This window comes from Shewanella salipaludis (assembly GCF_012911865.1).
Taxonomy (GTDB): Bacteria; Pseudomonadota; Gammaproteobacteria; order Enterobacterales; family Shewanellaceae; genus Shewanella; species Shewanella salipaludis.
Genome location: NZ_JAAXYH010000001.1, coordinates 576715 through 634385, shown reverse-complemented (window position 1 = coordinate 634385; position 57671 = coordinate 576715). Strand labels below are relative to the sequence as shown.

General features: G+C 55.9%; 41 protein-coding genes and 1 tRNA gene (2 of these 42 only partly in view). 28 read left to right on the top strand and 14 right to left on the bottom strand.

All coding sequences use genetic code 11. The features are described from left to right. The 8 genes from tssH to HC757_RS02685 form a co-directional block, all read left to right on the top strand. Positions 1 to 2498, top strand: partial view of a type VI secretion system ATPase TssH gene (gene tssH, locus HC757_RS02725; RefSeq protein WP_169562753.1) — the 3' portion only. 112 nt of this gene lie to the left of the window's left edge; 2498 of the gene's 2610 nt are visible here — the last part of the coding sequence; its start codon lies beyond the left edge, outside the window; it ends in the stop codon at positions 2496 to 2498. A 332-nt stretch (positions 2499 to 2830) separates the two neighbouring features. Next, entirely contained in the window at positions 2831 to 3310 is a 480-nt protein-coding gene (locus HC757_RS02720; protein ID WP_169562752.1) for an Hcp family type VI secretion system effector, read from the top strand. Positions 3311 to 3385: 75 nt separating this feature from the next. Next, complete coding sequence (gene tssI, locus HC757_RS02715; RefSeq protein WP_169562751.1) at positions 3386 to 5200, top strand: type VI secretion system tip protein TssI/VgrG; 1815 nt, start codon at positions 3386 to 3388, stop codon at positions 5198 to 5200. A gap of 40 nt (positions 5201 to 5240) precedes the next feature. Then, entirely contained in the window at positions 5241 to 5531 is a 291-nt protein-coding gene (locus HC757_RS02710) for a PAAR domain-containing protein (RefSeq protein WP_169562750.1), read from the top strand. A 2-nt stretch (positions 5532 to 5533) separates the two neighbouring features. Further along, positions 5534 to 6664, top strand: a complete 1131-nt coding sequence (locus HC757_RS02705) for a hypothetical protein (RefSeq protein ID WP_169562749.1) — start codon at positions 5534 to 5536, stop codon at positions 6662 to 6664. Beyond that, on the top strand, positions 6649 to 7665 hold the full coding sequence (locus tag HC757_RS02700) for a hypothetical protein (RefSeq protein ID WP_169562748.1): 1017 nt from the start codon (positions 6649 to 6651) through the stop codon (positions 7663 to 7665). Before HC757_RS02705 ends, HC757_RS02700 begins: the two co-directional genes overlap by 16 nt. Positions 7666 to 7671: 6 nt before the next feature. Continuing rightward, positions 7672 to 12003, top strand: a complete 4332-nt coding sequence (locus HC757_RS02695) for a polymorphic toxin type 15 domain-containing protein (protein WP_244623006.1) — start codon at positions 7672 to 7674, stop codon at positions 12001 to 12003. A gap of 1 nt (position 12004) precedes the next feature. Further along, complete coding sequence (locus HC757_RS02685) at positions 12005 to 12676, top strand: GAD-like domain-containing protein (protein ID WP_169562747.1); 672 nt, start codon at positions 12005 to 12007, stop codon at positions 12674 to 12676. Between the two features lie 380 nt (positions 12677 to 13056). Here the strand turns inward: HC757_RS02685 and HC757_RS02680 are convergent, their stop codons facing one another. Next, positions 13057 to 13587, bottom strand: coding sequence for a hypothetical protein (locus HC757_RS02680; protein ID WP_169562746.1), 531 nt, complete (start codon positions 13585 to 13587; stop codon positions 13057 to 13059). Positions 13588 to 14215: 628 nt separating this feature from the next. On the opposite strand from HC757_RS02680, the gene HC757_RS02675 reads away from it, so the two are divergent. Together HC757_RS02675 and HC757_RS02670 are read left to right on the top strand one after the other, a co-directional pair. Continuing rightward, the gene (locus HC757_RS02675; protein ID WP_342343029.1) at positions 14216 to 14632 is read left to right on the top strand and encodes a GFA family protein; all 417 of its coding nucleotides are present in this window, start codon (positions 14216 to 14218) and stop codon (positions 14630 to 14632) included. Between the two features lie 249 nt (positions 14633 to 14881). Further along, entirely contained in the window at positions 14882 to 15889 is a 1008-nt protein-coding gene (locus tag HC757_RS02670; RefSeq protein ID WP_169562744.1) for a class I SAM-dependent rRNA methyltransferase, read from the top strand. Between the two features lie 168 nt (positions 15890 to 16057). Here HC757_RS02670 and HC757_RS02665 read toward each other — a convergent pair whose 3' ends face one another. The 4 genes from HC757_RS02665 to HC757_RS02650 all read right to left on the bottom strand — a co-directional run bounded on the left by HC757_RS02665 (position 16058) and on the right by HC757_RS02650 (position 25155). Beyond that, positions 16058 to 17821: a sulfatase family protein gene (locus HC757_RS02665; protein ID WP_244623005.1), complete on the bottom strand. Its 1764-nt coding sequence runs from the start codon at positions 17819 to 17821 to the stop codon at positions 16058 to 16060. 591 nt (positions 17822 to 18412) lie between these two features. Further along, entirely contained in the window at positions 18413 to 20257 is a 1845-nt protein-coding gene (locus HC757_RS02660) for a glycoside hydrolase family 13 protein (RefSeq protein ID WP_244623004.1), read from the bottom strand. A gap of 147 nt (positions 20258 to 20404) precedes the next feature. Further along, entirely contained in the window at positions 20405 to 22660 is a 2256-nt protein-coding gene (locus HC757_RS02655) for an alpha-amylase family glycosyl hydrolase (protein WP_244623003.1), read from the bottom strand. A gap of 404 nt (positions 22661 to 23064) precedes the next feature. Then, positions 23065 to 25155, bottom strand: a complete 2091-nt coding sequence (locus tag HC757_RS02650; RefSeq protein ID WP_169562741.1) for a glycoside hydrolase family 97 protein — start codon at positions 25153 to 25155, stop codon at positions 23065 to 23067. A gap of 488 nt (positions 25156 to 25643) precedes the next feature. Between HC757_RS02650 and HC757_RS02645 the strand changes: the two genes are divergently transcribed. After that, complete coding sequence (locus tag HC757_RS02645) at positions 25644 to 26486, top strand: tRNA (adenine(22)-N(1))-methyltransferase (protein ID WP_169562740.1); 843 nt, start codon at positions 25644 to 25646, stop codon at positions 26484 to 26486. A gap of 47 nt (positions 26487 to 26533) precedes the next feature. Beyond that, positions 26534 to 27181 carry an NUDIX domain-containing protein gene (locus HC757_RS02640; protein WP_169562739.1) on the top strand — a complete coding sequence of 216 codons (648 nt, stop codon included), beginning with the start codon at positions 26534 to 26536 and terminating at the stop codon, positions 27179 to 27181. Here HC757_RS02640 and gloA2 read toward each other — a convergent pair. The 5 genes from gloA2 to HC757_RS02615 all read right to left on the bottom strand — a co-directional run bounded on the left by gloA2 (position 27172) and on the right by HC757_RS02615 (position 35999). Next, positions 27172 to 27555, bottom strand: coding sequence for an SMU1112c/YaeR family gloxylase I-like metalloprotein (gene gloA2, locus HC757_RS02635; protein ID WP_169562738.1), 384 nt, complete (start codon positions 27553 to 27555; stop codon positions 27172 to 27174). The two genes, HC757_RS02640 and gloA2, sit on opposite strands and share 10 nt — an antisense overlap. A 98-nt stretch (positions 27556 to 27653) precedes the next feature. Beyond that, complete coding sequence (locus HC757_RS02630) at positions 27654 to 29696, bottom strand: alpha-amylase family protein (protein WP_169562737.1); 2043 nt, start codon at positions 29694 to 29696, stop codon at positions 27654 to 27656. A gap of 13 nt (positions 29697 to 29709) precedes the next feature. Further along, positions 29710 to 31596, bottom strand: a complete 1887-nt coding sequence (locus HC757_RS02625) for a glycoside hydrolase family 13 protein (protein WP_169562736.1) — start codon at positions 31594 to 31596, stop codon at positions 29710 to 29712. A 96-nt stretch (positions 31597 to 31692) separates the two neighbouring features. Further along, on the bottom strand, positions 31693 to 33195 hold the full coding sequence (locus HC757_RS02620; protein WP_169562735.1) for a tryptophan halogenase family protein: 1503 nt from the start codon (positions 33193 to 33195) through the stop codon (positions 31693 to 31695). Between the two features lie 68 nt (positions 33196 to 33263). Further along, complete coding sequence (locus tag HC757_RS02615) at positions 33264 to 35999, bottom strand: TonB-dependent receptor (protein WP_169562734.1); 2736 nt, start codon at positions 35997 to 35999, stop codon at positions 33264 to 33266. 478 nt (positions 36000 to 36477) lie between these two features. Between HC757_RS02615 and HC757_RS02610 the strand changes: the two genes are divergently transcribed. From HC757_RS02610 to HC757_RS02595, 4 genes are all read left to right on the top strand, one after another. Next, the gene (locus HC757_RS02610; protein WP_169562733.1) at positions 36478 to 38115 is read left to right on the top strand and encodes an alpha-glucosidase; all 1638 of its coding nucleotides are present in this window, start codon (positions 36478 to 36480) and stop codon (positions 38113 to 38115) included. A gap of 152 nt (positions 38116 to 38267) precedes the next feature. Next, positions 38268 to 39530: a sugar MFS transporter gene (locus tag HC757_RS02605; protein WP_169562732.1), complete on the top strand. Its 1263-nt coding sequence runs from the start codon at positions 38268 to 38270 to the stop codon at positions 39528 to 39530. Between the two features lie 197 nt (positions 39531 to 39727). Further along, entirely contained in the window at positions 39728 to 40942 is a 1215-nt protein-coding gene (locus HC757_RS02600) for an RsmB/NOP family class I SAM-dependent RNA methyltransferase (RefSeq protein ID WP_169562731.1), read from the top strand. 122 nt (positions 40943 to 41064) lie between these two features. Further along, positions 41065 to 41343 (top strand): peptidylprolyl isomerase, encoded by a 279-nt coding sequence (locus tag HC757_RS02595; RefSeq protein WP_169562730.1) that lies wholly within the window; start codon positions 41065 to 41067, stop codon positions 41341 to 41343. A 50-nt stretch (positions 41344 to 41393) separates the two neighbouring features. On the opposite strand, the gene HC757_RS02590 is transcribed toward HC757_RS02595, so the two are convergent. Both HC757_RS02590 and HC757_RS02585 read right to left on the bottom strand, forming a co-directional pair. Then, positions 41394 to 41861: an OsmC family protein gene (locus HC757_RS02590; protein ID WP_169562729.1), complete on the bottom strand. Its 468-nt coding sequence runs from the start codon at positions 41859 to 41861 to the stop codon at positions 41394 to 41396. A 50-nt stretch (positions 41862 to 41911) separates the two neighbouring features. Beyond that, a complete protein-coding gene (locus tag HC757_RS02585; protein ID WP_169562728.1) occupies positions 41912 to 42292 on the bottom strand; it encodes a GNAT family protein in 381 nt (126 codons plus the stop codon). 205 nt (positions 42293 to 42497) lie between these two features. Here HC757_RS02585 and HC757_RS02580 point away from each other — a divergent pair, with 205 nt between their 5' ends. The 8 genes from HC757_RS02580 to HC757_RS02545 all read left to right on the top strand — a co-directional run bounded on the left by HC757_RS02580 (position 42498) and on the right by HC757_RS02545 (position 48603). After that, entirely contained in the window at positions 42498 to 42839 is a 342-nt protein-coding gene (locus HC757_RS02580; RefSeq protein WP_169562727.1) for an FKBP-type peptidyl-prolyl cis-trans isomerase, read from the top strand. A gap of 175 nt (positions 42840 to 43014) precedes the next feature. Next, positions 43015 to 43482, top strand: a complete 468-nt coding sequence (locus HC757_RS02575) for a TlpA disulfide reductase family protein (RefSeq protein WP_169562726.1) — start codon at positions 43015 to 43017, stop codon at positions 43480 to 43482. 2 nt (positions 43483 to 43484) lie between these two features. After that, positions 43485 to 43736: a DUF4266 domain-containing protein gene (locus tag HC757_RS02570; protein ID WP_169562725.1), complete on the top strand. Its 252-nt coding sequence runs from the start codon at positions 43485 to 43487 to the stop codon at positions 43734 to 43736. Continuing rightward, positions 43727 to 45094 (top strand): DUF3570 domain-containing protein, encoded by a 1368-nt coding sequence (locus HC757_RS02565; RefSeq protein WP_169562724.1) that lies wholly within the window; start codon positions 43727 to 43729, stop codon positions 45092 to 45094. The genes HC757_RS02570 and HC757_RS02565 overlap by 10 nt, the downstream gene beginning before the upstream one ends. A gap of 104 nt (positions 45095 to 45198) precedes the next feature. Next, complete coding sequence (locus tag HC757_RS02560) at positions 45199 to 45858, top strand: response regulator transcription factor (protein WP_169562723.1); 660 nt, start codon at positions 45199 to 45201, stop codon at positions 45856 to 45858. Positions 45859 to 45958: 100 nt separating this feature from the next. Continuing rightward, entirely contained in the window at positions 45959 to 47359 is a 1401-nt protein-coding gene (locus HC757_RS02555; RefSeq protein WP_169562722.1) for an ATP-binding protein, read from the top strand. 293 nt (positions 47360 to 47652) lie between these two features. Further along, on the top strand, positions 47653 to 48285 hold the full coding sequence (locus tag HC757_RS02550) for a YchE family NAAT transporter (RefSeq protein WP_169562721.1): 633 nt from the start codon (positions 47653 to 47655) through the stop codon (positions 48283 to 48285). 230 nt (positions 48286 to 48515) lie between these two features. Further along, a tRNA-Ser gene (locus HC757_RS02545) sits at positions 48516 to 48603 on the top strand. Between the two features lie 230 nt (positions 48604 to 48833). On the opposite strand, the gene HC757_RS02540 is transcribed toward HC757_RS02545, so the two are convergent. Both HC757_RS02540 and cls read right to left on the bottom strand, forming a co-directional pair. Further along, positions 48834 to 50723, bottom strand: coding sequence for a flavin monoamine oxidase family protein (locus tag HC757_RS02540; RefSeq protein ID WP_169562720.1), 1890 nt, complete (start codon positions 50721 to 50723; stop codon positions 48834 to 48836). Positions 50724 to 50899: 176 nt separating this feature from the next. Next, positions 50900 to 52357, bottom strand: coding sequence for a cardiolipin synthase (cls, locus tag HC757_RS02535; RefSeq protein ID WP_169562719.1), 1458 nt, complete (start codon positions 52355 to 52357; stop codon positions 50900 to 50902). A 314-nt stretch (positions 52358 to 52671) separates the two neighbouring features. On the opposite strand from cls, the gene HC757_RS02530 reads away from it, so the two are divergent. The 4 genes from HC757_RS02530 to HC757_RS02515 form a co-directional block, all read left to right on the top strand. Next, entirely contained in the window at positions 52672 to 53604 is a 933-nt protein-coding gene (locus HC757_RS02530) for an endonuclease/exonuclease/phosphatase family protein (protein WP_169562718.1), read from the top strand. A 117-nt stretch (positions 53605 to 53721) separates the two neighbouring features. Continuing rightward, a complete protein-coding gene (locus HC757_RS02525) occupies positions 53722 to 55491 on the top strand; it encodes a DUF885 domain-containing protein (RefSeq protein WP_169562717.1) in 1770 nt (589 codons plus the stop codon). Between the two features lie 175 nt (positions 55492 to 55666). Further along, positions 55667 to 56404 carry a response regulator transcription factor gene (locus HC757_RS02520; RefSeq protein WP_169562716.1) on the top strand — a complete coding sequence of 246 codons (738 nt, stop codon included), beginning with the start codon at positions 55667 to 55669 and terminating at the stop codon, positions 56402 to 56404. Positions 56405 to 56573: 169 nt separating this feature from the next. Further along, a protein-coding gene (locus tag HC757_RS02515) for a M14 family metallopeptidase (protein WP_169562715.1) crosses the window boundary here: on the top strand, positions 56574 to 57671 show its 5' portion. 30 nt of this gene lie beyond the right edge of the window; the window shows 1098 of its 1128 coding nt (coding positions 1-1098); it begins with the start codon at positions 56574 to 56576; the stop codon falls past the right edge of the window.

The window sequence follows — 57671 nt, the reverse complement described above, 5'->3', positions numbered from 1 at the left end:
TCGAGCATTGGCTCGACGCCCTGTTGGAGCAGCAAGATTCGGATCTCAGGTTGTTGCTCAGCAGCTTCGCCGTGGATGCGGACAAGTTGCACTATCAATTGCAGCAAGCGCTCGAAGGCTTGAAGACGGGCAATAATTCGCTGCCTGCCATTTCGGTTCAGCTGGTCAACCTGCTGCGGGCGACTTGGCTGAATACCACGATAGACTTCGGCGATGCGCAGATACGCTCGGCCTATCTGTTGTACTCCCTGCTCAAGGATGACACCCTGGCGGCGCCGGTGAGCCGGCGCGTCAGCGAGTTGGATAAGCTGGATGCCGCCGAGATACTCAAGGCCTGGCCCAGCCTGGAAGCCCATTCCCGGGAACAGCAAACCCCCGGGACGGCAGCCAAGGCCGAACAGCAGGCCGTGGGCCAGGGCAAGACCCAGGCGTTGGATCAATTCACCCAAGATCTGACGGCACAGGCGCTGGCAGGCAAGATAGATCCCATCATAGGCCGGGACTTCGAGATCCGTCAGATGATAGACATATTGTCACGCCGGCGGCAGAACAACCCGATACTGACGGGGGAAGCCGGTGTCGGCAAGACGGCCGTGGTGGAAGGCCTGGCGCTCAAGATAGCGGCCGGCGACGTGCCCGACAGACTGAAAAACGTCTCCCTCAGGGTACTGGATTTGGCCTTGCTGCAGGCGGGTGCCGGAATGAAGGGCGAATTCGAAAACCGCCTGAAGAACGTCATCAAGGAAGTCCGCAACAGTGCCCGGCCCATCATACTCTTCATAGATGAAGCCCATACCATGATAGGCAGTGGTGGCCAGGCGGGGCAGAACGACGCCGCCAACCTGCTCAAGCCGGCGTTGGCCAGGGGCGAGCTCAGGACCATAGCGGCGACGACCTGGGCCGAGTACAAGAAGTATTTCGAGAAAGATGCCGCCCTGACCAGGCGTTTCCAGGTGGTCAAAGTCGAAGAGCCGAGGCCCGAGCTGGCGGTCGTCATGTTGCGTGGCATACTGCCGGTGATGGAGTCGCATCACAAGGTCAACATCGCCGACAAGGCGCTGCAGGCGGCGGTCCACCTGTCGGATCGCTATATCAATGGCCGTCAACTGCCGGATAAGGCGGTGGGCCTCTTGGATACCGCCTGCTCCCGGGTGGCCATGAGTCAGGATGCGGTTCCGGGTCAGGTGGAAGATCAACAGCGCAGGGTGCAGCAGCTCCAGGCCGAAATGGCCGTGTTACGCCGCGAGCAGACCTTAGGCACGGATCATCTGGCGACCCTGGAACAATTGGAGACGGACCTGAGCCAGGCCCAGGACAAGCTGGTGCAGCTGGAGAGGCAATGGCACCATGAGAAGGAGTTGGTGTTGGCCGCCCGGGATCTGGCCGAGAAATTGAGTGATGACAACCTGGAAGACAAGTCGGGATTGCTGGACAGGTTAAATGAAATCAAAGCCTCTCTGGCAGAGATCCCTTGTCCCATGGTGCACTGGCTGGTGAGCGAGGCCCTGATTGCCGAGGTGGTCTCGGATTGGACGGGTATTCCCCTTGGCAAGATGCAGGCGGATGAGATCAAGACGGTATTGTCGCTCAAGGACACGCTGGCACAGAGGGTCATAGGCCAAAGCCATGCGCTGGAGCTGATCGCCAGGACGGTACAAACCTCCAGGGCCCAGCTCGCCGACGAGAATAAGCCGAACGGCATTTTCCTCCTCACCGGCCCCAGCGGTGTCGGTAAGACAGAAACCGCACTGGCGGTGGCGGAACAAGTCTATGGCAGTGAAGACAATCTCACCGTCATCAACATGTCGGAATTCAAGGAAGAACATAAGGTGTCCCTGTTGCTGGGTTCACCGCCTGGATACGTAGGTTATGGTGAGGGCGGGGTGCTGACGGAAGCTGTGCGTCGCAAACCCTATAGCGTGATTCTGCTCGACGAAATGGAAAAAGCCCACCCAGGGGTACAGGACATTTTCTACCAGGTATTCGACAAGGGCACCATCAAGGATGGGGAAGGTCGGGACATAGACTTCAAGAATACCATCATCATTATGACCTCCAATGTGGGCACGGATACCACCATGAGGTTGTGTGAGGATGAGGCCACGGCGCCGTCGGCGACCGGACTCGCCAAGGCGCTGAAGCCGGATCTGTTGCAGGTATTCAAGCCGGCATTCCTGGGTCGCCTCAACGTCATCCCTTACCTGCCGCTCGATGCGGACAAGCTGGTGATGATCGCCCGTTTGCAACTCGCGCGCGTGACCAAGCGTCTGGAAAAACACTATGGGGTGACATTCGCTTATCAAGCTCAGGTGTTGGATTACATAGTGTCCCAATGTCAGGACGCCGACAGTGGTGCGAGAACCATTCACAACATCTTACAGAATCGCATTCTTCCCGAACTGTCGGTGAAAATATTGCAATGTGTTGCGGATGCGCAGTCGCTGACGAATGTCAGCCTGGAGATAATAGAGGATGATTTCAGCTACAAGCTGGATTGACTCAGGCAAAGCTGAAATAGGATTGATTGGCGAGAGACATATTTTTGACATGTGTTGATTAATGCTTTGTTAATAAAATTAATAAAGTGTTGTTTCATGGGTTAAATATATTCCGTCGCCAATTATTCGATATTAAATGTTGAACAAATTATTGTGGGTAGTATAATCCACTGTACTTAAATAGAGTGCCGATTTTTATATCTGTTGCCAGTGATGGTTAATCTGCTATTGATTTTGACACTCTTTTTTGGTCGTTAAGGTATTGGATGCCTTGACGTTATTTAACGTCCATTTAAGGACAGCCGTGTTAATTTGTAAAAAGGAATATTGTAATGCAAGCAAATACATATTTGGACTATGAAGGCATTAAAGGCGAAGCCACTGCTGAAGCTTTTAAAGATATGATCACTGTCCTGTCAATGGATTGGGGTTCACAGCGCGAAATCACTTCTTACACTGGTACCACAATGGATCGTGAAGCCAGTTCAACACGTCTGAGCGACGTGGTGATCACTAAGTTGCAAGATAAGTCTTCTCCTGATTTCTTCAAAGAAGCGACTATCGGCAAGGGTAAAAAAGCGATTTTCCACATCACCAAGCAAGGTGATGTCATCGAAGAAATCATGAAAATTGAACTGACAGATGCCATGGTTAGCAGCTATCACATGTCAGTTTCAGGTGACCGTCCAGTTGAAACAATTGTCATTAGTTACACAGAGTTAATGATGACTGTTGTACCATCAGACGACAAAAACAATGCTGCTGCGCCACAAGTTTATGGCTATAGCGGTGTTAAAGGCCAGAAGCTGTAAGGCTAAGGTCAGACTGGTGCGGTTTATCCGCATCAGTTTTCTTTGTTTCTTATGTAATAGCATTAGGGTTTCGATATGCAGTTGGCTACTCAGGATGAGAACAGTATCAAGATTGATACTCCCCTAGGGAAAGATAAGCTTTACTTGACTCGTTTTGTGTTTGAGGAAGCGATATCGGATCTTTTTAATGTCAAGGCACATGTCTATACCAATGGCGGCGAAATTAATTCGCAGGAGCTGATAGGTAAGGATGTGACTATTACACTCAAGTTGGGTAATGGTAAGCAACGCTATATTAATGGCGTGGTTTCGGATATTACCTCCCTGGGTCTCAGGGTCAACAAAGACGCCGAAAATAACGATCATCGCGATTATGCCATTACCATAGTTGCCGCCGCATGGTTCATGCAGCATAGGGTCAACAGTCGCATTTTCAAGAAAAAAAACATCCTCAAGATCATAGAGGAACTGGCGGGAGAGCATGGTGTCAAGGTGGATGTGTCCGCCAAAATAAGTGGCACCTACCCGGATTATGAATTCAAGGTTCAGTACGAAGAATCCGACTTTTTATTCATGAGTCGCTTATTGGAACAGGAAGGAATATTTTATTATTTCACCCATACCGAGAGCGGCCATACATTGGTATTGGCGGATAAGGCGACCGCCTACGAGCCTTGCATAGAGAATAAAGTCAAGTTCCATACCGGCAGTCTGGCCGAAGCCCATATCAGCCAATGGCATAGCGCCGTCAACATGGCGCCGGGTAAATATGTCCAGCGCGGCTACAATCTGCTCAAGCCCAAGGAATTGCCCACAGGCACGCATAACGCCGGCAGCCTGGTGCCCAAGCATGCAGATTACGAAATTTTTTCCTACGAGGCCGAGGCCGATGTGCATCCCCGCGGCAAGGCCGTTGCCGCGGTTAAACTGGAAGCATTGCAGCGGGATATACAGTTGCGCAAGGGGGCGAGTAATTGTCGCACCTTCGCGACCGGGCAAACCTTTACCCTTACCGAGCATGAAGACAAGGCGGAGGTTGGCAAGCAATATGTCATTACCCGTTTGGTGCTGACGGCGGCCGTGGTCAGTCAAACCGGCGCCAGCCAGGTCAAACTGCAACAGATCACCAATAGTTTCCAATGTGTTCCCAAGACAGTGGCCTATCGCCCACGTGCCATTACGGCGAAACCCAAGATCCGTGGGGTGCAGACGGCGACGGTAACCTGTAAGGGCAGCGAAGAGATTTCCGTCGATGCCCTGGGCCGGGTCACGGTCAAGTTTCATTGGGACAGGAGCCAGATCAAAGATCACGAGAGTTCCTGTCCTATCAGGGTGAGCCAGAGCTGGGCCGGCAAGAATTGGGGCAGTGCCTTTTTCCCCCGCCGCGATCAGGAAGTCCTGGTGGAGTTTCTCAACGGCGATCCGGATCAGCCCATCATAGTCGGGTCTGTCTACAACTCGGATCACATGCCACCCTACGCCTTGCCGGACGCCAAGTCCCAGAGCGGCATCAAGACCCGCTCCACAGAGAAAGGCGGCGCGGCCAACTTCAACGAGTTGAGCTTCGACGACAAGAAGGGCAGTGAGTTAGTTTACCTGCATGCAGAGAAAGACTTTACCTTCCATGTCGAAAATGATCAGTCGGACACTGTCGATAACGACAGGCTGACGCTGGTGAAGGGCAAGGACACTGTCACAGTCAATAAAGACCGCAAAACAACCATAGATGGGGGCGATACCCTCAAGGTGGGTAAGAAACTGGTCATAGATGCCGGCGACGCCATCACCATCAAGACGGGCTCGGCCTCGATCTCCATGAAGAGCGACGGTTCGATCAGCATCAAGGGCAGCAACATCACCATCAAGGGCAGCAAGGTCAGCATCAATTGATGCCATGCCGGCAAGCCAAGGACAGTATTAAGGAAGCGATATGGGAAAGCCTGCGTCTGTGATAGGTTCCATGCACCTTTGCCCAAAAGTGACAGGGCAAGTGCCTCATGTGGGCGGTCCCGTGGTGGCCGGCTCTCCCAACGTGTCTATTGGCGGCATACCCGCGGCCCGCAAGGGCGACAAGCTGGTGTGCATAGGGCCACCCGACACCATCAGCGGTGGTTCATCTAGCGTGTTTATCAATGGCAAGAATGCCGCCAGGTTGGGTGATGCCACAGATCATGGCGGCAAACTCGTGGTCGGGGTACCGACAGTGCTCATTGGCGGTTAAGCATGCTCACAGATGAGATGCTGCTGGAGCGTACAGGGTTACTCCTGAGTCAGAGAGAGGTGTTGCTCGGCAGCCGCTATGCCGGGCTGCAGCAATTACGCGAGCATGATAACCGCTTGCTGGCGGGGTTGCGGCTGCTGCGCCGGCGCGGCCTGGGGCGCACCGACACGGGCGAAATTGCGGATGGCATTGGCGACTCAAACAGTCCCTGGCTCGACTGGCTGCTGACGCCGCTGGATGCAAGCTCAAGGGATGCGTGGGACGCAAAGGCGCTGCATGCGCCGGAGGCGACACTGTCCCAGGCACTATGGCTGGCGGCAATCAAGTTGGCCTTGGATGAGCTGCCGCTGCGGCAACTGTTGGCATCGAGTGCCATTGGCGGGGGCGGCGAGTTTTGCTGGCAACTGGCGAGCTATCTGGCTGTGCCCGGCTTATCCACTCCCGGCTTTGACATCGGCGAGGGGGAGCAAGTCGTGCCGGCCTATTTCTGGTACCTGGCGAGCACGGGGCAAGTGGCTGCCAAAGACAGGCTGCTGGCCCATGCCGGGGACGCAGGGCCCGTGGCGCTGCAGGCCAAGCTGGCACTGTATCTGTTGGGGCAGGGCGGCGATGAGCCTAGGCTGCTCGAGCAGCTGTTGCAGCAGGGTCTGCAGGACTCGGATTATGTGCCCTTGCTGCTTTGCGGCGCGCCGGCGCAGTCCAAGGTCGCCATGCTCAATCTGCTGCTGCAAACCGGCGCACTGCCGCGGCGAGTCGGCGCCCTGGGTTACAGCGGCCTGAGCAAGTTTGTGCCTCTGCTGCGTGACCTGGCGACACAGGCAGAACAGGAAGGACAGCCTGAACAGACAGAGCCTGACGAGCTGGCCGAGGCCGCCGCCGACGCCCTCTGCCTGCTGCTGGGGGTAGAAGAGGGCGAGCGCCTGTTGGAAACTGCTGCTGAACCTGTCCCCACCTTTGGTCCCGAGCCCGTATTGGCGGGCCGGCCCCTGGAGGGCGACGCACTGGACGTTATCTGGCATGGGGGTAATCAGGCCCAGCGCCGGGCCGCGGCCTGCCATGCCAAGTTGCGCCGGCCTGAGCTGCCCCTGTCACGGCCCGATGGGCTATTGGGGGGCCAATGGCATTCGTGTTGAATTTGGCACACTCAGGGTTGCTGATCGGCAAGGCCAGGGATCTGGCCTCGGGTGCCATGCTCGATGAGTTTGCCCCCGAGGATGGCGCTGTCGAGCTCGAAGGGGGCAGGATCTTGGCCAATTTTTTGCCGGAACTGGCCGCCGAGCCTGATTTTGCGGCCAGGGCCATGGCCCTGTTGCAGCAGCTGTTTGCGACCCAGCATGCCTGCCCGGACAATGAGTGTGTTTTCCTTATCTTGCCGGAAACCCTGGGCACGGATGAAGGGGCGTTGCAATCCTTGCTCGGGCGTATTACGGCCAGGTTTCCCGGCTTGCTGGCTCATGCAGATTGTAAAATTTTTCCCTACGGCAGCAGCGGCTGCCTGATGGCATTGGCCGCGGCCAAGCAGCAGCTGACACGCAGAGACTCCTCGTCGAGTCTGGATGGGGGGCAGGCAGGGGGCAGGCTGTGGTTGGTGGCGATAGACAGCCTGGCCGATGTCGCCTTGCTGGAGACGCTGGCCGCCGAGGGACGTTTATTGAGTCAGGAGCACATGGGCCTGGCGCCGTCGGAGGGGATTGTCAGCCTCTGCCTCGAGCATGCCAGCCAGGGCCTGCGCCTGGACTTTGCCGCCACGGATGCGGATCTGGGAAGGACTCCAGCCCCGCAGGCCCTTGGCAACTTGTTTACCCAGGTGGCGCAAGTGGCCAGCGGGGCCTTGTCCGGCATTTACCTGCCGGACAACGGCGATGAGCGACTGACCGAACTCTGGTTAGCCGCCTATCCCGCACTGGCCGGGGTGTTGGATCGGCAGACACGTTTGGTGTTTCCCGCCTACCAGAGTGGTGAGCTGGGGGCCGCAGGTGGTTTGTATCGCCTCTTGCATCTGTACCAGGGGTTTCAGCGCGGAAGCCTAAGCGGCGAAGTCTTGCAGTGTGAGATCTCCGCCAAACGCTATCGCGCAACAGGATTATTTAGTTGGCAGGCCATGAATGACCAGCCGCCACAACAAGGAAGTTAACTCAAGATGGTAACCAAGTCGTTATCCTTAAAGGCCCGCTCAGGCGACTTAATACAGTTCAGCACGGCCAAGCCGGCCCATGCGCCCCTGGTATTTGCCGATGAGCAGAGTGCCATTTCCCTCTTGCAGTCACTGTTTGCGGTATCCGACTTGCCGGGTGATTCCATCGTCAGCGTTTATGCCTGGTTCAACCGGAGCGCCGCCGGCGTCACCATGTGGAGCCAGGCCCGCGCCGGGGCACTGCGCCAGACTTTGGCCAAGGCCCTGGTCGACAAGACACTCTTTGCCTGCATCCTGCCGGCGCAACCGGCAGAGATCCCTGCGGCACCGGCCAAGGCTCCCAAGAGCGGCGCACAGCCCAAGGCGGCCAATCCCGGAGGCCGGGCCGAGCAACCAGCAGCAGCCGAGCCGGGGGTGAATAGCAGCCGCGGCGAGAATGCCGCCGGCAATCAGGAACCTGCGAACAAAGACAAGGAAACCTGCGGCGATCCCGTGGCCATGTGCAGCGGCGAAGAGATCCTCGAGCTGACCGACTTCAGCCTCGAAGGGCCCTTGCCCTTGCATTGGGTGCGCAGCTACCGCTCGAGCCAGAGCGCTGAGAATATAGGCTTAGGTTTTGGCTGGCGCAGTAATTTTCATCTGCAGATCGACTTGCTGGCCGACGCCGGGGAAGAGCCTCTGCTGTGGTTAACGGATGAGGAAGGCCGGCGTTTGCCCTTCGCCCAAGTCGCCGCCGGGCAAACCAGCTACCAGCTGGCCGAGGGCCTGGCATTGCGCCACGAGGCCAACGGCAGCCTGGTCTTGCTCAGACCCGACGATACCCATTGGGTGTTTGTGCCAAGTGCCGACAAGTCGGCTCGCCGGCGTTGGGTGTTGCATCAGATACTCGATAACCTGGGTCATACCTTGCAGCTGTTTTACGACAGGCTACACAGGCTCAGCCGCATCGACTACAGCGCCGGCCGGGGTATCGAGTTGTCCTACAGCGCCAAGGGTCAGCTGAGCCAGATCGAGGCCGTACGCCATAGCGACGAGGGCATGATACGGCTGGGCAAGGTGTTGGCGCGCTACGATTATGATGCCGCCGGCGATCTCTGCGCCGCCACCAACCTGAGTCAACAGCTCGAGCGTTATCAATATGCCGGTCATTTGCTCACCGAAAGGGAGCGGGCCAGCGGTTTCAGGCATTATTTCAGCTGGGATGGCGATGGCCCCGGCGCCCGCTGCAGTCGCAACTGGGGCGATGATGGCTGTTACGACTACCGCTTCGAGTATCGCGATGCCGAACGCCTCTCCCTCAGCACCGACAGTCGTGGCCAGTGCTGGCGCTACTATCACGACGAGCAGAATCGCTTAGTCAAGAAAGTGGCCCCAGATGGCGCCAGCTGGCAGTACCAATGGAACGACCAAGGCAAGAAAGTGGCCGAAATCGATCCCCTGGGAGCCACCACCCGCTTCGAGTTCAACCGCCGCGGCCAGCTCAGTCATATCATAGCCGCAGACGCGGGCGTCACTCAGTTTCACTACAACGCCCTGGGGCAACGCAGCGGTATCATAGATGCCGAAGGCCAGGAGTGGCGGCGGGAATACACGTCCGCCGGCCTGCTCAAGGCCGAGATCTCCCCCGACGGTGCCAAGGTGCGCTATGAATACAACAGCTTAAATCAACTCAGTTGCATCACGGCCGCCGATGGCAGCAGCACCCATTTTGCCTGGGATACCGAAGGGCAACTGCTGGCCCGGCGGGCGCCGACAGGCCTGACGCGTTACAGCTACGACGAGCTGGGGCGCCTCAATGGGCTGGTGGATGCCGCGGGTCTGGTGACCGAATATCGCCGCAACGAGGCCGGTCAGCTCATAGGCCTGCGCCAATATCCCCAGGATGCCCCCGAGCAAGTGCTGGAGCAAAGCTTCGACTATGACAGCGCCGGGCGGCTGATCTCCAAGACCAATGCCCTGGGCCAGGAAAGGCAATGGCAGTACGACGGTCTGCGCCAGCCCACCAAGCAATGGCAGCCCGACGGCAGCAGCCTGGGTTATCAATACGATACCGAACGCAACCTGACCGCCATCATGCGCAGCGATGGCGCCCGCTATCAGCTGGACTACGACGGCCGGGAAAGGCCCGTCAAGCTGCAGGGATTCGACGGTCGGGTGCAGCAGTATGAGTATGACGCCAATGGCAAGGTGATCGGCCTGGAGGATGGCAGTCAGCGGCAGATCCGCGTGGTGCGCGATGCCCTGGGGCGGGTGATAGAGCAAAAAGCCCTCTGTCTCGGTGCCGCTAACCGCCAGTTGAGCAGCCAGCATTTTCACTACGACAAACTGGGACGCCTGCTCAGGGCCAACAACGGCCAGCGCAAATTACGTTTCGGTCATCATGCCAACGGCCGGGTGAAATCCCTGTGGCAGGATAATTGGCATATAGAGCATAAGTACGACGCCGCGGGCCGCAAGACCGCGATCCTGCTGCCCGATGGCAGTCAGCTCGATTATCGTTACAACGACCAGGGACAGGTGTCCCAGCTGGGGCTGAACCAGCAGCCCTTGTTGCTGCGGCGCTTCGATAACGCCGGGCGTGAGAGCGAGCGCGAATATGCCAGCGGCATGGTCATGAGCCAGCAGTTCGATGCCTTCAATCGCTTGAGCGGTCAACAATGGCAGCATGGCAGCGAGTTGCATGAGCGTCACTATCAGTACAGCGCCCTGCATCAGTTGCTGACGGTGGAAGACACCCGCCAGGGGAAGGTGAATTACCAATACGACAGTTTGGATCAGCTGGTCAGCAAGCGCCACGACACGGATCCGAGCCAGAACGAGCACCATAGCTGGGACAGCTTCGGCAATCCGGTCGGTGATGATATTCAGCTGCAGCAGGACAAGCTGCAGCGCTATCTGGGTCGCCATTACAGTTATGATGACAGCGGCAACCAGCTGAGTGTAAAAACGGCCTCGGGCCAGCAAAAACGTGAGTTCAATGGCTTAAACCAGCTGGTGAGTCTCTCCAACGGCACAAACATCAGCCGTTACGAGTACGATGCCCTCGGCCGCCGCAGCGCCAAGATCACCGCCGCCGGCCGCATCGATTACCTGTGGGACGGCAATCAGCTGATTGGCGAGCATAGCCAGGACGCGTTTAGCTGGTATCTGTATGAACCGGACAATGGCGATGGCCGGGGCAACAGGCCGCTGGCACTGCTCAGAAACGGCGAGCTCTTCTTCTACCGGCTGGATCAACTTGGCACCCCGCTGGCACTGGTCGACAGCCGGAGTCGAATCGTCTGGCAAGCCAATTACTCAGTGTTCGGTCAGGCCTCTGTCAGCATAGAGGAGATAGCCAACCCGCTGCGTTTCCAGGGGCAATACTATGATGAAGAAAGTGGTTTACACTACAACCACTTCCGTTACTATGATCCCCAAAGCGGCCGCTTCATCAGCCAAGATCCCATAGGTTTGCTTGGTGGAATAAACCACTACCAATACGCCCCCAACCACATCAACTGGGTCGATCCTTTGGGGCTGAGCTGCAAGGAAGGAGCGGGAGAAGCTGTCTATGGCCCGCCGCCCGAAGAGCCTGGATTGCAACCTGTTACTGTGTTGCCCATAGAGTGGGCAGTAGAAGGTATTGCCGATTCCATCGAGCAACTATCACAGCTGTTGGAAACGGGCCCCACTCTGGCCGGCACTGCTGCTATGGCTGTGGCGCTGATCCCGGGGAAATTTGCCGATAAAGCCTTGGAACCAGTTATCAAGAAACTGGATAAGGTAGAGCTTCCCGGTACCAAGGCATTGACTGCGGCAAAAGCCAGTCTGATGAAAAAGCATAAGGTGGCCTGTTTCAAGAAAAATAAAAAAGGCTCAGATGTCGAGTACGATAGACAGTTGCAAGGTCAACAAGATGGCATCAACAAGATGTCGGTGAAAGAATATCTGGACAATAGAGAGTCCTATAAAGCCATAGGCCGTAAAGGAACGGGACAGGCTCAGGATAAAGCAAGAAAAAATTTCAAAGAAGATTTAATTAAAGAATATAATGATGAACTATTGGCTGAAGGAGAATATATCGGTCAGGAAGCGCTAGATAAGGCAACAGAATTAGCTCTGAATGATATGAATACTCTCAATGCGCTTCATAACCCTGATATGATTGCCGGCGGGAATGACGTGGTGTTCGACCTGGGAGATGCCAGTGTCAATCAATCCATCGGCTCTCAATGGAAGACCAATGGGGGCGAGACCCTGAGCCGGGTTGACTTGATGGATATTGAAGCAAAAAAAGCCTTGGAAGAGCTTGGCCCAGATACATTAATGGATGTGGATTTACACAGGTGTAAATAAAATGAATAAATTATTTGATAATTTTTATACTTTCGCGGGTTTTGGTCCGGCGATAAAATCGAAGCAACCAATTGAGGCCACTCTACTGCACTTTAAGGACAAGTTACCGGCTAGACTATTGGAATATTGGCAGGAATATGGCTTCTGTGGCTGGGGTGAGGGCATTTTCTGGATAGTTAACCCAGAGGATTACAGCGAGATTTTAGACTTGTGGTTAGCGGGCACCCCCTTCGTCGGCAAGGATAACTATTATGTTATTGGTCGTGGTGCATTTGGTCGCTTGTTTGTATGGGGTGAAACATCGGGGCAGAGCATCAAAATAAACCCGAGTTATGGAATGTTATTACCAGCTGATTCTACCGATAATTTAATTAAGAGAGGACCTGAAAAGACTATTGATTTATTTTTTGCTACAAATACTAAGTCTATGATGGAAGAAGAAGATATAGAGGGTAAACCTTTGTTTGAACGTGCTATGGAAAAACTGGGCCCGTTAGACGCCGATGAGATGTATGCTTTCGTGCCTGCGTTGGCCCTAGGTGGGGCACCAAAACTAGAGAACCTACAGAAAGTCAAAGCACTCGAACATCTAACTTTCTTGGCCGAATTGGGTGAAAAGCAAGTGATGGCCGACATAGTCGCCATGTCAAAAGCACTACCCCATAATCAGTAGTATTTTTGGCATTTTTCTGTCACTTTGAATCAGCGTGCAGACTTTTATTAAATTTACCCTCGGCAGCAGAACACTTCTGATCTGCCTTGGGTTAACCAATGGGCAGACATTCGCAGTTCTATGATATTGCTCATAACATAATCTATAGATTGTAATAGAGTTTATTATTTACTCATTTGTCATAAATTGGTGAGAAGTTCTGAAACTGTTGTTTTAAATCAGATGATTTGTTTGAGGATACAGGTTCTCGGGGGGATTCGAATTGATAAAGGTCACCGATTATCGTTCGAATAAAGTGTCACTTATATTTTACAGTTAGGAATAGAGTTTTTATCAATTGGAAAATAATGCCCCCAGCTTTCTGGCAAAGGGGCTGGTTGTTACTTTCTTAAAAATTTTCCGTATTTTATTTTCTCATCGAAGCTCAGGTCTGCCTTGGTCTTGATCCCAAGTGCGTCGGGTGCCTTGCCGTTGCATGACTGGATGAGTCCGAGCGGTAAATCGTGGAAGAAGGTGATCTCCTTGGTGCCTGTGTTGTGGCCGAATCCCAGGACAGTCGAGGCGGCCAGGGTCGATGCATTGAGAACGATAAAATCGGCCGTGACCTGGCTGGGACTCGAGATGTTGAGCTGTTCGCCCAGTTCAGGTTTATCTTTGCTGCCGCCCCAATAGAACAGGTGGGCATTGGGGATCTTGATAACATAATCATAGTCTGAGCTGAAGGAGCCGGTTTCGGTCCAGGCGGTGGATAGGGCGAAGGGCCTGCCCGAGGCGCGCAGAAATTGGGCATAGGCGGCGACTTTCTTTTCGAGGTTCAGACCAAGTTGCCTGGATACTTCCTGGGACAGCTTATTCCACAGTGCCAGTGCGGTCGCTGCGGCCCAAGGCTGATACAGAGTCATTCCGCTCATTAACCTGATGTCCGGTGCCGGCCACCAGGCACTTTTCTCTCCGCGATATAACGTCAATGTAGTAGGCATTTTCTCTCCCTAAAAATGTATTATGCTAAGTTAATGTGATTTACCTGTTAATTTTTTTGTGTGAATTCGCTATAAGCATTTGCTGTGTGCATTTGTCGCATGCATTTATTGCCGGATTGAAACTTAAGATAATAACTTGTCAACAGTCGAACCATGCAATCTATTAGGTTGCAATGCGATCTTTGACTCGTATTCCATGCTTTAGCATTAGACGCCTATTGGCCTAATATTTCAAGGGATACGGCGCTAAAACAATCTTTAATTAATGGTATGGCATTTTGTTTTTAACTATTTTTCGGCTTGGATGTTTTGATAGGATATTTGCGGTATGTTTTTGCAAGATATTTGTAATGATAGTTTGATAAGGTGTTAATTTACTTGGCGGTATAGCATTCTGTAATTCGGCTTTGTTGCATTGTTTTTGCCGACCGGGTTATATTGGCCTGCGGCGTTTCGGCTGCCGCGAATTGGCATTATAAGTGTGTTATAGAAAGTGTGGTATAGAAAGGGCTGTATCATGGGTGATACAGACGAGAGCAGTAGCCAGATAGGAGGTCGAGTGGAAGCGATTCAGTATCCGATTTTTGGGGCATGTCAGTGTGGCAAGGTGACCTATGAGCTGCTGGCGCCGCCCACTATGGTAGTGGCGTGTCATTGCAAGGAGTGCCAGAAATTATCCACCAGTGCCTTCAGCATCACGGCCATGGTCGAAGCCAGTAACCTGGTGTTCAAGGGTGAAATGCAGTTCTGGTCGCGCCCGGCGGACAGCGGCAATCGCAGCGATGCCATGTTCTGCCCAAGTTGTGGCAACAGGATCTATCACGTCAATCCGGACGAGCCGGATAAGATCAAGCTCAAACCCAGCAACCTGAGCGATACCAGGCTCATCCAACCCACGGCACATGTGTGGTTGAGTGAGAAACAAGCCTGGTTCCAGGTGCCGGACGGCGTCATGCAGTTCGACAAGCAGCCTTAACTACTCAGGTTAGGCTCGAAGCTCGGGGCAGCATTGGCTGTTGCTGTCCCGGGAAACCGCTCATCATCCTGCCAGTAGCCAGTAGCCAGTAGCCAGTAGCCAGTAGCCAGTAGCGCCTGAATCTTGGCTTTACCTCGCCCGGGCCGGATTATCTCCAAACTTGGACGGCTTTTTTGTTATCATGGCCGCTCATCCCATATGAAGATATGGACCCCTTGCCATCCAGTGCCCAGTACGAGTCTTATTTTCATGTCTATTTCAACCCTTATGAGCCGCGCCTTAGCCAAGCGTCAGGATTTTTTATTGCAAGCGCAGCGCGATGAGACCGACTGTTTTCGGCTGTTTCATGGCACGGTCGAAGGCATGGAGGGGGTTAACATAGACAGGTACGGCGATGCCTGGTTGATCCAGAGTTTCCATCAGCCGCTGGCCGATGCGGAGTTGGTGCAATTCAGCGATGCCTTGGCCCGGGTGTCTGACTTGCCGGTGATCTATAACGACAGGTCGACCAAAAACTCGCGGGTGTTGAATTCTCTCGATAGCGACACGGAGGCCTTCGCCCAGTCCGAACAAATGATCCAAGAGAATGGCATCAGGTTCGGCTCCAAACTGCGCCACGAAGGCCAGGATCCCTTGTTATTCCTCGACATGCGCATCGGCCGCGAATTTGTCCGTGGCAATAGCCACGACAGGACTGTGCTCAATCTGTTTTCCTACACCTGTGGCATAGGCACTGCGGCGGCCGTCGGCGGTGCCAGTCGGGTGGTGAACGTCGATTTTTCCTCCTTCGCGCTGGCGGCAGGCCAGCGCAACGCCGAGTTGAACCGGGTGGCCGGCGTATGTGAATTTGTGCAGAGTGATGCCTTTCCGGCGCTGCGCCAATTGGCGGGCCTGACTGTGGGGGGGCGACGCAATCAAAAATTGCCCAAGTATCCCAAGCTGCCCAAGACTGAATTCGATCTGGTGTTTCTCGATCCGCCGCGCTTCGCCAAGAGCCCGTTCGGCATAGTCGATCTGGTCAACGACTACCAGGGCCTGTTCAAGCCGGCCCTGATGGCGACCAAGAGCGGCGGCACCATAGTCTGTTGCAACAACGTCGCCAAGGTAGAGCGCCAGGCCTGGTTCGACAGCCTGGTGCGCTGCGCCGCCAAGCAGGGACGCACGGTCGTCTCCCATCGCTGGCTCGATCCCCATGAGGACTTTCCCTCTTTCGATGACAATCATCCGCTGAAAATCGTCGCCCTGGTACTCAATTGAGATGCATCATCCAGGATCCTGTCTGGGAGTCCTGGATGATGCCGGCCATCTCGCCAATTTCGACCGCCCGGACGCTTTCAATGCGTGGGTGATTGACCTCATTTCCGGCTCGCCGACATAGCCAATCACCGGCCGAGAGACTCGGTGCTCGCGCCCGGAAAATCTGCATCACTCCCGCAGTGGGACGCGGTTGTTGCTTTCACGCTTTTCTTCGTTGTTGATGTTCTGCGGCAGCAGACGTTTGCTCCTGCGCTGTTCCCGCATGATGGTCTTGAGCGCTGCATGCACCCTGTCATCCAGGGGGTTGGGGCATAGTGGGCTCAGCAGGTTGTTCTCTTCGGTGGGATCCGCGCTCAAATCATAGCACTCGTACTCGCTGGGAATGAAACGGCTGGTGGTGACACCGTCCGGATTGCCGGCGCCCACCAGGTTGCCCGCATCGTGGCGACTGCCGGTTTGCCCCGCGAGAACGCCTTCACCCGAGTAGTAACGGGCATTATCGAAATAGCGCACATACTTCCAGCGGGTATCCCCGCTCAGCTCCGGCAGTTTGGTCACTATGGCTTCAATATGATTGGGCTGCACGACACTGTTGTAAGCCACACCCGTCAGCGGATTCCTCATGTCGGCACCGACTTCTACATTGTCGTTGGTCATGAAGTAGATAGCTTCTTCCGCCGGAACTTGCCGGTCGAGTATGACGCTCGACAGGTCGCGTCCAACCAGGGGGCGGGCTTCGCTGTGATCTTTCGCCAATGCGTGGCGCACCTTTTCCACGTCAATGTCTGCCAGGCCCAGCAGGGTGGGGAGTAGATCGACATGGGAGGTGGTCAGCTCCAGCTGCCGCGGCTTCTCAAACAGTACCGGGTTCGAGACGATAAAGGGCACGTTCAGCACTTCCTGATAGGCGGTATACCATTTCTGGTGCAGACCGCCATGGGCGCCCAGTAGCTCACCATGATCTGAGGTAAACACTACTATGGTGTTCTCAAAGAAGGAGGTCTTCTTCAGTGCCTCGAATACGCTGCCGATATGTTTGTTCACCTCGGCCATCAGGAAATAGTAAAACTGGCGATAGCTTTCGTCCGTTGGTTGGGGAATGTACATATGGGGATAGGTATACAGATAGTCTTTTTGGCAACGGGGTTTATCCGCCAGGCTCTCACCCTGACTCGGGGCCTCGGCCACATGGGGCAGAGTGCCTGCTTCTTTCTGCTGATAGAAGTCCTCAAACCAGTTGGGGTTGCGCATCAATACTATGTCGTGGGGGTTAACGAAGGAAGACACCAGCAGAAACGGCTGTTGTTCTCCGGTTTGCGCCGCTTGGTCCAGCATCGCCAGCGTGCGGCATACCTGATCGGCAAATCCCGGGTCGCGCACCGTACCACAGTTGTTTTCCGCCGCCCCATGGGGCTCGGGGCCTATCCAGGCATCGAATCCGTATTTGTCCAGGCGGTTGGCCTTGCCATATAACTCGACTTTTTCCGGATAGGGTTGGCCCGTTGTGGAATTACTGAGCAGGGCGTCCTGGGTCCCAGGGATGTTGATGTCTTCATCGGACAAATGCCACTTGCCGCGGTAGTAGGTCTGGTAACCGGCCTGACGAAACCAGGACCCCATGGTGGGGACCGTGTTGGGTTCCAACCAGAACATGTTCTGATCGAAGGATGACTTGCCGATCCCCGGGGTTTGGCTGACGCCATGCAATGAGGGGTATTGCCCAGTGTAGATGGAGGTTCTGCTCGGAGCGCAGGCGGTCGACGCCGCGTTGTGGTTGATAAATTCAATCCCGCTTTGGCGCATTTGCCCCAGGCACAGGCTATTTTTCAGGCGGTATGCTTTCGCTTCGGGATTTTCGTAAGGAGGGGGAAACCTTTCCTCATCTGTGGTGATGATCAGGAAGTTGGGTTGTTTGCCGTTAATTTTCATCATAATTTCCCTATAATGATTGGATGGAGACGGTCCTACCCTTCAGCATAGCCTCATATTTGTACATAGATTGGATTTCTTGCTTCCGACTCCCGCCTGCCAATTCAACAGCTCGATGCCATTGGCCATGAGCTGCTTTCACTCACTTTTGCAAGTATATCAATGTCTCAGAGACGCTAAGCCCGGCTCTGTCTCTTGGGGTGTCTTTAGCTGGCACAGTTTAGCCGGCATAGTCAGCAGGGTTAAGGAAAACGCCGACGCGGGCCCTGATCAACAGAGTCAACAGACTTAATCACGAAAGGGTTTATCAACAAGACAGGGAGGGCACGAAATTGGGCGCTGGCGCTTAGGCATAGACGTTTCAGGGCTGGCCTGTCGTGCAGGGCCTAGGCTTTCTGGAGTGACGGCAAGCTTGCTCCCAAGCTTGCCGCCGATAAACTTGCTGATGTGAACTGCACCCCTAAAAATGGTTATTCGCTGCCAGGGAATGGCGAGTGACAGGGTCATTGTGCATTTATCTTGTCACTCAATCACTCAATCACTCAATCACTCAATCACTCAATCATTCAATCATTCAATCACTCGGCGCAACTGTCATTCGAACTTCAGGATACGTCCCCATTTCGCGGGAATAGCCACCTCAAGTTTTCCTTGCTGTGGCAGGAACAGCTCCTGACTCATGAGATCCCGCATACCTTTATCTGCCACTGCAGTCAGGGTTGCCAGACGCTCTACATTCGAATTATTCAGCAACACCCAAATGGTCTCCCCCCGATAATGACGCGCAAATCCGTAGACGTCTTGTTTATCGTCGATTAACAGACTGGTGAAATCACCCAGCCGCAAAGCTGCATGTTGATTTCTTATGGCGATGAGGCGTTTATAGTGTGACAGTAAGTCTCGATTTATTGCGACTGTATCCCACTTATCCGGGGCGCGCTCGGTGCCATTGGGCAAGTAACGCTCTGCTTGATAGCCTATGTCCGGCCAAAGCATGGGTTTGCGGTTGTCAGGATCGTTCCCGCCCCACATACCGACTTCGTCACCGTAATAGATCATGGGCGCACCGACATAAGTCATTTGCAGAATCACAAATAATTTTTGCAGCCGGATTTCGTCGGCATTGGGCTTACGCACTCGATACTCTGGGTTATTGGCCGCCTGTGACAGGTTAAAATATTGCCCCCAGTTACGGAAATTACCCAGCCCCCGGTTCACTATGTGCGATGCAAGGCGGTTTGTGTCATGACTGCCAAACAAGTTCTGATTAACATAGGCGACACCTGCGGGATAAAGTTCACGCAGCTTTTTAAGTTTTGCATCGAATTGGGAAACAGAGATGCTCATCCCGGTGGGATTAAACAAGAACTCGGTCGCGGTGAAGGCGAAGTTATAGTTCATCTCGGCATCAAATTCGTCACCCTGAAAATAGGGGATGACTTTCTCTGGCTTATCGACCAATTCAGCCGTCATATAGGCCTCTGGATTGATGCTTCGGACCAAGGCTCGCCAGTCTTTCCAAAATGCATGTTGAACTTCGAAGGCCACATCCAGACGCCAGCCATCTATGCCAAATTGCGTCCCCATGCCTTTGGGGTTCATCCAACGTCTGGTGGCATTGAAAATGTATTCTTTCGGGCCTGTGACTATGCCATGCTCATCCTCACGCCATTCCGGCAGTGATTTTACCCCAAACCAGCCCTCGTAATCGAAGCTGGTGCCTGCTGCTGCGTCATCGAAGCTCTTCACACTGAACCAGTCTTTATAAGCAGAATCCTGCTGTTTTAGCTTGAGATCCTTAAACGCAAAGCTGTTAACACCCATATGGTTAAAGACACCATCGAAGATGATTTTCATTTTATACTTATGGGCTTTGTCTATGAGTTGCAGCGCCAGTTCGTCCGCCTTGGTCCAAATCCAGGTCTCAGGGTCCAGTGGATTTTCCTTTGCCATCAGGGCGCGATCACCCTGGGGATCCGGGCCGAAGTTGGGGTCGATATGGTGATAGCTGGCACCGTCATATTTATGCAGCGACGGCGAGTCGAAGACGGGATTGAGGTAAATGGCGGTGATCCCCAGTTCATGCAAATAGCCCAGTTTATCTATCACCCCCTGCAAATCGCCACCGTATCTGCGGCGCAATAGGTGTTTCCATAATTCGGGTTCCCCATTGGCCAACTCATAATCTTGTCGTTGGTACCAATCGCTGCCCCATGGGTGTATGTGCCACTGCTTGGGAGGTTCGACGGGATCTGCACCCAGGATATCGGTCAGCTCAGGGTTATTGGTGGCGTCGCCATCACGAAAACGTTCGGGAAAGATCTGATACCAGACGACGGATTTGGCCCATTCAGGCACAAATTCGCCAGCTTGGGTTGCCGGCTTGGGCATGTCATCGTGATTCGACGCCAATACCGAGAAAGTGAACAGCAAACTCAAACAACTGACTTTCCGAAGGATGTATTTTATATTCATAAAGATTAATTAATTACTCGCGGCTATAGTGTCGCTAGACAAGGACTGTTTACGCGGCTGGGCGTTGAAACATTGCACGCCGGGTCACCCAGGCGTGCAATGTTAAAACCATTACTGGAAATATGTCTGTGGCAGATCTACGACTCCTGCGGCATCGGCAGATGAGGTCGCGGTGCGGTTTGCGCCGCCTTCCCATATCACATTGCCCTGATCATCCTTCAAGATATACTTATATTCGAAAGAGGTTGCTTTAGGCACACTCACAGGCAAAAACCAATTGTACCATTCGACGGGATCCGGATTATGGAAGGCATCCACGGCCTTAGCCGGATCCCAACTTCCCAACTCGGGTATGCTGCCGACCAGATAGACTTTTTGTCCCAGAGCCGTGCTTTTCTGCACATGAAATATCATTTGATTTTGATCATTCGACAGCAGATTAAAGCTGAAGTTGTTGCTGGTAACCCCGGCTTTTTTGACCGTGACTATTTTCTCTCCGCCGGCCATGCCGGGCACTGTGACGTTAATTTCAGTACCGCTGTTAGAGTTCACTTGCGCCTGCACAGTATCGAAATAAACCTGGACCGCGCCGTCAAGACCCGTACCCAAGATGGTCACTTCATTGCCTTCCCTCCCTGCGACAGACACCATGTCGCCTATGCGCGGGGCCGTGCCGAGATCGGCATTATAGCTCCAGACATTGACCTCCTGCGGGCTTAGCTGAAATGAGGCTATTTTCTGGCCGACCCCGGCGCTGATTACTGTGGCGGAGTCGCCGGACAACTCACTCGTCAACTTATCGGCATAACTGCCTGTGGGCAGGCTGGTTGCCAGATCCGGCACTGTGTAGGCGTTGAATGGGCTGCGGTTTATCGCGACGACCACTTCTTTATCGTAAAATTTACGCGATAAGACAAGTACATCGGCTGTGGAATAGAGCACATTGGTTAAGCCGTAGGCCAAGGCATCATTTTCCTGTCTCAATGCGGAGAGTTTCTGAATGATTTTATAGGCGGCAGTCGTTTGGCTGAATGGCTTATCGACTTGCAGGAACACCCGGCCGCCATTTTCGCTCGCATCATGGCCGTTAACATATTGTTCGGTACCATAATAAATGTTGGGAACCCCGCGAGAGACGAGGGACGTGGCCAGCGCAACATCCAGGCTGCGGTGATCGCTGTTAATTCTCAAGAATCGTGGGACATCATGGTTATCGATAAAGGTGACTGTTTGATTTTCATATTGGTAGTCATTGGCCGTGTATTGGTAAAAATTCGCCAGGGTGTTCATATCTTCGGAGCCATTGGCAAAAACATTGGTCATGGTCCGGAAAAACTCGAAATCGAGATTATTGATGTTCGTCCTCGTTGGAAATGAGGTGTATTCGGCATATTTGGGATCCGGTTTCCCTATGAAAAACTCACCAAAATGCGTCACCGCGCCACCCGGGGCGGAATCGATCGCGTCTCTGAAGCCTTTGGCAAAGGCTGGATTCATATGCAGGGTGGCATCATGGCGATAGCCGTCTATGCCTTTGCCCTTCCAAAAAATTGCCGCCTCTTCCAGATATTGTGCCACGGCAGGCAACTCCTGGGTGAAGTCTGCCAGTGAACCCAAGTCCCGATAACGATAGCCGAATCGGCTGCTGTCACTGCCCCTGTCACCTTTTCGGTGAAACCAGTCAGGGTTCAAGGTGCCATTGGGATCGGCAATCAAATTATCGGAAGAGCCATCGTTGTTGAGATCCACAGGATCGCCGCCGGCGTCAAACGAGAAGCTATTGTTGGCATCTCTATCCGGCTCGTATAAACGGCCATTCTCAGGCGTATTTCCATTGGTTGGATTCTGCCAGCGACTCGTGTGGTTAGAGACAAAGTCAATCACGACTTTTATTCCATTGGCGTGCAGTGCTTCGACCATATCGCTGAAGTCTTGCATAGTTCCGAAGTGCGAGTTGGTGCGATAATAATTGCTCACATGGTAGCCGTGATAACTGGACCAAATTACCTGGCTGCCATCCGTCTGGTGATCGACAATGGCTTCATCTCTGTTGGCATAAGGTGCCGATATCCAAACTGCCGTGACTCCCATATTCTTTAAATAGGGAATTTTGGCAACTATTCCTTTAAAGTCACCACCTTGATACAGTTTCATGTCGCTGCCTGTGCCATCGAAGATCTGCGAAGGTGAACCTGCAGGTATATTGTTTGTTGGGTCGCCGTCATAGAATCTGTCGGTCAGAATTTGGTAAACTGTGTCTTTAGCCGTGATGGGGCCCAGAGATACGGCTGCATAACTCCCCGAGGCGGCGAGCGTAAATGCAATAAAACTGAACGTCTTCATAGTCCTGAATAAATTATTGTTCATCATCTTCCCTTATTTTGTTTTTTCAGTGTCTAATGAGTTGCCAATGAAATACATAATCGAACAACCCACTTGAACAAATAATCGGCTAATGAACAAGCTCCTACATACGTATTCAATACTATCTTCAATAATGTCTTCAATAATATTCAGTCGTTTCAATTTATAGCTTCAATGTTTATATCCCGATAATGAATGGGTATGGCTTTTCCCAATAATTGAAGTTAATTGATGGTTCCTTATCCTGATATTCGCTGCAGCGGCGGCGACAGCGTATGGGGCAGCCAACGAGGCGGAAAACACTGTCACACAACTGTGCCCTGGGTCCGGCCCGGCTCTCTATAAAAAAACGGCACCCAAGGGTGCCGTTTTTTTATTGGCGTAGGCTCAGAGCGCTCGGGCTTATGTCAGTCGAGTGCCTTGAAACGAATGGCGGTGCCGCCGCTGCTGGCGAGCTTGAGTTGCAGGCTATCTTTGGCGCCGACCTCTTTGGTTTCTACCACATAGTCATAGGGATTGGTCTTCCAGTCGGCCTTGGCGCCGTCGCGGTAGATCTGCGCCTGGTAGCGCTTGCCCTTATCGAGGAAGTCCAGCTTGACCGTCAGTTCCCTGGGTGACTCGTCGGTGAGGGCGCCCAGGTACCAGTCGCCCTGGTTTTCACCTGCCCGTTGTTTGCGGGCCCTTTCTTTTCGAGCTATGACCACGAAGTCACCCACTTCACCGTCGAGGGCGATGCTCTCACTCCAGTCGCTGGGGACGTCACGGATGAATTGGAAGGCGTCCGGATGTTTCTCATAGTTGCGTGGCAAGTCGGCCGCCATCTGTATGGGGCTGTAGAGCACCACATAGAGGGCTAACTGCTTGGTGAGGGTGGTCTGTACCCGGGTGATTGCGTCCAGCCCCTTGGGTGCCAGGTCGAAGATCCCAGGGGTGAAGTCCATGGGGCCGGCCAACATGCGGGTGAAGGGCAACATGACCGTGTGCTCAGGGTTGTTGGGCGGTTGGCCCCAGGCGTTGAATTCCTGACCTCGGGCGCCTTCGCGGGCGATCCAGTTGGGGTAGGTACGGCGCAGGCCAGTGTCCTTGATCGGCTCATGGCTGTTGATGCTGATGTGACGCTTGGCGGCTTCGGTGACGCTGTGCAGGTATTCGCCGACCATGAACTGGCCGTCATGCCATTCGTGGCGGGTGATGCCCTGGTCGTCGACCCGTTTGATGTCACCGCCGTCGGCCACATAGCCGGTCTTGACCTGGGTCACGCCGTACTTCTGGTACATATCGAAGGCGGCGCCCATTTGTTTGCGGTAGTTGGTCACAGAGCCCGAGGTTTCGTGGTGGCCGATGAGCTTCACGCCTTTCTGCTTGCCGTAGGCGCTGATGGCCGGCAGATCGAAGTCCGGGTAGGCCTGGGTGAAGCTGAACACGTCGCCGTTATCGTACCAGCTGCCGTCCCAGCCCTGATTCCAGCCCTCGACCAAGACGCCGTCGAAGCCGTATTTGGCGGCGAAATCCATGTAGCGCTCGGTTTCGGCTGTGGTGGCGCCGTGGGTTGCCCCCGAGCCCCAGGTGTTTTCATTCAGGTGCATGCCCCACCAGACACCGACATACTTGCCAGGTTGTACCCAGGAGACATCGCCGAGCTTGTTGGGCTCGTTGAGGTTGAGGATCAGGTTGGAGTTGAGCAGCCCTGAGGCCTTGGCGGCGATCTGTATCGTACGCCAGGGAGTATGAAACTCTGCTTGGGTCTTGACCCTGATGCCGTCGGACCAGGGGGTGAGATCCGCCTTGAGGGTGCCGTCGCGGCGTTGATCCAATGTCATGGCGGCATAATCCACCAGCGCCGCCTCGTGAATGCTCAGATGGGTGCCGGACGGTAATTTTACCGTGAAGGGGGTGTGGACTCTGTCTATGTCGGCGAGTGTAGTGCTCTTGTACAGGTATTCATAGCGGTTCCAGCCGCGGGCCGGGATCCACCAGGCCTGGGTCTGCTGCGGACTGGGCACAACGAATTCGGTCAGCTCGTCGGTGATCTCCAGTGTGTTCAGCCCCTGTTGCTCGGGGAAGATATAACGGAAACCCAGGCCGTCATCGAACAGACGAAATTCCAGCTTGAAGCTGTACTTGCCGTTGCTGAGGGTCGCCGTCAGGCTCTGGTGTTGATCGCGGATCCATTCACGCTCGCCCCAGGGTTGTTGCCAGCGGCTATCATCGCTGCCGCGGCTCACCTCGGTGATCTGATAGCCCGTGCCCACTTCGCCCAGGGACTTGAACACCAGGCCGAGACGGCTGGCCTCGATCACCTGCTGATCATCAAAACGTACCTCGTATTCGGGACGCCCCTTGTCATCGCTCAGCGACAGCTGTATGTGTTTATCCGGTGACAGCAGCAGCTGGGTTTGGGCATGGGCCGAGGTCGCAAACAGGGCAGGGGTCAGGGCACAAGCCGAGCTGAGCAGCGCGAGCCTCACCCGGGTTGAGAGGCGATTTAATCTGGGCATGAACACTCCTTGGTTCGTTATTCTTCTTGTAGGGTTTTATGCGAAGGCATCAATCTGGGCCTAAGGCTATTGCATACTAGTGGCGATGGCTTTTGCACCGCAACCAACTGCATACGTATTCAAGCTGCCGGTCACAGGCTCCCCACTCGATTGCCTCCTGTCTTGGCCTTGGCATCAGTTCGAACCTGGGGCCGGGGGAGACGCGCTGCTGTTTGCGGCTTCAACGGATATGATCTTCAAGGGGTTAGCTTGCAGGTGCCGAAAACCATGCAGATGGACTGTCAGAGCCCGGCAGATGCGATACAATGGCGGCTTTTCTCGGCTCAGTCTTCATGCTCACATGCTCAGTGCGCACCTTAAGCGTGCCAGCCTGGACCAAGAAGCTTGTCGTAAGAGGCTTACCGTCAGAGATTTGCCTGTGAGTGCTTTTTTTGTGAGAAATACACCGTGATAGATGTGTTGTGAGAAATGCTGTGAGAGGAAGGAACATGAAGATAAGCCAGCGCCTGAAGCTCTTGGATCAGATGGTGGGCCAGGGCTACAGCCATATCTGGGATTGCTGCTGCGATCATGGGCTGCTGGGAATGTTGCTGCTGGCGCGCCATGCCGCAGACACGGTGCACTTCGTCGATCGTGTGCCCTCGCTGATGGATGAGCTGGCAACCCGGCTGACACGATTTTTCCCCCAGTCCCTGCTCCCGGACACAGCGCCGCTCACGGACACTGAGCCTGGCCCGAGCCGCTGGCGGGTGCATTGCCTGGATGTGGCGCAGCTGAGACTGGCTGAGCGCGATGCTGATACTCTTGCCGATACTGAAACGCTTGCCGGTACTGCTACTCTTGCCGGCACTGCGACTGCGACTGGGGATACAACCGAGAGAAAGCCGCAGCTTATCATCATAGCAGGAGTGGGCGGCGATCTCATGCTGGAGCTGGTGCAGGGGATACTCGCCGCCAACCCCGGACTCGAGTGCGAATTCATTCTGAGTCCCGTGCATCATAATTACAAGTTGCGGCTGGCGTTGCAGCGGCTGGGGTTTGGACTCCTGGATGAGAAGCTCATCGAAGAGAATCGCCGTTTCTACGAGATACTCCACCTGAACTATGGCGCGGCTGATAGTGGTTCGGATGATTATGCTGCGGATGGCTCGGAAGCCAGGCGGGCCTCATCTCGGCCCATAGCCCCGGTCGGCTCCCTCATGTGGGACTGGGACGACCCCCTGCACCATATCTACCTCAAGCGTACCCTGAGCCACTACGGGCGGATGAAGTCTCAGCCCGGGGCCGAAGCCGTGGTCAGGGCTTATCAGGCCCTGTTGCCGGCCGAATAAGTCTGAATATATAGGCAGTGAAACCATTTTACAGTGAATCAACCAATATGAAGTTACTCAAATCCAGCCGTCATCCAGGGGTGACGGATGAAGGAACCCGTTTCAGTCGCAGAGCGGCGCGGGGCATTATCCTGCGCGGTGAGGAGATCTTGCTCCTCTATACCGAGCGCTACCAGGATTATTCCCTGCCGGGCGGCGGTGTGGATGAGGGCGAGACGTTGGAGCAGGGGTTGCGACGCGAAGTGTTCGAAGAAACAGGGGTGAATCACTTGTGTGAGATCCGCCCCTTCGGCCTGTACGAGGAGCAGCGGCCCTGGCATCGCGGCGGGTTCGATACTGTGCACATGCTGTCTTACTGCTTCGTGTGCCGGCCGGATCCAAAGCTGAGCGATACCAGTCTGCAATGCACTCAGTTGGAAGATTATGAGCTGGGCAACGGCATGCGCCCCGTGTGGATCAATATTCATGAGGCGCTGGCCCACAACCGGCATATTCTGGCCACCAGCGACAAGCGCGGCATGTCCATAGTGCGGGAAACCTATCTGCTACAGCTGATCGTAGCGCGCTTGCTGCGCCCTGGTGTCGTGGAAGCCGCTGCCGCGGAAGAGAGCGCCGTGGAAGATAGCACAGTGGAAGCTGCCGTCGTGGAAGAGGGCGCCCTGGCATCCGAACCCGGCCTGGCCGCTCAGAGCTGATACAGCTCCAGCGGCAGGCCGTCGGGATCGCTGAAGAAACAGTATTGCTTGCCCGTGTATTCGTCGATGCGTATCTGTTCGGTGGCGACCCCATGCCGCTCGAGTCTGGCGACGCAATGGCTCACCGACTCGACCCTGAATGCCAGGTGTCGCAGGCCACAGGCCTCGGGATAGCTGGGTCTGGCCGGCGGAGAGGGGAAGGAGAACAACTCCAGCTGACTCAGATCCGGCAATTGCAGGTCCAGCTTATAGGAATCGCGGGCCTCACGATAATGCTCGGCCAGGGGAGTAAGCCCCAAGATTTCCACATAGAAATGTTTCGATTTTTCATAGTCGCGGCAAATTATCGCCGCATGATGTATGCCTGTCAGCATAAGACTCCTTCACGATGAATACAGCAACTGGACGACCCGAGGCCTGCCGGCCCATTTTTCCAACCGACCCTGTAGCGGAGCCGGCTGGGGCGGATAAGCTATGGCTTGTGGGGTATTTCTAACACGGCCGAGGCCAATGGTGCCAGCTCCAGTAGGATACTGCCAAGCCCTTTTGTGACCGTCAGTTCGGCGACATGCTGCTGCAGCAGATCCTTGAGCGGGTAGCTGCCGTCCGGCAATTGCCAGCGGGCGATAAGCTCGGCCGGCAGTCGCAGCGCGAGCCGCTTGGACCCGGCCTTATCGAAGTTACTCAGGATAACCAGCTTTTGCGTATCCTTGTAACGGGCGAAGGCGAAGGTACTGGCGTCATACGCCGTCTTGGCATCACCGCCGCGATTGGCGGCGTCCAGGGAATAATATTCCCCCGACAGTGCCGGTGCACTGCGGCTCAGGTTCAACAGCCTGAGGTAATAGTCCCTGAGGCGCTTCTCCGCCGGTGTCGACTGGCCGCCATCGAATTTGCCGCCATTCATCCAGCGCTGGTGGGCCGGCACCCCGATATAATCGAAGATGCTGGTGCGTGAAGGCTGTCCGAAGCCGGCATTTTCGCTGCCATCTTCCCCTACCTCCTGGCCGAAATACACCAGGGTCGGCGAACTCCCCAGGGTGGCTGAGACCGTCATGGCGGGCAGGGCGGCGAAGGCATTGCCGGTTGCCGTGTTGAGAAACTCAGGGCTGGCGATGCGCTGCTCATCATGGTTTTCGAGGAAATGCAGCAGGTGTGCTTCTATGTCCATGACCTTGGCCTGGGCTGCGGCGATCTCTGCCGTGCCGGCCTTGGCCTGCACCACGGCCCTGAGGGTGTCGTACAGATCGACCTTGTCATACAGATAGTCCATCTTGCCCAAGTGGATATAGTCGCGATACAGCGCCGGGTTATATACCTCGGCCAGCAGGAAGGCGTCGGGATTGGTGTGCTTTATCTGGCTGTTGAGGTAGCTCCAGAACTCGACCGGCACCATCTCGGCCATGTCGTAGCGAAAGCCATCGACCCCTTTGGCCAGCCAGAACTGGCTGATGTCGCGAAACTTCTTCCAGGCGTCGGGGATCTTGTCGCTGTCCTGGGCCAGCCAGAAGGCATAATGCTCGGCCGCCGTCTTGAGGGCAAAGTCCGCCGGCAATGGAGGGAAATCCCGACTGCCGTCCGGGCGCACGCCATAGTTGATCTTGACCGTCTCATACCAGTCGTTGGCCGCGGGTTTGGCCAGGCGCGAGCCGTTGCCGGTCCATTTGGCGGGCATTTCGGCAAATTGACCGTCGCCATGTGGCCGACCTGTGTCCCCGGCCGCGACCTCTGTGGTGACTTCTGTAGTGGCCTGGGGGGTGGTATGAGGAGCGGCCTGGGTGTCAGGCACTTCAAATGCTTTGCCGACCACATAGTAGAAGTTGTTATGTCGGGCGTATTCGACCGAGGTGTCGTCCCCGGCACCGAAGTCGCTCACCCCGGCGGGGTTGTTGCTGGAATGATAGCGGCGCGCCACATGGTTGGGCACTATGTCCATGATGACCCGCATGCCGTGTTTATGGGTGCGGGCGATCAAGGCCTCGAATTCCTGCAGGCGTTTGGCCGGATCGTCGGCCAGATCCGGATCGACATTGTAGTAGTCCTTCACCGCATAGGGTGAACCGGCGCGGCCCTTGACCACGTCGGCGTCGTCATTGTCTATGCCATAGGCCGAGTAATCGCCGAGCAGCGCATGCTGGGGCACGCCCGTGTACCAGATGTGGCTGACGCCCAGTTCCCTGATGCTGTCGAGTGCCGTATCGTCTATGTCGCTGAACTTGCCGACGCCGTTGTCTTCCTTGGTGCCCCATGGTCTATTGTTGGTCTGCTTGTTGCCATAGAGGCGGGTGAACACCTGGTAGACCACAGGCTTGCCAGCCGGGCTTGTGTCTGCCGTGCTCCCGTCTTTGGCACTCTCGTCTTTGGCATTTTCGCCTTGGGCGATAACGGCGATGGCTGGTTTGGGAAGGTCAGCCCCGGCCGCAGGGGCGACGTCATGGACTGCCTGGGCTGGGTTACTCAGCAGCAGGCCGGCGACCATAGCATGCAGGGAGGAGGGGAAAGAAATGTGCTTCATGGTGTTTCCTGTATCAGTCTTGCAGTTCCAGGACCAACACCCCGGCCGCGCTCAGGGGGATGACGTGGGTCAGCGGATAGTGTTTGTGGTCTATGATGTCGATGGCACTGCGGCTCGTGCCTATGAGATCCCTGAATCTTGTCAGTGGCAGCTCGACCGGCTGCTGGTTTTTATTGTAAATAATCATCAGCTTATGGCTGCCTGGGGCACAGTTCTCATCATCACAGCGAAACTGCACATAGATGCCGTTCTCGGGCACAAAGTGACGCAGTGCACCGCCTTGCAGCGCCGGCGACTGCTTGCGGTAATTGAGCAGCACCCTGGTGAAGTCCTGCGCCTCGCGCTGCTGTGGGCTCAGCCCCTGAGCCGTGAAGCCATTTACCGCATCTCCCGCCCAGCCGCCGGGAAAGTCGCCCCGCACCAGGCCATCGTTGCGGCCTTCACCCGGGCTGGTCAGCAAGATTTCTGTGCCGTAGAACAGCTGGGGAATGCGTTTGGCGGTCAACACATAGGTCATGGCCATCTTGTAGCGCGCCAGGTCTTGTTTGAGCAGGCTGAACAGGCGGTTGGTGTCATGGTTGCCTTCGAACAATACCAGCTTCCCGGGGGCGGCATAGACGCTATCGTTGGCCAGGGTTTCGTACAGCTTGATGAAGCCCTCGGTTTCATTCAGGCCGGCGATGAGCTGCTCGTACAGGGGGAAGTCCATCAGGCTGGGCAGGCCTGAGCTGTAGCCGTCGGCATTGCGCTTGCCCTCTTGCCAATAAGAGACAGTCACAGGATTGGCACTCCATTCCTCGCCGACGATATTGAAATTGGGGTACTCGTCCATGACGGCCCTGGACCAGCGCGCCAGGAAGGCCTTGTCGGCGTAGGAGTAAGTGTCTTCGCGTATGCCCGACAGCCCGGTATATTCCACCCACCAAATGCTGTTCTGGATGAGATAGGTCGCCAACAGGGGATTGCGCTGATTGAGATCCGGCATGGAGTCGACAAACCAGCCATCGGTGAAGGCCGCCTTATCTGCGGCGACGGCATAGGGATCCTGCACCGTGGTGCGCCTGTGGCTGGTGTACTTTGGCGTCTGGCTGCTCGTGTCCCGAGCATAGCCGTTGAGCCAGTCTTGACTCGGCAGGTCCTTGAGCCACCAATGACCCGAGCCTATGTGGTTGACAACCATGTCATTGATCACCCCGAGCCCCAGCTTGCCGGCCTCCTGCACCAGCGCCCGATAGTCCTCATTGCTGCCGAACCTGGGATCTATGCGGTAATAATCTGTGATGGAATAGCCATGGTAGGAATAGGCCCCCTGATTGTTTTCCAGCAGGGGATTGATCCACAGCTGGGTCACGCCGAGTTTGGCCAAATAATCCAGATGTTGGCGGATACCTGAGATATCGCCGCCATGGCGGCCATCCTTGTCGGCGCGCTTGGCCCGCTCCAGCATGCCCGGCACAGTATCGTTGGCCGGATCGCCGTTGGCAAACCTGTCCGGGGTGATGAGGTAGATTACATCCTTATTGCCGAACCCCTGACGGGCACCTGAACCCGGCTGGCGCGGCTTGAGCTCATAGTCGAGCCTGTGCAGCACCCGATCCGCTTGTTTCAGCTCCAGGGTCAGGTGCTGAGGCGCGGCGTCGGCGACATCGAGATTGATAAACAGGTAGTTGGAGTTGTCTGTATGCTCGGTTCCGAGCAGTTTCACCCCGGTACCCTGAATGTCGACACTCAGGGCCGCCAGCTTATCGCCATGCAGCATCAGCTGCAGCCGGGGATTATGCATCCCGGCCCACCAGAATGCGGGTTCCACTCCTATGGCATCTCGGGGGCTTGCCTGGCTCAGTGGCGTCAGCAGCAACAAAGACAGCGCCCATAGCGCCGTCGCGATCTTGTTCTTCATAGACGGGTTTATCCTAGACATAGTCTCATCCATTTATTGGTCTGTCCTGCCGGCAATACGGCTTGTGCCACTCTGGCCTTCTTCACGAGTATGGGGTTATACGTGTGGCGCCTGACAATGCTGCGCCAGATAGTCCTCATGGCGCTGCAGCCTGTTTGCTGTGCTGCCATAAATATGACGCAAATCAGCACAGTATTGGGTCAGTTGTTGTTTGGTGATGGTATCGGTCAGGGGATGATGCTGCTCTGGGCTGATCCCCTGACCCAGCATGACCTGAACCCAGGCGGCTTCGGAAAAGAGCTCGTCCTGGTGTCTGAACACTATGCCGCTGGCTCGGAACAGGTCGATTCTATGCTGCAGCGTCTCGGGAATGTCCATGGTTTGGCAATGTTGCCAGAAAGGGCTGGCTTCGTGCCGATTAAGACGATAGTGCAGTATGATGAAGTCCCGCACCTGCTCAAACTCTGCCCTGGATTGGCGATTGTACTCATCGATATTGGCTTGGTTGAATTCGGCGGTCGGGAACAATTTCAGCAGCCGCATGATACCCGATTGCACCAGGTGCAGGCTGGTGGATTCCAGCGGCTCGAGAAACCCACTCGCCAGCCCAAGGGCGACACAGTTCTTGTGCCATTGTAGCCTGCGCCTGCCGGTGATAAAGCTGATTTTTTTCGGCTCCGCCAATGGCTTGCCATCGAGCTTGCTTAAAAGCAACTCAGTGGCTGCTTCGTCCGACAGGAAGCGGCTGCAATACACCAGACCATTACCCGTTCTATGCTGCAGCGGAATACGCCACTGCCAGCCCGCCTCATGGGCTATGGATTTGGTATAGGGGGGTATGGGATGGACGGCTTCGCTGGGAGTGGCCAGAGCTGTGTCGCAGGGCAACCAGTGACGCCAGTCTTCGTAGCCTGTCTCCAGGGCTTGTTCGATCAACAAGGCGCGAAAGCCGGAACAATCTATGAAGAGATCGCCCGAAATGATCTGACCCGAGGCTAAGGTCACAGAGGCTATGTTGCCCGAATGCTCAGCTAACTGGGTCGTGACTAGCTTGCCTTCTATGCGCTTTACCCCCTGTTTTTCACTGTATTTTCTGAGGTATGCGGCATAGAGTCCGGCATCGAAATGATAGGCGTGGGTGAGTCCGGCAAGTCCTGTCCCCTCTATACTGTCCAGGCGCTGAAACTTATTGTGTTTCGCCGCGAGGTAATTGAGAGAGTATTGCCAAAAATCACGGGGCTGGGCGTTACCTTGACTCAGCCAATACTGATGGAAAGGGGTGAAACCGAGATCTTTGCCTATGTGCCCGAAGGCGTGCATATAGGCATCGCCCGTCTGGCCCCAATGTTCAAATTCAATGCCCAACTTGAAGGTGCCCTGGGTCGCCTTGAGAAACTCATCTTCCGCTATCCCCAGCACATTGTTGAACAGCTGCAGCGGGGGAATGCTGGCCTCACCGACACCGACTGTGCCTATCTCGTCGGATTCCACCAGGGTTATCTGCAGTTGTTTGCCGAGAAGGCGGCTGAGCATGGCCGCCGCCATCCAGCCCGAGGTGCCGCCGCCGACTATGACCAGTTTTTTTATGGGTGAATGCATGTGTTGTCCTCAAAAAAAATGCCCCGGTAACTGGGTTACTGAGGCATTTCATATTCGCTGGTAAAGGCTTAGAACTTGTAGTTCAGACCCAACATATAGTTGCGGCCGTAGTTCTGGAAGTCACGCACCAGACGTTCATCTTCATGGAAGTAAGAGCTGAACGGTTCGTTGGTCAGGTTATTCACTTGGAACAAGACTGATAAGCCGTATAAGGCATCTATGCCACTCTGGGAGAAGTCATAACCTATCTGAGCGTCGACCACGTTCTCGGCCTTGATGTTCACATTGGTGCGCTTCAGGCTGATTTCGGTCACTTCACCCAGGAAGTCCGAGCGATAGCGTGAGCTGACACGAGCACTGAAGCCGCTGTTTTCATAGTAAACCGTCGCGTTGAAGGTCTTCTTGGACAATCCTGGCAGCGTAGTTGCTTCACTGTCGGACGTCTCTTTCACTTCGCTCTCGCTGTAAGTGCCGCTGAGGATAGTACCGAAACCCTCCAACACATCGGCATACATGCCAAAGTCCAGAGACAGTGACAGCTCGAGTCCACGCACGTAACCGCCATTACCGTTCTGTGGCTGAGTCACGCTGCCTATCGGGTTGCCACCCTTATCCGGGAAAATGGCACCGAAGTTGATCAGAGCGGATTGGTCGAAGACAAAATTTTCCAGATCTTTGTAGAACACGGCGGCGGCGAAGTAGCCCTGATCGCTGAAGTAGTTTTCATAGCTGATGTCATACTGACGCGCCAACCAAGGCATCAGGTGGGGGTTACCCGCCTTGCCGCTCCAATTGACGCCACCGCTGCCGGCTTCATTGTAATCGAAGCTGACGTTGGCATTCATCTTGTCCATGCGGGCACGGGACAGGGTACGGGCGGCGGCGAAACGCAACATCTGACCGTCGCCGACCTCGAAGCCCAAGTTGATGCTGGGCAGCCATTCGGTGTAGGTTTCGCCATCGGTAATAGGCGTCTTGGTCACCAGACCGTTTTCCACGCCGGCAACACTGCCGTCTGAGCTCTGATCTGTATACACGGCCTGCAGGCCGACGTTACCGGACATGGGCAGACCGAACAGCTCAGATTCCAGGTTGGCCTTGGCGAAGGCTATGGTCACTTCTTCCTGAACGTTCCAGGAGTTGGTCGCACGGCCAAGGTCCACGGACTCGGCCGAGGTTTCTGTGTAGAAACCGTCGCGGTACATGGCCAATGAATCGTAGCTCAACATGTCGCCCATGCCGAAGAAGGCCAGGGAGGTTGGCGTCAGCAGATATTGCTTAGGTACAGTCGCCAGTTCAGGGTAGGCTTTAGAGGTGAGGTAGAAGCCTTGATCCAGCTTGTTTTTCTCACGCTTGCCGTGATTGACACCAAACTCCAGGCTGCGCAGCGCACCATCGTCGAAGATATATTCTGCGCTCAGGCGCACAGATTTCAGCTCGTCTTCTATGACTGGCTTATTGATGAAGCCGTCCTGGCTATCCTGGCCAATAGGGTTACCCCAGCTGAGTGGGCCGCCAAGCTTGATCAGATTGGGATCCGCGTAATCCAGGTTATGGGTGAAAGTGGCATTGCCGTCGGCACCCATTTCGAACCCCAGGGTATCGGTAGCGCCGTTGCCGTCGCCACGACCTGTACCACTGTAGCTTTCCATACCTATGTCGGTACGGTCCGCCTTGGACAGCGCCACATCGGCCTGGACACTCCAGTTGTCGTTGATGATGTACTTGTTATTCCAGCCGATAGACAGAGACTGAGCGTCGCGGAAATTAACATCATTACGCACTACCACAGCGGCGTTGTTGATGACGCCCTTGGTAACTAAGCCGTCTTGGCTTTCCAATGCAGTGATGCCGTCATTGGCTCCGCCAGCGCCCCATTGCCCCGGGATTTCGATACCGCGCAGACGCTGCTCGTCGTTGAAATCTGTGTAGTAGATGTCGAGCACAGAGTGGAAGCTGTCGTTGGGCTGGTATTCCAGCACTGCAAGGTAGCCATCACGGGTCAGTTCGCTGGAACGTACGAAAGGCTTGGCACCACCCAGGACTTTGGGATTGGCTGCATCATAGTCTAATTCCGGATAACCCCAGGCTTGCCAGCGCTCTTCCTGGTTAGGCGATTGCATATGGGCGTAACCCAAGGCTATGCCTATGGTGTCGTCGGCAAACTGATCGACATAAGAGATGCTGAATCTGTTGCCTTTATCTGTAGAGCCGCTGTTGAGCGCGCCTAGATCGTTCATCTCGGCACGGGCTGCTATCGCTATTGTCTGTTCGCCGTGGGCCAGTGGGCTGATGGTCTGCATGTCGACGGTTGCGCCTATGCCTTGAGCCATCAGAGAGGCGTCAGGGGTCTTGTAAACCACGACGCGGTTGAGCAATTCTGAAGGATATTGGTCGAATTCGACGCTGCGGTTGTCGTTTACCGTGGCCTGTTCACGACCGTTAAGAGTCGTAGTGGTAAAGTCTGGGCCCATACCGCGGACGGAGATGACGTTGGCTCGGCCATCCAAACGTTGAGCGGCGACACCGGGTAAGCGGGCAAGTGACTCGGCGATGCTGACGTCAGGCAATTTGCCTATGTCTTCTGCCGAAATAGCTTCAACGATAGAGGATGAGGACATCTTCAGCGATTGTGATTCTTGCAGACTGCGGCGGATCCCCGTTACCGAGATAACCTCGATTTCGGCATCTTTTGCGGCTTTTGCTTTGGCTTCGACGTCGGCCGTATCGGCTGCGTAGGCGTGCATACTGGCACCTGCGGCAACCAGTGCCAATGTCAGCAGGCTTGGTTTAAATTGCAACATTCATCTTCCCCTTTGGATCGCTTGATAGCATGTCATTGCTTTTGTAATTATGAGCACGGTTTTTTTAGGTTTTTGGCATTCAGACGCTTAACTGACTGCATAAGTGCTGTATTTATGACCAAATTGTTGCGCAACAGTGAAGATACTACTCCCACCATTCTGGGCGTAACAACTGAGTGCATACGTATTCAAAGATTGCCGCGGCCGCCGGAGGGCGGGATCCGGGCGCCAAGGGCAGGGGCGATGAAATGCACAATCTCGATTAACTGCATGTAAAATAAAGGGTAAATTCATGAGGCATTGGGGGTTGCTGCAATTCCATACTCTGCATACGTATGCAGGTGTATTGAACCCCATTTCCATCTTCACGTATGCTCGATTCATTCTAATAAGACGCCGGTGGTTACTGGCCGGCAACAAAGGTGTAACGGTTTCGACCGAAGTCCAGAACACCTATCGCGAGTGAAAAGGGGCAAGAATGAGTGAGTTAACCTGGTGGCGCGGTGCCGTCATCTATCAGATCTATCCACGCAGTCTGCTCGATACCAATGATGACGGTATCGGCGATCTGCAAGGGATTATCCACAAACTCGATTATATCGCTAGCCTCAATGTCGATGCGATCTGGATCTCGCCCTTCTTCAAGTCACCGATGAAAGACTTCGGCTATGACATCAGCGATTACCTGGCGATCGACCCCCTGTTCGGCACCATGGACGACTTCGATGAGTTGATCGCCAAGGCCCATAGTCTGGGGATCAAGGTGATCATAGATCAGGTACTCAGTCATACCTCGGATCAACACGCCTGGTTCGAACAGAGCCGTCAGAGCCGCGACTTGGATGTTAACCCCAAGGCCGACTGGTACGTGTGGGCCGATCCCAGGGAAGACGGCAGCGCGCCCAATAACTGGCTGGCCATCTTCGGCGGCTGCGCCTGGGAGTGGGAGCCGCGCCGGCAACAGTATTATCTGCATAACTTCCTGCGCAGCCAGCCGGATCTCAATTTCCACAACCCTGAGGTGCGCCGTGCCGTGCTGGAGAACGTGGAGTTTTGGTTGAAGAAGGGCGTCGATGGTTTCCGTCTCGATGCCATTACCTTCTGTTTCCATGACGAATTGCTCAGGGATAATCCGGCCAAACCCAAGGATAAGCGCCAGGGACGCGGTTTCAGCGAAGACAATCCCTATGCTTATCAGTATCACTATTACAACAACACCCGGCCGCAGACTGTGGGTTTCGTCGAGGAACTCAGGGCACTGATCGATCGTTACCCAGGGGCCGTAACCCTGGGCGAAGTCTCGTCGGAAGATTCGCTGGCGACCATGGCCGAATACACCCAGGGTGATGACAGGCTCCACATGGCCTATAGCTTCGAGTTGTTGACCGATGATTTCAGTGCGGGTTACATTCGTCAGACTGTGGAGGCGCTCGAAGCCAGCATAGGCGATGGCTGGCCCTGTTGGGCCATAGGCAACCATGACGTGCAACGTGTCCTGAGCCGCTGGGGCAAGGGACAGGAAACCCCCACGCTTGCCAAGATGCTCAACGCCATGCTGGGATCCCTGCGTGGCAGTGTCTGCAGCTATCAGGGCGAAGAGCTGGGCTTGACCGAGGCGTCTATCGAGCATCACCAGTTGCAGGATCCCTTCGGCATCACCTTCTGGCCCATGTTCAAGGGCCGTGACGGTTGCCGCACCCCCATGCCATGGCTGGCGGATGCGGTCAACGCGGGTTTCAGTGCCGCCGAGCCCTGGCTACCCGTGCCGGCCGAACATCAACAGCTGGCGGTGGAACAGCAGGAGCTGCAACCCGACTCAGTGCTGCACAGTTACCGGCATTTTATGACTTGGCGCGCTAAGCACAGGCCGCTTGTCGACGGTGATATCAAATTTATCGATGCCAAGGAGCCCGTGCTGGGATTCATCCGCAGCGGCGCAGCCGGACGTTATCTGGTGTGTTTCAACCTGTCCGCCGAGCGGGTTGAGATTGATCTCGCCGGCCATGATATAGTCGCTGTGCTGGATGACCATGGCCTGGAGACTGGCACCTTGGCACAGGCACAGTTGAGTTTACCTGCCTTTGGCTGCTTCTATGCCCAATTGCAATGCGACTGACTCAGGCATAGCCGGTGAAAGCCGAATGAAAATATTTCACAACTGATGTTTGGGCAATGGCCTGTCCAAGGCCACGCCCGGGCCGGATACAGAGTCAAGCACCGAAACGACGATTACAAAAACGACGACAAAAACAACAAAGAGAGACCCTTATGGCGTTATCCATCAATGACACAAGCACCACGAGTGTCGGCAGTGCCGGCGAAGGCAACTACAGGTTCGCGTTGATCTCGCTGACCTCACTGTTTTTCATGTGGGGTTTCATCACCTGCCTGAACGACATCCTTATCCCCCACCTGAAGGCGGTGTTCTCGCTCAACTATGCCGAAGCCATGTTGATCCAGTTCTGCTTCTTCGGCGCCTACTTCCTGGTGTCTCTGCCTGCGGGCAAGCTGGTCAAGAAGCTGGGTTACCAGCAGGGCATAGTGACGGGGCTCATCATCGCCAGTCTGGGGTGTGGCTTGTTCTATCCTGCCGCGGTGTCCGCCACCTATGGGCTATTCCTCGGTGCCTTGTTCGTGCTGGCATCCGGGATCACCATACTGCAGGTCGCGGCCAACCCCTATGTCAACGCCCTGGGCAGCAAGGAAACCGCTTCCAGTCGCCTGAACATGACCCAGGCCTTCAACGCCCTGGGCACGACGGTCGCGCCTTTCTTCGGCACCCTGTTGATCTTGTCGGTGGCGACAGTCGTTTCCGCAGACATGAGTCAGGCCCAGAGCGAAGCCGAAGTGGTCAAGCTGCCGTACCTGCTGCTCGCCGGGGCGCTCGCCACCTTGGCCCTTATCTTCGCCAAGCTGAACCTGCCTGTGATTCAATCCCATAAGGAACAGCTTCAGGCCACAGACGGCCAGGACAAGTCCAGCGCGTTCGCCTATACCCACCTGCTCTTGGGTGCCATAGGCATCTTCGTTTATGTCGGCGCCGAGGTCTCCATCGGCAGCTTTCTGGTTAACTTCCTGGGGGAGGCGGATATCGCCGGTCTCAAGGAAGCCGATGCGGCCCACTACATAGCCTATTATTGGGGTGGTGCCATGGTAGGGCGCTTCTTCGGCTCGGTGATCATGCAAAGGATCCCTGCCGGAACGGTACTGGCGTTCAACGCCACCATGGCGGCCTTGTTGGTCCTGGTTGCCATGAACAGCAGTGGCAGTGTCGCCATGTGGGCTATCCTGGCCGTCGGCTTATTCAACTCCATCATGTTCCCGACCATCTTCAGCCTGGCGCTGCGGGATCTTGGACCGCACACCTCACAGGGCAGTGGCATACTCTGCCTGGCGATAGTGGGTGGCGCCATACTGCCGCTGATCCAGGGGCTGATGGCCGACAGCATGGGCATACAGCAGGCGTTTATCCTGCCGGTTATCTGCTACGGCTTCATTCTCTTCTATGGTGCCAAGGGCTCCAAGTTGTGATCTTTGTTGATTAGCCGGAAGCGACCTCAGGGTCGCTTTTTTTATTATTGGGGCATGCCTCCTTGGCTGCTGAGGGAAGCAATTGCCGCTGTAGCGGCATTTTATCTTAAGTTAAGTGGCGATAGCGTCCGGGCAGGCTTGCTTATCGTCGCCCGACCTCCTATGATCTGCCGGTTTTATCATCCAGGGTGCCTTTAATGTTGAATTCTCCGCTTTCCGCCAGCTCGACCGAATTAGTGATCAGTGTGTTATCCCTGGTTTTATCTCAAGGTAAACCGCTCGACAGAGCCTATTCCCAACATTTCTCCGGACTGCAACTGGTGCCGGCGGAACAGGCCAGGATCACCATAGTGGCGGGCGATATCCTGCGCCGCCTCAATCTCTATTGCTATCTCGCCGACATCAAGCCCGAAGAGATGGAAAGGTTCGGCTCTAAATTGCTCAACGTCTGGCATCTATTCCATGGCCTGGACTTGCCCAAGATGCAGTACGCCTTGCCCGTGGATCGGGAAGACTATGCTTCCCGCCTCGCCATCGCCCAAAACCAGCCCGTGTTATGGGACGGTTGTCCCCAGTGGCTGGACGAACTGGGCCAGGCCCAGTTGGGTGATAACTGGGTGCAGGAGCGCGCGGCGCTCAATCAGGCGCCAAAACGTTACTTGCGGGTCAACGAGCTTAAATGCAGTCGCGAACAGTTAGTGGAAAAGCTGGCCGGCGAATATGTGCTGACCCAGGCAGTGGAAGGCGTGTCGACGGCGCTGGAAGTGCTGTCGGATTCGGCACTGTTCCGCACCGAGAGTTTCAAGGCAGGTTGGTTCGAGCAGCAGGATGCAGGCTCACAGTTGGTCGCCGCCGCCTTGGATGCCAAGCCTGGCATGCGGGTGATAGATGCCTGCGCCGGTGCCGGCGGCAAGACGCTGCATATCGCCGCGCAAATGCAGGGCAAGGGACGTTTGCTGGCGATGGATGTCGAGCAATGGAAACTGGATAAGCTCAAGGAACGTGGTCGCCGTGCCCATGCCCACAATGTCGAGACCCGGCTGATCGTCGGCAGCAAGACCATCAAGCGCCTCAAGCTGAGTGCCGACAGGCTGCTGTTGGATGTGCCTTGCTCAGGGCTCGGCGTATTGAAACGCAATCCGGATGCCAAGTGGCGCGATACGCCCGAGCGTCTGCCCGTGCTGATGGAACTGCAGCAACACATATTGCAGAGCTACAGCCGTATGCTGAAGGTAGGCGGCATACTGGTCTACGCCACTTGCTCCATACTGCCGGACGAGAACCGCAATCAGGTGGATGCCTTCCTCGGTGCCAACCCCAACTTCCGCCTGCTCGACGATGAGAGCATCAGCCCGGCCGCCAGTGGGTTTGACGGTTTCTATCTGGCAAGAATCGAGCGCATCGCCGAGTAAGGTCAACAAGGCCAAGCATGTGCAGCATGCTTGGTTGTTAGGATTGACAGTCGCGTTAACGCTGAGGTCAGTAGCAATAATTCGCTTTAAGAAACAGCAGAGTAGCGGAAAGAGGTAGAGAGATGGCAAGAGCCTGCGCGAGACACATATTGGTGAACACCAAGGAAGCAGCCGAGAAGCTCAAGGGCCAGATCGCCCGCGGCGAGGATTTTGGCAAGCTGGCGAAGAAACATTCCCTGTGCCCGTCGAAGAAACGGGGCGGCGATCTGGGCGAATTCGGCCCTGGACAAATGGTCAAGGCCTTCGATCAGGTGGTCTTCAAGAAGCCGGTGTTGGAGGTGCATGGCCCGGTCAAAACCCAGTTCGGTTACCACCTGATCCAGACCATATACCGCACCTGAACCGGCTGTTTTTGTTCTCTGATGCGGTGTTGTTCCTGCTTTGGCCTGTGCTAAGTCAGGATTTCGGTAACGACTCGGGTCTTGACCGAGTTGGCGATGAAGCATTGCGCGTGGGACTGATGGTGCATCTGTTCCAGCTGGGCGAGCGTGGGTTTGCGGTCGCCGGCAAAATCTATCTTGGGCCGCAGCGTCACCTGGGTCATGGCCAGCTTGCCCTCCGCGTCTTGCGCCATGATGCCGACGGCCTCGTCAAGATAACTGTCGACCACAAACCTGCGCTTGGCGGCGATCGCGAGGAAGAACAGCATGTGACAGCTGGACAGAGATGCCACGAAGGCCTCCTCGGGATCGACATTCTGCGCGACAGAATAGGGCAAGGGCACTATCTGGGGCGAGGAGGAGGCAGCTACAGTCACACCGCCGTCGAATAACCAGACATGGCCGCGGCTGTACTTATTGTCTAGATAGGCTTCATCCTTGCCGCGTTGCCAACTCACCTTGGCCGAGTAGCTTGACATTTTTTTCTCCTCTGGACGCTATTGTTGCATTGAGATTCTGTGACAGCGGGTTAGTTAGCAGCCGGCGATATCTGCGCCAGCTCGGTTAAATTTCTGCCTGATAGCCTGCCAATGGCCATCTGCTCGAGCAGATGCGCGCCAATAGACGCATAGAAGCCATGACTCATGGGGTTGTCTTTGACCTGGTACCATTCGATGCGGCTGCAGCCGTTTGCCAAGGCTATGCTGGCCAGAGCGGCCATGGCAGAGCGACCTGGCAAAGGCGATCTGGGCCTCACCGAAAAAGTGCTCAAGGATACCGCTTTCGAGGTGATTATTTGGCTAACGCCATCACTCCTGCCCAGTGCATAGAGCATGTCCAGCGGCAGGGGGATATCTGCCTCTGCCAGGTCGCTAAGTCGTACATTCGCCTCTGTCTGACTGTCTGGCACCCAGGACTCCGTCTTGTTGATTTTTTTGTATCTCTCTGACTATATTTAGTTTTCAAGTTTGACACAAGGGCTTAAGGCCAGCCGATCCACTATCTCATCCAGGCGGATATCGGGAATCATCGCGCCCGCATATGCTAACATGTGGGCTAAACCGCGCCCCGGCCGGGCCGAGGGCAGCGAATGACAATAAACCCGGGTGAAGAATATGGATAAAGTATTAGTCGTAACAGATCTGTTGGTGGGGGAAGGCAAGGCAGTCGTGAAAGGGGCCTTGATCACCACTCAGTATCGGGGCTTCTTGGAGGATGGCACCCAATTCGATTCCTCCTATGACAAGGGCCAGGCATTTCAGTGTGTGATTGGCACCGGCAGGGTGATCAAGGGCTGGGATCTGGGACTCATGGGGATGAAGGTCGGTGGCAAACGCACACTCCAGGTACCGGCCCATCTGGCTTATGGTGAGCGTCAGATCGGCGCCCTCATTCCCGCCAATTCAGACCTGAGTTTCGAGATAGAGTTGTTGGAGGTGCTGACCCGGGATGAATGAGTCGGCTGAGGGCTCATGGCAGAGGACTTACGCCTGAGAGCTTAGAAACAGGAACACTGAGCACAAGAACGCTGAGTACAAGAACACTGGGTACAAGAACTATGCCACTAAAAGTTGGTCATTATCGCGAGAAGATCTTAATATTCAACTATTAGATAGTCATTGAGAGTCGCCAATGAAAATTTGCCTCTTGTTGTTGAGCCTGCTCGGCTTCAACCTCTATGCCGCCCCTTCGCTGGAGCATCAGCTGCTGAACCCTGAGGGGGAACTCGTCAGCCTGACGCAATTCAAGGGGCAGGTGGTGTACCTGGACTTTTGGGCTTCCTGGTGCGCGCCATGCCGCAAGTCCTTTCCCTGGATGAATAGCATGCAGGCAAAGTATGGCGAGCAGGGACTGACTGTGGTGGCCGTCAATCTGGATGTGGAGCGGGCGCTGGCGGACAAGTTTCTGCAGCAAGTGCCGGCGAATTTCCAGTTGCGCTTCGATCCCGAAGGCAATGTCGCCCGCAGCTTCGAACTTCTGGGCATGCCCAGCAGCTATCTGTTCGATCGCCAGGGTAATCTGGTTGGCAGCCACGTGGGTTTCTTCCAGCGCAATACGGCGGCTTATGAACAAGAGCTGCAGCGGGTGTTGAAGGAGTGAGCATGAGAGATCAGGTTATTGCAAGTGCCATACATGGCACAGGGGCCAAGGTGGTCGCATTGCTGTTGCTCACTTGCCTGTCCGGCTGCGCCGGCTTGGGCGTCGAGCCATGGGAGCGGGATCAGCTGGCGCGCAAGGATATGGCGCTGGACAACGAGAAGCTGGATCTGGCCCAGGATGACCATATCTACTTCAGCAAGGAAGGCAGCAGTGGCGGGCGCGCCTTTGCCGGCGGAGGCTGTGGATGCAACTGACACCTGAGGAGGATGCCAACGGCCAAACGTATGCCGGGGAGAGTCAACCGGGCGTAAAACTCGCGCCCCCGAGGAAACCCTGCATAGCAGGCGCCTTGGCACTGGCCAGCTGCAGCCTGTTGGGGCAGGGCGTGATGGCGGCCGAGTCGAATGACGACCAAGACTGGCAGTTGGTCGATGCCGCGCTCATGTATTACGGTGAGGAAGGCCGGGTGCAGGCGATAGAGGCCATAGGCACGGCCAAGAAAACCTATGCCGATGAGACAGTGCTCGATGTCAAGGTGCTGCTCGATAGCCTGACCGGGGCTTCGGCCAGCGGCGCCGTCCCCCAGGGGCAGGAACAAACCTTCACCCGTCCATCAGGTGATGGTCAATACAGCATCGCCGCCGGCGAGACGCCGCTCGACGATACCTTTCACGATACCCGGCTGCAATTGAGTGCCAATTGGAGCCAACCTCAGTCGTCGCCATGGAAGACCAACCTGGGACTCTATGGCTCCAAGGAGTTTGACTATAACGCCTTCGGTGTCAACGCGGGTGCCGAACGCGGCTTCAACAAAGACAACACCACCTTGTTTGCCGGCGCGGCCTACAGCTTCGACATTCTGGAACCCGAAGGGGGCCGTCCCAAGCCGTTGTCGGCCATGGTGCTGCGCACCGCAGACGACACTGAGGCCAGCTTCCGTCGGGCCTTTGCACTCACACGTGAAGGCGGCAGCGACGACAAGCGCACCCTGGATCTCCTGCTCGGTCTGACCCAGGTGCTCAATCGCCGATGGTTACTGCAGGCCAATTATGGCTTGTCGTCGGTCGAGGGGTATTTGACCGATCCCTATAAGTTTCTCAGCCAGGTCGATGCGGCGGGCGTGGCCCGGGCCTATCGCTACGAGCATAGGCCGGACAGCAGGTTGAAGCATAGCTTCTTCCTCATGACCAAGACGGCGCTGGATTCAGGGGTAGTGGATGTGTCTTATCGCTACAACAGGGATGACTGGCGGCTCAGCTCCCATACGCTGGAGAGCCATTATCGTTATTATTTCTCCGGCAGTTTCTATGGCCAGCTGCACCTGAGGTATTATCGCCAGGGGGCCGCCGAGTTCTATCGCCCCTGGTTGCTGACGGATCAGGCGTTGCCTGAGTTTGCCAGTGCAGACTATCGCATCGGTGAGTTGACCACTTATACCCTGGGGCTCAAGCTGGGTCGGCGACTCTCGGGCGACCGTGAGCTGGCCTTTCGGCTCGAGTTCTATCGTCAACAGCCACACAACAATGGCACAGAGATCCCCGAGGGGTTGCAAGCCTACGAACTGTTCCCCTCGGTCAGAGTCATCAGCGCCCAGATAAGTTATGCTTTCTAGCCGCGCGGGTGCCGGGTCAGGCCTGAGGCCGGGCTCGCGGCCGTTTCCCGGGGCGCGGACATATATGCAGTGTTAAGTAACACCAACAGGTAGTAGACAGCAGAATGCGAATTTTATTGGTGGAAGACAATCAACTCCTGGCCGATGGCATTTGCCTGAGCCTGGCGAAACTGGACATGCAGGTGGATCACCTATGCAGTTATCAGCAGGCGCTCAGCGGCGTCAAGAACGAGGCCTTCAGTGCCATAGTGCTGGATCTGGGCCTGCCCGACGGTTCGGGCAAGGCCCTGCTCAAGCATTGGCGCCAGCAAGGCATAGCCATCCCCACCATAGTCCTGACCGCTAATACGGATTTCGATACCAAGCTGGCCTGCCTGGACATGGGCGCCGACGACTACCTGAGTAAGCCGTTCGATGTGCGTGAACTGGCCGCCAGGATCCGTGCCATAGTGCGGCGCCAGCATGGGTTGAACAACAACAGCTTCAGCCTGGGCGCCTTATGCATAGACATGGACAGCCGTGAAGTCAGGTTTCGCGGCGAGCCGGTGCAATTGTCCCGGCGGGAATACCAGTTGTTGCTGGAGCTGGCGCAATCTGCTGGCAGGGTGCTGACCCGCAGGCAGCTGGAGCAGTTGACCTATGGCTGGGACGAGGTCGGCAGTAATTCCATCGAAGTGCATATACACCATCTGCGCAAGAAGACCGCCAATGACTTGATCAAAACCGTCAGGGGCATAGGCTACACCTTGGTCGAAATAGACTGAGCCGGATGGCCTTCCCCGACGGCTGAGTCGCCCATGCTGTCGCCATTCGTTCGCTTGAGTTAAATGAGTAGGTTGGCTGTCGGAACGGCCGGAGTTGATTATGTATTCGTTGCGCTTATTGCTTACCGCGCTGATGTTGTTGGGGACAGTGCTGTCGGTGGGCATTTCCAGCTGGTTCAGCACCCAGGATGCCAGGCATCAGATTGAAGAATTGTTCGACGCCCAGATGGTGCAAACCGCCAAACTGCTGGGGTTGTTTTATCACTATGAGGTGCCCCAGGAGCATGAGGCTGCGCTGCTGAAACCCAGAGTGCTGCAGGTGCCGACATCCGGTGCCGAAAGCTTCACCGAGCAGGCCGATGCACTCAAGTTGGCCTATGAGCATAAGCTGGCCTTCCAGATCTGGAGCCGGGACAAGCGGGTGCTCTTCCTGTCCGATAATATCGGCGCCGAGCCCCTGACAGAGTTCACTCAGGGTTATCATAGGCGCAGCTATGGTGGGGAGCTGTGGCACGTCTTCAGTTATTATTCCCCCGAAGACAGCATTTGGATCATCACGGCCCAGCAGGACGAAGTGCGTCAGGAACTGGTATCCCAAATCATGCACAATGCCCTGGTGGTACCGGCGCTGGTGGTGCCTTTCATGCTGCTTATCATCAGCCTCATTTCCTATTGGTTGTTCAGGCCCATCTCCCGGCTGGAGAAGATCCTGAGTGCGCGCTCGGCCCGGGACCTAACTCCTCTGACCCTGCCTCTGCCCAGGGAACTGATGCCGGTGCGGGCCGCACTCAACCTGTATATCGGCAGCATAGCCCGCTTTCTCGAGCGGGAACGTCGCTTCAGTGCCGACGCGGCGCATGAGTTTAAGACGCCGCTGTCGGTCATCAAGTTGCATCAGGATGGACTCAGGGAGATGCTGGCCGACATGCCCCAGGCCAAGGTGCACCTCAATGCCATAGATGCCGGGGTCGAGCGCCTGAGCCATACCCTGGAGCAGTTGTTGTTGCTGGCCAGGGTCGATTCCCTGGATGAGTTGCACCTGGAGCCATGCTCGGTATTGAACCTGGTGGAAGACAGCTTGAATCAGCTCATGCCGCTGATCGCAGATTATGAGTGGCAGATAGAGGTGGACCCTGGGTTTATCATTCAGGCCGAACCCTTCTATCTGGAGTTGGTGTTCAAGAATCTGTTGGAGAACGCCTGCAAATACAGCCCCCAGGCGTCACTGATAGAGGTCAGTGCCCACAGGATAGGCAAGGAGGTCGAGATCCGGATCGCGGATCGCGGCGAGGGCATGACATCCGAGCAGTTGGCCAATGCCGTCGAGCGTTTCTACCGGGTGAATGAGAATCAGGGCAATGGCTCCGGACTCGGGTTATCCATCTGCAGCCACATACTCGAGCTGCATGGTGGCCGTCTGTCCTTGGCTCAGAGAAGCGGGGGCGGTTTGATCGTCAGCCTGAGGCTGCCGGCGGCCTTGCCCTTGACCCTTGAGTCGTAAATTGACCACAGGCAAGGGCTGGCGGCAGGGAACCGCGAGCCGTTATTGGCAGGTGTTGAGTGTAAAGACAAATGTTGAACTAAAATGCCTCAGCAGCCATGGCGTTTTATTCGGGTGTCTATGACTCAGGGAATTTGTCAGGGATGCGTGGGCGCCCGAGCCACGGCCCCGGGCTCAGGCGCAAGCGCAAGCGGCGCTACCGTGAGAAATTATCGCTTCCCCAAATACCAACTGCAGGTAAACTCGAGCAATAATGCTTTTCAGCCGGCGCAAGAGACGCCCAAGGACACAAAGTGGATTTGACACTCTACGTAAAATTTTTTCTCGGACTCGTCGCCATCATCAATCCGGTGGGATTATTGCCGGTATTTGTCAGCCTGACCAGTCACCAGAGCGCCGCCGAGCGCAACCATACCGGCAAGGTGGCCAACTTCGCCGTGGTCGTCATCCTGTTGGTCACCATGGTGGCGGGGCAGCATATACTGAACATGTTCAGTATTTCCCTGTCGGCCTTCAGGATCGCCGGTGGCACCCTGATAGCCCTCATCGCCATGTCCATGTTGCAGGGTAAGCTGGGAGAGGTGAAGCGCAACCAGGAAGAAGACAGAGAGGCCTCGGGCATGGAGTCGGTTGCCGTGGTCCCCTTGGCCTTGCCCCTGATGGCAGGGCCCGGTGCCATCAGCTCTGTCATAGTGTTCGCCGCCGAGCATAGGACGCTGGCAGACGCAGTGGCCATGTCTGCGACCGTGATCCTCTTCGGTCTGCTCAGCTTCGGTCTGTTCAGCATGGCCTCGGCCATCTATAAGATTTTGGGCAAGACGGGTATCAACGTCATCACGCGTCTGATGGGGCTGCTGATGCTGTCCATCGGCATAGAAGTCATGGCCGCCGGGCTCAAGGGGCTCTTCCCACACCTGCTTGGCTGACAGCTGCGCTTTCGTAGCTATGGTCAGGCTAACTGTTTCAATCGCAAGGATTGCTTAGCATTTGTGCAAACGAGATAAGAGCCGGTGATTTAGCTTGACCCCCAAATACCTTTTGCGTAAAGTACCGCTCCGTCGACAAGGAAAGCCTTTAAGCCAGGCACTGACCGAATCGACCATCCCCAGGGATGCAGCAAGACGTGATGATCCGCACGTAAACGGGATCCGAATATGGTGAGGTGTCCGAGTGGCCGAAGGAGCACGCCTGGAAAGTGTGTATACGGAAACGTATCGAGGGTTCGACTCCCTCCCTCACCGCCACATTAAAACAAAGGGGATCAGTATTTTACTGATCCCCTTTGTGCTTTTGGGGCATTTGGAACCTTTTGGGGACCAGTTGGACAAAGTTGCGAACTGCATCTGTTTGGCAATCATCCCCACTCGGCTCGACTCCCGCATTGTCGCAGCGCCGGATTAAAGAACGGGGACCGGCACTTGCCGGTCCCCGTTTTTGCTTCAGTGAGCGCCTTGCGGCCAGGGCCTAACCAGGGCTAGACACCTTCTACCATCAGGCGTGTGTCCGGCAGGCTGGTGAGGTGCGGTATCGCCAGGTGCGGCATCTCCATCCGGCTCAGGGCATTGAGCGCCGAGGCGATGGCCCCTTCCTGCCAACCCGGCAAGGAGGAGAGTTGGTCGCCGACGATGAAGAAGTTCAGCGGCCCGCCATTCACCCCTGTGCCTTGGGTAAGCACGTTGAAATGGGCTACCGAATCATCCACATAGTTCCACTGGGCCCAACCCCCCTTGATGTAGGGCATATTCTGCCAGGCGATCGCCACCCCATTTTCCAGACCGGCACCGAAGGCCTCGCCGAACAACTTGGCGCCGTTGCGCGCCTGCGCGAGACGCACGCCTATGGGCTCCTTGCCCATCTTGTAGGCATTCTCGGCGAAGTTGTAGCAGCCGGTCAGTGTGCCTTTCTTGTCGTGATAGCCCGTGCTGGGATACCAGATCTGGGTGATGGGATCATCCGTCCAGGAGATCCCGCCGAAGATAGGCACGACCCCAAGCTCAGAGCTGGGCACTGTCGATACCTCACAGTTAGCGACGGCATCGAATTCTGTGGTCACTGGGCTGCCTTGCCACAGGTAGCGATCCGCCTGCCAACCCACCTTGGTGGTGCAAGCGAGGAAGCGGGGGCTGAAGGTATCGGGCAACACAGCGGGTTGTGGCTTGAATTGCGCCTGGTATACGGCCTGCAGCGCCCGGTTGAAGCCGGTGTCGAACCCCTGGGCAGCTTGCAGTTCGTCGGAGAGAATTTGCTGCAGGAAGGGAATGGCCATGTTGCTGAAGCAGTAATCGGCGACGAAGGTCTTGGATTCATTGCTGCCCATGGTCGAGACCGAAATGGTGAATTTCCGGCTTGCCTCATCCCATGCGATCTTATTGACCGGATGATTCAAGTGGATAGTGCCGCCCAGCGCCGCCACTTCCTGGGCGAAGGCATGTTGTACCTTGTCCATGCCGCCGACGGGCTGAAACAGGGTAGGCTGCCAGAGGAAGTCTTCCGGTTGATAGAGGCGGGTCTTGGCCCAAAATTCGGACTGCAACAGGCTGTCCAGGCTCAGGGCTTCGGCAATCACGCCGCTGTCGACTCCGGGCAGGACGCTGTAGCCGGCCCTGTCCGAGGCGCCATCGTCCTGGCCATCTTCATTGGCGCTGACTATGTAGCGGCCATCATGGGTCAAGTTACCGAAGGTGACCATCAGGCTTTGCAACTTGGCCGTCAGGTCCGGCAAGTCGGCCTTGGCCACCGGCTGCGGCAGGTTTTCCAGCAGGCTGGCGGCATTCTGGTAAACCATTTGCGAGATCCAGCCGCGGGTGTTGTGATCCAGGCGACGATTGACCACGGGCTTGCCGGCGAAAGGCCCGCCGGCCATCTGGCTTAAGTTGGCACTGCTGTTCATCACATAGACTTCGACCTCGACACCAAACTGCTGCAGGTAATGCAACAGCCTCTTATGGCTGGAGGGGATGCGTCCAGGGCCGGCGTTGAGATAGGGTTCGCTGTCGCCCAGGGGCCGGCTGAAACGCACCACCTGGGTCTCGCCCGGGGTAGAGCCGAACAGCTCGCTGTTGACATCTTCGGTTAAGGTATCGCCGGTGCGCAGGGTCAGGCAGCGGCCGCCGGTACGATTATGGGCTTCGAGCAGTATGACCTCCATGCCTGAATGCTGGGCCAGCAGTTCATAGGCGGTCGTCAGACCGGCGACACCCGAGCCTATGATCACCGCCGTCTTGCCGGCATATTTGCCCTGGGTCAGCCTGGCGGGGCCCTGGGTTAAGGTGTTTTGTTGATTTACCGCATGATTCAGTGCGGCCCAGGCTCGGGCTTTGGGGTGTTGCTGTAAGAAGGATTGGCGACTCAGCTTGGTAGACATGGATACACTCCTTAGTATCGTGATGATGAGGTTTGCCGCCCCGCGAGCGGGAACCACAGTCCTTGCGGCAAACGGATTAAGGCTAGCCTAGTTTTACTTGAATGCAAGTTATTGGACTGTATGATTTTATGCCTTAGATACCGGCATGCTCGCCGCCCGGTTTCCAGACGTTCCGGCTAGAGCAGGGGACTGAAGAGATAGAAAAATTGCTCGAACAGCCGCTTCAGCAGGGGGCGCTGGCGCCATTGTCTGGCATCAATTTCTGTGGTGTTTTCCAGGTAACGCCGTTGCAGTTGGCTAAGCTGTTCGGTGAATTTGGGATCATCTATGGCCAGGGTCACCTCGAAGTTCAGCCATAGGCTGCGCATATCCAGGTTGACAGTGCCGACCAGGCAGTGGGTGTCGTCTATCACCACAGACTTGGTATGCAACATGCCGCCATTGTATCTGTGCAGCCTGACACCGGCGCTGAGCAGTTCGCCGAAGAAGGCGCGGCTGGCCCACTCCACCATCAGGGAGTCATTCCTGCCAGGGACTATGATGTCGAGCCGAATACCGCGTCTGGCCGCAGATTCGAGTGCAAACAACAGGAGTTCACTGGGAACCAGATAGGGCGTGGTGATGACGATACTCTTCCTGGCCTGGTAGATGGATTGCAGCAGGGCCTGATGAATGATTTCCTCGGGCATCCCAGGTCCAGAGGGGATGACCTGGACCACATCCAGGGGGGCGACGGCGGGGCAACTTTGCTGCGCCGGTGGCGTGCTGAAGTGGCGCTCCTGAGTCTCGTTTTCCCAGTCCCAGGCGTGGATGCAATCCAGTACCGACACGGCCGGGCCCGCGATCCTGACCATGATGTCGACCCATTTGCCTATGTTGGATCCGACTTTGAAGTAATCCGGGTCGACAAGATTCATCGAGCCGGTATAGGCGATGAGGTTGTCGATGACGACTATCTTGCGATGCAAACGCAGATCCAGGCGTTGGAAAAACATCCTGAAAGGCGACACATTCAGGGCCGCCACCACTTCGACGCCGGCATCCGTGAGCGTTTCGGGCCATTGGCTGTTGAAGAATTCCCGGCTGCCGGCGGCGTCGAGCAGCAGCTTGATGCTGACGCCGCGGGCCGCCGCCTGGCATAGGGCTTCGGCCACCTCATCGGCCAGTCCGCCCGGGTACCAGATGTAAAATTCGATATGTATGCTGTGCTGTGCCGCGGCGATATCTTCGACCAATTGCGTCAGTATCTGTGCGGGAATGGATTGCAGGCTGAGCTTGTGTCCGCTCAGGGCCGAGATCCCCAATTGGCGCTCGCACAGGGCGTTGATGGACTTACCATAGGGTCGCAGGGCCTCGGTATCCGGCAGACAATCCCGGTAGGCGCGCCGGAACCAGCGGGCATAGGGACCGAAGGTTTGCTTGGCGCGCTTGGCACGCTTGCGGCCTAAGTTGAGCTCACCGAACAACAGGTAGGCCAGGATCCCCACCAGGGGCAACACATAGATGATCATCAGCCAGGCGAACGACACCCCTATGGCGCGGCGTTTGAACACCACCCTGAGGGTGATGGCGGCGACAGCAAACCAGTAGACGTTGAACCACAGCAGTGTGATGGCGTGATAAACTTGTTCCATGGGTGGCCATTATCGGTTAAATTATGAGCTTATGGATGATGTCAGTGTGCATGGTGTTTGGGTTAGTAGGCAATCATCTTCCAGCCCTATGCTTGCGCCTGCATCCTGAAGGCGAACAGCGAAATCCCCGTAAGTATAGTTCGCCTGGCGCCTAAGCCTGCGCCAGGATGCTTTCATTATATGGGCTTATGGTTGAAAACCGGGTGCCTGGATTGACCCGCCTGCCCATTCCACGCCGGCTGGACGATGCAAAGCTTTAGATGCAGTTAGATGCAGAGGGCTTAGATACTGAGGATCTGGATACAGAGAACTTTATGAGTCATCCCCCATTACGCCGGCCCGGGCCGGCACGTTTACTTATCTTGTTGTCTATGACCTCTGCCGTGCTCTGCCTGGCATTGTGGTTGGATACGGCCCTGAGCTTCGACGGCCAGCCGGGGATCAGCCGCACCTTGTCGCACAACGATTTTTCCGCTGCCTGCACCTCGGCCAAGCCATCGGCTGCCGTGCCCTTAGCCATGCCCCTGGCGCAAGCCGAGACTCAAGCTCCCGCCCTGGATCGCCAAGGGCAACTCAGGGTGTCGGTGTGGAACATCTACAAGCAGAGTCTGCCGGGCTGGGACAGGCGCTTAGCCGAGCAATTGCAAAGCCAACAGCTGGTATTGTTGCAGGAAGTCGGCCTGACCCCGGCGCTGGCGACGTTGCTGCGCAGCAATCATAGCCAGACCCTGTTGGCGAAAGCCTTTCGTTGGCAGGATACCGTCTATGGGGTGATGAATATCAGCCGCAACGTGGCCGGCGATGGCTGCGCCGAGTTGGCGACCGAGCCCTGGACTCGGATCCCCAAGGCCGCGATCTTGGCCTATTACCCCCTGAGCAACGGCCAGCGACTGCTGGTCATCAATCTTCATGGGGTGAACTTCTCCTGGGATCTGGATGGCTATCGCCGGCAATTGCAGTCCTTGGTTCGGGTCCTGGCGCGGCACACAGGACCGGTGATCTTCGCCGGTGACATCAATACCTGGCGCCAGGCACGGCAGCAGATGTTGGATGATGCCTTGTTGCCACAGGGGCTGACCGAAGCCAGCCTGGTGCCGGATCTGCGCCGCCGGGTCATGGGGCTGCCACTGGATCACCTCTATTACCGCGGCTTGACCCAACTCGATGGCGAGGCGCTGTCGACCCCGGCCTCGGATCATAACCTCCTGAGTGTCAGTTTCGGCCTGATGCCGACACAGACTCAGTGAGCCCTGCCTCCATATCATAATGTAACAAAGCGTGTTTTCGTCCGGCTTATGGCTGCAATTAGCTTAGTAACATGATTTACTTAGGCAATTTTGCGTCCATCTGTAAGGAAAATTATAATGAAAAAAGCAACCCTGGCATTGGCGATCGCCCTGTCGTTGGGCGTTACCGCCTGTCAGACCCAGACGCTGGAAGCGCCGATGGCGCCCCAGGCTGTGGTCAACGCCGAGTTCAACCAATTCGCCGGCCAATTCATCGAGGCCCTATGGCAACTGGCCCCGACCTGGGCCCTGTATAACGGCTACCACAAGTATGACGCAGTGCTGGAAATCCCCGATGCGGCCGCACGGGAGAAGACCTTGGGCTTCGTGGCGGCGCAGCGGGCGCTGTTGACGGCATACGATACCCGGGCGCTGACGCCCAGTGAGCTTATCGATTATAAACTCATCGACAACCTGCTCGGCAGCATGCAATGGGAAGTGGAGCGCTTCAAGTCATGGCAATGGGACCCTTCAAGCTACAATGTGGCCGGCGGTTTCGCCCAGATCATCAACGAGAATTTTGCCCCGCTCGATGTCAGGCTGAGATCTGTGCTGGCTCGCCTGGAGCATGTGCCCGAATATTATGCCGCCGCCCGCAGCAACATAGAGAATCCGACCCTGGAGCATACCCAGCTGGCCGTGATGCAGAACGAGGGCGCTTTTTCCGTGTTCTCCGATGAATTGCTGCAACAGGTGCAGGACTCTGGGCTGAGCCAGGAAGAGCAGGCCAGCTTCCGCCAACGCTTCGCCGCGGCGACCCAGGCTATTCATCAGCATATCGACTGGCTCAAGCAATTGCAGACCCGACTCGAGCGTGACGGTGCCCGCAGTTTCCGTATCGGCGAAGACCTGTACGAGGAAAAATTCGCCTTCGACATTCAGTCGGGCATGAGCGCCAAACAGCTGTACCATAAGGCGCTGGCGGACAAAGACAAGGTGCAGGCCGAAATGGCCAAGATCACCACCAAGCTATGGCCCAAGTATTTCACTGTGCCCCAGCCCAAGGACGACAGAGAAGCGATCCGTACCCTGATAGACAAGTTGTCGAGCCGGCATGTGCAGCGCGATGACTTCGTTGCCGAAGTGCGGGCGCAGATCCCCGAGTTGATCAAGTTTGTCAACGACAAGCAACTCTTGACCCTGGATCCCAAGAAGCCGCTGGTGGTACGGGAAACTCCTGAGTATATGCGCGGTTATGCCGGGGCTTCCATCAGTGCCCCCGGCCCCTATGAGCGCTCGGGTAACACTTACTACAATGTCAGCCCCCGGGATGGCATGAGCGACGCGCAAGCCGAGAGTTATCTGCGGGAATACAATCATTGGATATTGCAGGTGCTCAACATACATGAAGCCATCCCGGGTCACTACAGCCAGCTGGTGTATTCCAACCAATCGCCCAGTCTGGTGAAGAGCCTGTTCGGTAATGGCGCCATGATCGAGGGCTGGGCCGTTTACACCGAGCGCATGATGCTGGAGCAGGGCTATGGTGATTTCGAGCCTGAGATGTGGCTCATGTACTACAAATGGAACCTGAGGGTGATCTGTAACACCATTCTTGATTACAGCATTCAGGTCAAGGGCATGACCAAGGAAGAGGCGATAGCCTTGATGACGGAGCAGGCCTTCCAGCAGCAGGCCGAGGCGGAGGGCAAGTGGCGCCGCGCCAGTCTGAGCCAGGTGCAGCTGACCAGCTACTATGCCGGCTTCCGTGAGATTTATGACTTCCGCGAAGAGCTGAAACAAGCCCAGGGCAAGGACTTCGATCTCAAGCGCTTCCATGAGACCTTCCTCGGCTATGGCAGTGCCCCGGTAAAATATATCCGGAGCCTGATGTTGGCATCGCAATAGGCCATAAGCCAAACCCAGAGCGAATAAGGCCGGCGATTGCCGGCCTTATGTTTTTTCGGTTGTACCACGTTGCCAAGCCGAGGAATTTGCAGCCGTTATCCGCTTTTACGCTGGAGATCCAATTTTTCTCATGATAATCTTAATGGAAATTATTCGCATTTATCATTTTGTTGTTATGAGTAAAATATTGTTAGTGGATGACGACAGTGTCTATCGCGCCGTAGTGGCCGAGGCACTGATGACAGAGGGACACGAGTTGCTTCAGGCAGAGGACAGTCTGCAAGCCCTGGAACGACTGGCCTATTTCTCGCCCGATATCCTGCTCTTGGCTCCCATGATGCCGGATCTCGATGACTTGGCCTTGATGCTCAGCCTCAAGACCCAGATCCCTGTGATCATCATGTCCGCGAGCGACAACCAGGCGCTGCGCATCCGATGCCATGAGATGGGTGCCGATGATTTCCTCACTAAACCCATTCACATAGAAACCCTGTCAATCCGCATCGGAGCCATCTTGCGGCGCGTCGCCCTGAGCCGGGCTTGGGCCGGTCGAGAGCATAAACGCCGGGAGGGGGCAGAAGCGCCGCACCGACAGGCGGAAAAACAGGAAACTGAAGGCGACGGCGAGTGGGTTAGCTTCGATGAGAGCCGTTATTGTGTGCACCTGGGACGGCGGCGCCTCACATTGACCCAGACAGAGTTTCGTCTGTTCAGGTACCTGTTCGAACGCCGGGGCCAGGTAGTGACCAAGCAGGAGCTGCAACTCGGAGTATTGCATAAGGAACACGGGCGTTTCGATCGTAATCTGGACATGCATATCAGCAATACCAGACGCAAATTGGCCCAGACTCAATTGCCGCGGTCCCTGATCGCCACCGTCAGGGGCCGGGGTTACTGTTTCGCGCCTGTCTGATGTCTGAGCAGCGAGTGTGCAGTTAACAGGCTCGCGCCCCGTTTACGCCGGGATGGGTGTGCTTTCATTTTCCCATTTCCGGCTTTTGGTTTATCCTATGGCCATTAATTTGAGGCCAAGACCTCATATACCGGGCGCCCGGCGCGCTAATCAAGTAAAGGAAGCTACCATGAGGATCAGTGCCAACTTCGATGGCGGAAACATCCAAGTCATCAACCTGGATAACAAAGATGATATACAGCTGGCCATACGTCCGGACGAGGGCGGTGAGTTTTACCAGTGGTTTAACTTCAGGTTCGAAGGCCTGGTCGGCGAGAGCTACAAGCTCAACCTGGTCAATGCCGCCGGCGCCTCCTACCCCAAGGGCTGGGAAAACTACCAGGCGGTCGCCTCCTACGACAGGCAGGAATGGTTCCGTCTGCCGACCCAATACCAGGACGGCAAGCTGAGCATAGAGGTCGAACTGGCCGCCGAGGCGATCCAGATTGCCTATTTCGCTCCTTACAGCTATGAACGTCATCTGGATCTGCTCAGTGCCAGCCAACTGCACCCGCTGGCGGGCCTGGAACATCTGGGACTGACACTGGATGGCAGGGACATCAGCTTGATCAAGGTCGGCGATCAGGACGAGAGCAAGCGCAACATCTGGATCACCGCCAGGCAGCATCCCGGCGAGACCATGGCCGAATGGCTGGTCGAGGGCCTGCTCAAGCGCCTGCTGGATCAGGATTGCGCCACCGCCAGGGCCCTGCTGGACAAGGCCAACTTTTACATAGTGCCCAACATGAACCCGGACGGCAGCGTCCGTGGTCATCTGCGGACCAATGCGGCCGGGGTCAACCTCAACCGTGAATGGCAGAGTCCGAGCCTGGAGAAGAGCCCCGAGGTCTATCATGTGGTCAACAAGATGAAGGAAACGGGTGTCGATCTCTTTTACGATGTCCACGGCGATGAAGGTCTGCCCTATGTGTTCCTCGCCGGCTGTGAGGGCGTACCTGCCTACAGCCACAGGCTGGCCCAGTTGCAGGATAAGTTTGTCGCCGCACTCGGGCTGGCGAGCGCCGATTTCCAGACCACCCATGGCTATGATAAGGATGAGCCGGGCAAGGCGAACCTGACGGTCGGCTCCAACTGGGTCGCCCACACCTTCGATTGCCTGTCCAATACCCTGGAAATGCCCTTCAAGGATAATGACAATCTGCCGGACGAATTCGTGGGTTGGTCTCCCGAGCGTTGTGCTTACCTGGGTGAGGCATCCCTGATCGCC

Excerpts from the sequence above, each read along its gene's own strand:
- HC757_RS02695 (WP_244623006.1), top strand. The coding sequence starts at position 7,672 with ATGGTAACCAAGTCGTTATCCTTAAAGGCCCGCTCAGGCGACTTAATA.
- HC757_RS02620 (WP_169562735.1), bottom strand. The coding sequence starts at position 33,195 with ATGCATTCACCCATAAAAAAACTGGTCATAGTCGGCGGCGGCACCTCG.
- HC757_RS02540 (WP_169562720.1), bottom strand. The coding sequence starts at position 50,723 with ATGTCTACCAAGCTGAGTCGCCAATCCTTCTTACAGCAACACCCCAAA.
- HC757_RS02530 (WP_169562718.1), top strand. The coding sequence starts at position 52,672 with ATGAGTCATCCCCCATTACGCCGGCCCGGGCCGGCACGTTTACTTATC.
- HC757_RS02605 (WP_169562732.1), top strand. The coding sequence starts at position 38,268 with ATGGCGTTATCCATCAATGACACAAGCACCACGAGTGTCGGCAGTGCC.
- HC757_RS02640 (WP_169562739.1), top strand. The coding sequence starts at position 26,534 with ATGAAGTTACTCAAATCCAGCCGTCATCCAGGGGTGACGGATGAAGGA.
- HC757_RS02705 (WP_169562749.1), top strand. The coding sequence starts at position 5,534 with ATGCTCACAGATGAGATGCTGCTGGAGCGTACAGGGTTACTCCTGAGT.
- HC757_RS02670 (WP_169562744.1), top strand. The coding sequence starts at position 14,882 with ATGTCTATTTCAACCCTTATGAGCCGCGCCTTAGCCAAGCGTCAGGAT.
- HC757_RS02625 (WP_169562736.1), bottom strand. The coding sequence starts at position 31,596 with ATGAAGAACAAGATCGCGACGGCGCTATGGGCGCTGTCTTTGTTGCTG.
- HC757_RS02630 (WP_169562737.1), bottom strand. The coding sequence starts at position 29,696 with ATGAAGCACATTTCTTTCCCCTCCTCCCTGCATGCTATGGTCGCCGGC.
- HC757_RS02580 (WP_169562727.1), top strand. The coding sequence starts at position 42,498 with ATGGATAAAGTATTAGTCGTAACAGATCTGTTGGTGGGGGAAGGCAAG.
- cls (WP_169562719.1), bottom strand. The coding sequence starts at position 52,357 with ATGGAACAAGTTTATCACGCCATCACACTGCTGTGGTTCAACGTCTAC.
- HC757_RS02610 (WP_169562733.1), top strand. The coding sequence starts at position 36,478 with ATGAGTGAGTTAACCTGGTGGCGCGGTGCCGTCATCTATCAGATCTAT.
- HC757_RS02680 (WP_169562746.1), bottom strand. The coding sequence starts at position 13,587 with ATGAGCGGAATGACTCTGTATCAGCCTTGGGCCGCAGCGACCGCACTG.
- HC757_RS02525 (WP_169562717.1), top strand. The coding sequence starts at position 53,722 with ATGAAAAAAGCAACCCTGGCATTGGCGATCGCCCTGTCGTTGGGCGTT.
- HC757_RS02570 (WP_169562725.1), top strand. The coding sequence starts at position 43,485 with ATGAGAGATCAGGTTATTGCAAGTGCCATACATGGCACAGGGGCCAAG.
- HC757_RS02600 (WP_169562731.1), top strand. The coding sequence starts at position 39,728 with ATGTTGAATTCTCCGCTTTCCGCCAGCTCGACCGAATTAGTGATCAGT.
- tssI (WP_169562751.1), top strand. The coding sequence starts at position 3,386 with ATGCAGTTGGCTACTCAGGATGAGAACAGTATCAAGATTGATACTCCC.
- HC757_RS02615 (WP_169562734.1), bottom strand. The coding sequence starts at position 35,999 with ATGTTGCAATTTAAACCAAGCCTGCTGACATTGGCACTGGTTGCCGCA.
- HC757_RS02650 (WP_169562741.1), bottom strand. The coding sequence starts at position 25,155 with ATGCCCAGATTAAATCGCCTCTCAACCCGGGTGAGGCTCGCGCTGCTC.
- HC757_RS02555 (WP_169562722.1), top strand. The coding sequence starts at position 45,959 with ATGTATTCGTTGCGCTTATTGCTTACCGCGCTGATGTTGTTGGGGACA.
- HC757_RS02685 (WP_169562747.1), top strand. The coding sequence starts at position 12,005 with ATGAATAAATTATTTGATAATTTTTATACTTTCGCGGGTTTTGGTCCG.
- HC757_RS02655 (WP_244623003.1), bottom strand. The coding sequence starts at position 22,660 with ATGAACAATAATTTATTCAGGACTATGAAGACGTTCAGTTTTATTGCA.
- HC757_RS02565 (WP_169562724.1), top strand. The coding sequence starts at position 43,727 with ATGCAACTGACACCTGAGGAGGATGCCAACGGCCAAACGTATGCCGGG.
- HC757_RS02520 (WP_169562716.1), top strand. The coding sequence starts at position 55,667 with ATGAGTAAAATATTGTTAGTGGATGACGACAGTGTCTATCGCGCCGTA.
- HC757_RS02590 (WP_169562729.1), bottom strand. The coding sequence starts at position 41,861 with ATGTCAAGCTACTCGGCCAAGGTGAGTTGGCAACGCGGCAAGGATGAA.
- HC757_RS02710 (WP_169562750.1), top strand. The coding sequence starts at position 5,241 with ATGGGAAAGCCTGCGTCTGTGATAGGTTCCATGCACCTTTGCCCAAAA.
- HC757_RS02575 (WP_169562726.1), top strand. The coding sequence starts at position 43,015 with ATGAAAATTTGCCTCTTGTTGTTGAGCCTGCTCGGCTTCAACCTCTAT.
- HC757_RS02665 (WP_244623005.1), bottom strand. The coding sequence starts at position 17,821 with ATGATGAAAATTAACGGCAAACAACCCAACTTCCTGATCATCACCACA.
- HC757_RS02720 (WP_169562752.1), top strand. The coding sequence starts at position 2,831 with ATGCAAGCAAATACATATTTGGACTATGAAGGCATTAAAGGCGAAGCC.
- HC757_RS02700 (WP_169562748.1), top strand. The coding sequence starts at position 6,649 with ATGGCATTCGTGTTGAATTTGGCACACTCAGGGTTGCTGATCGGCAAG.
- HC757_RS02595 (WP_169562730.1), top strand. The coding sequence starts at position 41,065 with ATGGCAAGAGCCTGCGCGAGACACATATTGGTGAACACCAAGGAAGCA.
- HC757_RS02560 (WP_169562723.1), top strand. The coding sequence starts at position 45,199 with ATGCGAATTTTATTGGTGGAAGACAATCAACTCCTGGCCGATGGCATT.
- HC757_RS02645 (WP_169562740.1), top strand. The coding sequence starts at position 25,644 with ATGAAGATAAGCCAGCGCCTGAAGCTCTTGGATCAGATGGTGGGCCAG.
- gloA2 (WP_169562738.1), bottom strand. The coding sequence starts at position 27,555 with ATGCTGACAGGCATACATCATGCGGCGATAATTTGCCGCGACTATGAA.